The organism is Aromatoleum aromaticum EbN1, from assembly GCF_000025965.1.
GTDB classification, from domain to species: Bacteria; Pseudomonadota; Gammaproteobacteria; order Burkholderiales; family Rhodocyclaceae; genus Aromatoleum; species Aromatoleum aromaticum.
The window spans coordinates 4,254,041-4,296,230 of the sequence record NC_006513.1; the positions used below are offsets into that span (position 1 = coordinate 4,254,041).

48 protein-coding genes (1 of these 48 only partly in view) are annotated in these 42,190 nt (G+C 67.0%); 7 read left to right on the forward strand and 41 right to left on the reverse strand.

The features are described from left to right. A protein-coding gene (locus EBN1_RS20280) for a hypothetical protein (RefSeq protein ID WP_041646646.1) crosses the window boundary here: on the forward strand, window positions 1-151 show its 3' end. 1,376 nt of this gene lie to the left of the window's left edge; 151 of the gene's 1,527 nt are visible here — the last part of the coding sequence; the start codon falls outside the window, past its left edge; the stop codon is at window positions 149-151. Window positions 152-212: 61 nt separating this feature from the next. Here the strand turns inward: EBN1_RS20280 and EBN1_RS20285 are convergent, their stop codons facing one another. Beyond that, complete coding sequence (locus EBN1_RS20285) at window positions 213-1,286, reverse strand: nitroreductase family protein (protein WP_011239857.1); 1,074 nt, start codon at window positions 1,284-1,286, stop codon at window positions 213-215. Beyond that, window positions 1,279-2,166, reverse strand: a complete 888-nt coding sequence (locus EBN1_RS20290; protein ID WP_041646647.1) for a ThiF family adenylyltransferase — start codon at window positions 2,164-2,166, stop codon at window positions 1,279-1,281. Before EBN1_RS20290 ends, EBN1_RS20285 begins: the two co-directional genes overlap by 8 nt. Window positions 2,167-2,427: 261 nt before the next feature. Between EBN1_RS20290 and EBN1_RS20295 the strand changes: the two genes are divergently transcribed. Both EBN1_RS20295 and vapC read left to right on the forward strand, forming a co-directional pair. Next, complete coding sequence (locus tag EBN1_RS20295) at window positions 2,428-2,658, forward strand: antitoxin (protein ID WP_011239859.1); 231 nt, start codon at window positions 2,428-2,430, stop codon at window positions 2,656-2,658. Next, entirely contained in the window at window positions 2,659-3,069 is a 411-nt protein-coding gene (vapC, locus tag EBN1_RS20300; protein WP_011239860.1) for a type II toxin-antitoxin system tRNA(fMet)-specific endonuclease VapC, read from the forward strand. A gap of 195 nt (window positions 3,070-3,264) precedes the next feature. On the opposite strand, the gene EBN1_RS20305 is transcribed toward vapC, so the two are convergent. The 3 genes from EBN1_RS20305 to EBN1_RS20315 all read right to left on the reverse strand — a co-directional run bounded on the left by EBN1_RS20305 (window position 3,265) and on the right by EBN1_RS20315 (window position 8,678). Continuing rightward, window positions 3,265-5,157: a propionate--CoA ligase gene (locus EBN1_RS20305; protein WP_011239861.1), complete on the reverse strand. Its 1,893-nt coding sequence runs from the start codon at window positions 5,155-5,157 to the stop codon at window positions 3,265-3,267. A 324-nt stretch (window positions 5,158-5,481) separates the two neighbouring features. Then, window positions 5,482-6,480, reverse strand: coding sequence for an oxidoreductase (locus EBN1_RS20310; RefSeq protein ID WP_011239863.1), 999 nt, complete (start codon window positions 6,478-6,480; stop codon window positions 5,482-5,484). A 275-nt stretch (window positions 6,481-6,755) separates the two neighbouring features. Next, window positions 6,756-8,678 carry an ATP-binding cassette domain-containing protein gene (locus EBN1_RS20315; protein ID WP_011239865.1) on the reverse strand — a complete coding sequence of 641 codons (1,923 nt, stop codon included), beginning with the start codon at window positions 8,676-8,678 and terminating at the stop codon, window positions 6,756-6,758. A gap of 111 nt (window positions 8,679-8,789) precedes the next feature. On the opposite strand from EBN1_RS20315, the gene EBN1_RS20320 reads away from it, so the two are divergent. Beyond that, a complete protein-coding gene (locus EBN1_RS20320; protein ID WP_041646648.1) occupies window positions 8,790-10,913 on the forward strand; it encodes a site-specific recombinase in 2,124 nt (707 codons plus the stop codon). Window positions 10,914-11,167: 254 nt separating this feature from the next. Then, window positions 11,168-11,386, forward strand: coding sequence for a hypothetical protein (locus EBN1_RS20325; RefSeq protein WP_011239867.1), 219 nt, complete (start codon window positions 11,168-11,170; stop codon window positions 11,384-11,386). 23 nt (window positions 11,387-11,409) lie between these two features. On the opposite strand, the gene EBN1_RS20330 is transcribed toward EBN1_RS20325, so the two are convergent. The 26 genes from EBN1_RS20330 to EBN1_RS20455 form a co-directional block, all read right to left on the reverse strand. Beyond that, window positions 11,410-11,895 (reverse strand): hypothetical protein, encoded by a 486-nt coding sequence (locus tag EBN1_RS20330; RefSeq protein ID WP_049780327.1) that lies wholly within the window; start codon window positions 11,893-11,895, stop codon window positions 11,410-11,412. Window positions 11,896-11,898: 3 nt separating this feature from the next. Then, on the reverse strand, window positions 11,899-12,150 hold the full coding sequence (locus EBN1_RS20335) for a hypothetical protein (protein ID WP_041646650.1): 252 nt from the start codon (window positions 12,148-12,150) through the stop codon (window positions 11,899-11,901). Next, window positions 12,150-12,683, reverse strand: coding sequence for a glycoside hydrolase family protein (locus EBN1_RS20340; protein WP_011239869.1), 534 nt, complete (start codon window positions 12,681-12,683; stop codon window positions 12,150-12,152). The genes EBN1_RS20335 and EBN1_RS20340 overlap by 1 nt, the downstream gene beginning before the upstream one ends. Then, window positions 12,676-12,888, reverse strand: coding sequence for an HP1 family phage holin (locus EBN1_RS20345; RefSeq protein WP_041646651.1), 213 nt, complete (start codon window positions 12,886-12,888; stop codon window positions 12,676-12,678). Before EBN1_RS20345 ends, EBN1_RS20340 begins: the two co-directional genes overlap by 8 nt. A 20-nt stretch (window positions 12,889-12,908) precedes the next feature. Then, window positions 12,909-13,127, reverse strand: a complete 219-nt coding sequence (locus tag EBN1_RS20350) for a hypothetical protein (RefSeq protein WP_041646652.1) — start codon at window positions 13,125-13,127, stop codon at window positions 12,909-12,911. Further along, window positions 13,114-15,192, reverse strand: a complete 2,079-nt coding sequence (locus tag EBN1_RS20355) for a hypothetical protein (RefSeq protein ID WP_011239871.1) — start codon at window positions 15,190-15,192, stop codon at window positions 13,114-13,116. The genes EBN1_RS20350 and EBN1_RS20355 overlap by 14 nt, the downstream gene beginning before the upstream one ends. Window positions 15,193-15,201: 9 nt before the next feature. Then, on the reverse strand, window positions 15,202-15,606 hold the full coding sequence (locus EBN1_RS20360) for a hypothetical protein (RefSeq protein WP_041646653.1): 405 nt from the start codon (window positions 15,604-15,606) through the stop codon (window positions 15,202-15,204). Between the two features lie 3 nt (window positions 15,607-15,609). Then, window positions 15,610-15,930 (reverse strand): hypothetical protein, encoded by a 321-nt coding sequence (locus EBN1_RS20365; protein WP_041646654.1) that lies wholly within the window; start codon window positions 15,928-15,930, stop codon window positions 15,610-15,612. Continuing rightward, on the reverse strand, window positions 15,927-17,057 hold the full coding sequence (locus EBN1_RS20370) for a hypothetical protein (RefSeq protein ID WP_011239873.1): 1,131 nt from the start codon (window positions 17,055-17,057) through the stop codon (window positions 15,927-15,929). Before EBN1_RS20370 ends, EBN1_RS20365 begins: the two co-directional genes overlap by 4 nt. 15 nt (window positions 17,058-17,072) lie before the next feature. Continuing rightward, on the reverse strand, window positions 17,073-20,321 hold the full coding sequence (locus EBN1_RS20375; protein ID WP_011239874.1) for a hypothetical protein: 3,249 nt from the start codon (window positions 20,319-20,321) through the stop codon (window positions 17,073-17,075). A gap of 6 nt (window positions 20,322-20,327) precedes the next feature. Next, window positions 20,328-20,711: a hypothetical protein gene (locus tag EBN1_RS20380; protein WP_011239875.1), complete on the reverse strand. Its 384-nt coding sequence runs from the start codon at window positions 20,709-20,711 to the stop codon at window positions 20,328-20,330. Further along, window positions 20,712-24,122 carry a tape measure protein gene (locus EBN1_RS20385; RefSeq protein ID WP_011239876.1) on the reverse strand — a complete coding sequence of 1,137 codons (3,411 nt, stop codon included), beginning with the start codon at window positions 24,120-24,122 and terminating at the stop codon, window positions 20,712-20,714. Window positions 24,123-24,197: 75 nt separating this feature from the next. Continuing rightward, window positions 24,198-25,127: a phage tail tube protein gene (locus EBN1_RS20390; protein ID WP_041646655.1), complete on the reverse strand. Its 930-nt coding sequence runs from the start codon at window positions 25,125-25,127 to the stop codon at window positions 24,198-24,200. Window positions 25,128-25,275: 148 nt separating this feature from the next. Next, on the reverse strand, window positions 25,276-25,734 hold the full coding sequence (locus tag EBN1_RS20395) for a hypothetical protein (RefSeq protein ID WP_041646656.1): 459 nt from the start codon (window positions 25,732-25,734) through the stop codon (window positions 25,276-25,278). Beyond that, window positions 25,731-26,348, reverse strand: a complete 618-nt coding sequence (locus EBN1_RS20400; RefSeq protein WP_041646657.1) for a phage tail protein — start codon at window positions 26,346-26,348, stop codon at window positions 25,731-25,733. The genes EBN1_RS20395 and EBN1_RS20400 overlap by 4 nt, the downstream gene beginning before the upstream one ends. Continuing rightward, window positions 26,345-26,641: a head-tail joining protein gene (locus tag EBN1_RS20405; protein WP_041646658.1), complete on the reverse strand. Its 297-nt coding sequence runs from the start codon at window positions 26,639-26,641 to the stop codon at window positions 26,345-26,347. The genes EBN1_RS20400 and EBN1_RS20405 overlap by 4 nt, the downstream gene beginning before the upstream one ends. Further along, complete coding sequence (locus EBN1_RS20410) at window positions 26,641-27,639, reverse strand: major capsid protein (protein WP_011239879.1); 999 nt, start codon at window positions 27,637-27,639, stop codon at window positions 26,641-26,643. Before EBN1_RS20410 ends, EBN1_RS20405 begins: the two co-directional genes overlap by 1 nt. 30 nt (window positions 27,640-27,669) lie before the next feature. Continuing rightward, complete coding sequence (locus tag EBN1_RS20415) at window positions 27,670-28,014, reverse strand: head decoration protein (RefSeq protein WP_011239880.1); 345 nt, start codon at window positions 28,012-28,014, stop codon at window positions 27,670-27,672. A gap of 15 nt (window positions 28,015-28,029) precedes the next feature. Continuing rightward, window positions 28,030-29,127 carry a head maturation protease, ClpP-related gene (locus EBN1_RS20420; RefSeq protein ID WP_041646659.1) on the reverse strand — a complete coding sequence of 366 codons (1,098 nt, stop codon included), beginning with the start codon at window positions 29,125-29,127 and terminating at the stop codon, window positions 28,030-28,032. A gap of 89 nt (window positions 29,128-29,216) precedes the next feature. Continuing rightward, window positions 29,217-29,480: a hypothetical protein gene (locus EBN1_RS20425; RefSeq protein ID WP_011239882.1), complete on the reverse strand. Its 264-nt coding sequence runs from the start codon at window positions 29,478-29,480 to the stop codon at window positions 29,217-29,219. A 59-nt stretch (window positions 29,481-29,539) separates the two neighbouring features. Beyond that, window positions 29,540-29,863: a hypothetical protein gene (locus EBN1_RS20430; protein WP_041646661.1), complete on the reverse strand. Its 324-nt coding sequence runs from the start codon at window positions 29,861-29,863 to the stop codon at window positions 29,540-29,542. After that, complete coding sequence (locus EBN1_RS20435; protein ID WP_157866663.1) at window positions 29,863-30,009, reverse strand: hypothetical protein; 147 nt, start codon at window positions 30,007-30,009, stop codon at window positions 29,863-29,865. The genes EBN1_RS20430 and EBN1_RS20435 overlap by 1 nt, the downstream gene beginning before the upstream one ends. Window positions 30,010-30,020: 11 nt before the next feature. Beyond that, on the reverse strand, window positions 30,021-30,557 hold the full coding sequence (locus EBN1_RS20440) for a glycoside hydrolase family 19 protein (RefSeq protein ID WP_011239884.1): 537 nt from the start codon (window positions 30,555-30,557) through the stop codon (window positions 30,021-30,023). Beyond that, window positions 30,554-30,874: a phage holin, lambda family gene (locus EBN1_RS20445; RefSeq protein ID WP_011239885.1), complete on the reverse strand. Its 321-nt coding sequence runs from the start codon at window positions 30,872-30,874 to the stop codon at window positions 30,554-30,556. Before EBN1_RS20445 ends, EBN1_RS20440 begins: the two co-directional genes overlap by 4 nt. Further along, window positions 30,867-32,342 (reverse strand): phage portal protein, encoded by a 1,476-nt coding sequence (locus EBN1_RS20450; RefSeq protein ID WP_011239886.1) that lies wholly within the window; start codon window positions 32,340-32,342, stop codon window positions 30,867-30,869. Before EBN1_RS20450 ends, EBN1_RS20445 begins: the two co-directional genes overlap by 8 nt. Continuing rightward, window positions 32,342-32,566: a phage head-tail joining protein gene (locus tag EBN1_RS20455; protein ID WP_011239887.1), complete on the reverse strand. Its 225-nt coding sequence runs from the start codon at window positions 32,564-32,566 to the stop codon at window positions 32,342-32,344. Before EBN1_RS20455 ends, EBN1_RS20450 begins: the two co-directional genes overlap by 1 nt. A 173-nt stretch (window positions 32,567-32,739) precedes the next feature. Between EBN1_RS20455 and EBN1_RS20460 the strand changes: the two genes are divergently transcribed. After that, window positions 32,740-33,207, forward strand: coding sequence for a helix-turn-helix domain-containing protein (locus tag EBN1_RS20460; protein ID WP_041646663.1), 468 nt, complete (start codon window positions 32,740-32,742; stop codon window positions 33,205-33,207). A gap of 1 nt (window position 33,208) precedes the next feature. On the opposite strand, the gene EBN1_RS20465 is transcribed toward EBN1_RS20460, so the two are convergent. From EBN1_RS20465 to EBN1_RS20510, 10 genes are all read right to left on the reverse strand, one after another. Further along, a complete protein-coding gene (locus EBN1_RS20465) occupies window positions 33,209-33,946 on the reverse strand; it encodes a hypothetical protein (RefSeq protein WP_011239890.1) in 738 nt (245 codons plus the stop codon). A gap of 121 nt (window positions 33,947-34,067) precedes the next feature. Next, a complete protein-coding gene (locus tag EBN1_RS20470; RefSeq protein ID WP_049780328.1) occupies window positions 34,068-34,457 on the reverse strand; it encodes a hypothetical protein in 390 nt (129 codons plus the stop codon). Window positions 34,458-34,473: 16 nt separating this feature from the next. Next, the gene (locus EBN1_RS20475) at window positions 34,474-36,519 is read right to left on the reverse strand and encodes a phage terminase large subunit family protein (protein WP_011239891.1); all 2,046 of its coding nucleotides are present in this window, start codon (window positions 36,517-36,519) and stop codon (window positions 34,474-34,476) included. A gap of 2 nt (window positions 36,520-36,521) precedes the next feature. After that, window positions 36,522-37,112, reverse strand: coding sequence for a hypothetical protein (locus tag EBN1_RS20480; protein WP_011239892.1), 591 nt, complete (start codon window positions 37,110-37,112; stop codon window positions 36,522-36,524). A gap of 7 nt (window positions 37,113-37,119) precedes the next feature. Continuing rightward, entirely contained in the window at window positions 37,120-37,350 is a 231-nt protein-coding gene (locus EBN1_RS20485; RefSeq protein WP_041646667.1) for a hypothetical protein, read from the reverse strand. Further along, window positions 37,347-37,601 carry a hypothetical protein gene (locus tag EBN1_RS20490; protein WP_041646668.1) on the reverse strand — a complete coding sequence of 85 codons (255 nt, stop codon included), beginning with the start codon at window positions 37,599-37,601 and terminating at the stop codon, window positions 37,347-37,349. The genes EBN1_RS20485 and EBN1_RS20490 overlap by 4 nt, the downstream gene beginning before the upstream one ends. 301 nt (window positions 37,602-37,902) lie before the next feature. Next, window positions 37,903-40,404: a DUF5906 domain-containing protein gene (locus EBN1_RS20495; protein WP_011239894.1), complete on the reverse strand. Its 2,502-nt coding sequence runs from the start codon at window positions 40,402-40,404 to the stop codon at window positions 37,903-37,905. Between the two features lie 191 nt (window positions 40,405-40,595). Then, a complete protein-coding gene (locus EBN1_RS20500) occupies window positions 40,596-40,796 on the reverse strand; it encodes a hypothetical protein (protein ID WP_041646669.1) in 201 nt (66 codons plus the stop codon). A gap of 3 nt (window positions 40,797-40,799) precedes the next feature. Continuing rightward, window positions 40,800-41,309 (reverse strand): phage regulatory CII family protein, encoded by a 510-nt coding sequence (locus EBN1_RS20505; protein WP_011239895.1) that lies wholly within the window; start codon window positions 41,307-41,309, stop codon window positions 40,800-40,802. Window positions 41,310-41,488: 179 nt separating this feature from the next. Further along, window positions 41,489-41,857, reverse strand: coding sequence for a hypothetical protein (locus tag EBN1_RS20510; RefSeq protein ID WP_157866665.1), 369 nt, complete (start codon window positions 41,855-41,857; stop codon window positions 41,489-41,491). A 41-nt stretch (window positions 41,858-41,898) separates the two neighbouring features. Between EBN1_RS20510 and EBN1_RS20515 the strand changes: the two genes are divergently transcribed. Continuing rightward, the gene (locus tag EBN1_RS20515) at window positions 41,899-42,189 is read left to right on the forward strand and encodes a hypothetical protein (RefSeq protein WP_197531837.1); all 291 of its coding nucleotides are present in this window, start codon (window positions 41,899-41,901) and stop codon (window positions 42,187-42,189) included. Window position 42,190 lies beyond the last annotated feature (1 nt).

Consider the following 42,190-nt stretch of genomic DNA (forward strand, 5'->3'; position numbering starts at 1 on the left):
CGATCAAAACGCTGCGCTCATCTGCACGAACTGCGCGGACGTGTATACGATCGAGATTCACAAGACCAGCGATCCGGCCAGCGACGTGATCTACTCGGTTGGTGGATTTGTCGACGGTGGCAACATTCAACTGCATCCGCCGATCAACTGAAACCGATCTGAGCTAAATCATGCGGGGGCAGCTTGCTGCCCCCTTTTCTTGTCCGTCCCCGTCAGTCGACGAGCAATTCGCTCAAGTCCTTGCGCAGCGACCGCGAGCCCGGCACCACTGAGCGCCCGACCCGGCAGAAGAACACGAACGCGCTGCGCTCGCTTGCGCCCACCAGAGCCTCGAAATCACCGGCGAGCAAGAGCGTGCGCCGGCCGATTTCCGGCACGGCCGAAAACCTCCTGCCGGCCTGGACATACCATCGAAAGATTACCGGCGTCATCTCCGGCTGAAGATGCAGCCCCACGGCGCTTGCAGTCAGCCACAGACGCTGCATCGCGACGCCCGCGCGCACGTAATCGACAAGCCCAGCGGGAGCCTCGCACGGCCGCAGCAAGAGGTGGCCCGCACAACCCAGCGCCGGCAGGAAATCCAGCTGAATACGGGGCGCAATGGTGCCCAGCAGGTAGCGGTTGAAAAACTCCACCCGCCCCCAGCGCTGCATCACCCATCGCATCAGGCGGGCGGTCACCGGATCGACCCCCACCGCCCCTTCCGGAATTCGGTCCTTGCTGTAGCGCGCGCCCCACTCGATGATTTTCCGATGCACCTCATAGGCTTCCGGGCAAGTCAGGCGGATATAGGCGTTGTCCCACAGCAGCCGGGCAACCTTGAGCCGGTCGCCCAGTGATTCGAGGAACTGCACCTGGTAGGCCGAACCGGGCGCGGCCGCCAGCACCTGGCGTTGCTCGACGGTAAGCGGCGTCATCGACATCGGCCGGCGCTGCACGACGCGCTGTTCGATGTGGCGGAACAGTGAATCGGGAGCGGAGCCGGGCGACTCGCGCAGCAGCACGTCGTAGATGGGATTGTTGTCCCGAGAGCCGACGCGCAGGGTCCAGGTGGCGTCGAGCCCGAAGCCCGACGCCGCGATTCTGAGCGTCTCGAGCAGCGCACCGTGGCCCATGTGGCTGGCATGGCCGTCAAAGTCGTAGAGGACGTGATCGCGGGTGTCGAAACCTCTTACCGCGATGTGGTCGCCACTCACGATCTCGAAGCGCCACGGCTGGGTATTGTCGCCGCTCGGCGCCCAGCGCGCGAGATCAAGAATCTTCAGCAGCGTTTCGCGCTCAGCCACGGCCCACCCCCGATCCCTTCATGCGCCGCAGTTGCTTCCGTGCCAGCCACAGCCCGAGCCGCTGCAGCGGATTGCGATTGCCGCCCGGTCGCCAGGTCTTGATGAAACTGTTGCGGTAGGCGTCGAACTGATAGCCGCGTGGCGCGGCTAGCACCTTTCCCCGGCCAAGAAGCAGCTTCAAGGCTTCGGTCGCGGTCACCCCGGCGCATAGCTGGCATGCGGCGATGGTTGAAGGGCCGCGTTGCTCGGAAAGATCGACGCGCGAGGGATCGGCGAGGTAGCCGCGCTGCAGCATTCCCGGTGACAGGCCGAGGAGGAAGCGGATCGCCATTTCCTCCTCGTCACAACCTTCGAGGCAAAAATATTCCTCGAAGCTCATGCCATCCGGGATGAAGGTCAGCACCGCCGTCCCCATCCCGAGCGGCGCGGCCGTCACGGCCGGGATGCCGAGGCGATGGCAGGCGGCAAAAGTCGCACGACGCGCTGCAAACGAGAAAAAATCGAGACCGTCGACATACAGATCGACGCCGTCGAGGAATTTGTCGAGATTCGCGTCCGACACGCCCTTCGGAAAGCGGCGGATGTCCAGCTCCGGGTTGATGTCGAGCGCCAGTTCCGCGAGGACATCGACCTTCGGCCGCCCGAGCGAGGACATCGTCGCGCCGGCCTGCCGGTTGAAGTTCGCGAGATCGAAGGAGTCAAAGTCGGCGATGTTGAATGCGCCGATGCCCAGGCGCGCGAGCGTGGTGAGGTGGACGCCGCCGACGCCCCCCATGCCGGCGATGGCGATACGCTTGCGTCGGAGTTGCGCCTGCTCCAAGGCGGTCACCCACCCGAGATTCCGCACGAACGCTGCGTCGTAATCAAACGTCCTCACCATCCCTCCCCCACCGCTGCCTGGCCCGAAACCATGATAGAGATTTCATCTTGCAAGAGAAACCGCAATTCTGCGTCATCTGGACGGCAGTCCGCGCAATATGACGCCGACCGAACCGGCAGTCGGCACTTGCAGCCGGACGACGCCCGAGGGCGGAACTTTCCGACGCGCCGGCCGCGCCCGCCTCTTAACCGGGCGTGCGTGGTAGCCCAGCATGGCTGCAATGTATATACTTCTTGTATGTATTTATTCGAGGAGCGCATCATGGTTTACGCCCGCGTCTTCCGCTCCGGCAACAGCCAGGCGGTCCGCCTGCCGAAGGAGTTTCGGCTCGATACGGACCGGGTCGAAATCTTCCGCCGCGGCGATGAAATCGTGCTGCGCGAACTGCCCGGCAATGCGGCCGCGATTTTCGATGCGCTAATCGAGCTGCCCGTCAACTTCATGTCTGAAGGGCGCAACGATGTCGCGCCACAGGAGCGGGAGGCGCTCTGAATGTCGGTCCGCTATTTGCTCGACACGAACATCTGCATCTACATCGCGAAGCACAACCCGCCGGAAGTTCGCCAGCGCTTCGCCCGCCACGCTGCATCCGAACTCGCGATGTCCGTCATCACGCTCGGCGAACTGCGCTTCGGCGCGGAGAAGAGCCAGGCCCGCGACAAGGCGCTCGCTGCGATTCAAAGGCTGGAAGCGACGGTCCGGATCGCGCCACTGACGGAGTCGGTCGGCGAGCACTACGGCCAGATCCGCGCGAATCTCCAGCACAAGGGCCAACCGATCGGCAACAACGACCTGTGGCTGGCCGCCCACGCGCGCGCCGAAGGTTGGATCCTCGTGACAAACAACGAACGCGAATTCGTCCGCGTAGAAGGACTGCAAGTCGAAAACTGGGTAGACCGATAAACACGGGACGCGCAGAGCCAGCAAAGGCCCGCCTTTCACCGGGCGGCCCCTGCTTTTAGCAGTTTTCGATCCAACGAAAAATCCTCAGGCCGCAAGCCCTCGTCGGACGCGGCCTTTGGTCGAACCAGCAACGCTTGACGTTACCGGCCCGGACCAGCCGGGCGCGGTTTCTTGTCACCGTGAAGCGAGCAGCGGTCAGCCCGCAAGCGCGTTGCGGATCTGCTCCAGCGTGCCCGGATCGTCGATCGTCGTCAGGTCTCCCGGATCACGGCCTTCGGCGAGCGCCTGGATCGAGCGGCGCAGCATCTTGCCCGAGCGCGTCTTCGGCAGCCCGGAGATGAAATGCACGCGTCCGGGACGCGCGATCGCACCGAGCAGGGTGTCGACGGTCTTCATGACATCCTTCTCGAGTTCGGCGCGTTTCTCGGCGGTATCGACGCGAGAGGCGTCCTTGACCACCGCGAAAGCCATCGGCATTTGCCCCTTGAGCGGATCGGCGACGCCCACCACGGCGACTTCGGCGATCGCCGCGTTCGCCTGGATCGCCTCCTCGATCTCGCGCGTGCCGAGACGGTGGCCGGCAACGTTGATGACGTCGTCCATGCGCCCGAGAATCGTGTGGTAGCCGTCTTCGTCCTTGATGCCCCAGTCGGACGACGAGAACACGACCGGGTCCTCGAACAGCGTGAAATACGTGCTGACGAAGCGGTCGTCCTGCCCCCACACGGTCGACAGGCAGCCCGGCGGCAACGGCGGGACGACGCCGACGATGCCTTTCTCGTTCGCCCCGCATTCACTGCCGTCCTCGCGGAAGATGCGCAGATCGTAGCCATACACGGGAAAGCTCGGCGAACCGTACTTGATCGGCGTATCCTCGATACCGCGCACCGCAGAGAGCATCGGCCAGCCCGTTTCGGTCTGCCAGTAGTTGTCGATGACCGGGATGCCGAGCTCGTCCATGATCCACTTGTGCGTCGTCTCGTCGAGCGGTTCGCCGGCAAGGAAGAGATGCTTCAGCGACGACAGGTCGTATTTCTTGAGGAAAGCCGGGTCCTGCTTCTTCAGCACGCGCACCGCGGTGGGCGCAGAGAACATCACGTTGACCTTGTATTTCTCGACGATCTGCCACCAGATCCCCGCGTCCGGGCGTAGCGGCGTGCCTTCATACATGATCGTCGCCATACCGGCGAGCAGCGGACCGTAGATGATGTAGCTGTGGCCGACGACCCAGCCGATGTCCGAGGTCGCGAACATCGTCTCGCCGGCAAAGCCGGTAAAGATGTGCTTCATCGACGACGCGAGCGCGACGGCGTAGCCGCCGGTGTCGCGCTGCACGCCCTTCGGATTGCCGGTGGTGCCGGACGTGTACAGGATGTAGCTCGGCTCGGAGGATTCGAGCCAGGTCACGGGCACCTTCGCGTCGAGGTGCTTCGCGCGCAGCTCGGCGTAATCGACGTCGCGGCCTTCGACTTTTGAGAAACCCATGTCGAGCCCGCGGTCCACGATCAGGACTTTCGGCGGCGGGAATTCGGCGATCTTGCACGCTTCATCGACGAGGTGCTTGTATGGTACCGGCTTGCCGTTGCGCATGCCGGCGTCCGAACTCACCATCAGCACCGGCTTCGCGTCGTCGATCCGCGTCGCGAGCGAACCCGCGGCAAAGCCGCCGAACACGACCGAGTGAATCGCACCGATGCGTGCGCAGGCGAGCATCGCGAACGCCGCTTCGGCGATCATCGGCATGTAGATCAGTACGCGATCGCCCTTGCCGACGCCGAGCTCCTGGTAAATCGCGGCCATGCGCTCGACCTCGCGCTGCAACTGCGCAAACGAGTACACCTTCTCCTCGTCGGTCTCGGTCGAGATATATACCAGCGCCCGGTCGTCGGGGCGCACGGCGACGTGGCGATCCACGGCGTTGTAGCAGAGGTTCGTCTCGCCTCCCTTGAACCATTTCACGAACGGGGGCTGCGAAAAATCGCAGATCTGCTCGGGCTGCTTGTTCCAGTCGATGAGCCGGGCTTCTTCCGCCCAGAACTCGTCACGGCTGTCGATGGAACGGCGATGAAATTCCTTGTACGTCGTCATGAGCATTCCTCTCCCTTCAAGATTCCCGTCATTTGCGAACGACTTCCAGGCGCTCCTCCGGCTCCCACTCCCCGGACCTCGGGAGCGCCCCGTGACTGCCTTGTATTTTTCTATTGGCAATGCTGTTCAACTTTCCGTCGCGATGTCGTTTTCCGCACTACCGTCCATTTGGTATTTTTCCAGACGATCGAGCGGGATTCCGCAACGAAGCCGTGATTCTAGCAACTGCAGCAGCGGAAGCAGCGTGCCAATGACCTGCGGCAGCTGCGACGTGAGCTCGCGCTTTCTCCGGTCCGAAGGCGATCGAGAGGCAATCGGGTGCGCTCAGGCGCCTATCCGCACGACGGTACGGCCTTTCACTTCGCCCCTGATGAAGGCGTCGAATGCACTTGGCAATTCGTCGAACGCGATGGTGCGTGTAACGGCCGCGAGGTGGCGCGGCTTGAGATCGCTCGCAAGACGCTGCCAGACGCGCTCGCGCGTGGGAAAACTCATGTAGCCGGAATCGACGCCGAGCAGGCTGACACCGCGCAGGATGAACGGGAACACCGTCGTCTCCAGATGAAAGCTCGCGGCGTTGCCGATGCTCGCGACGGTGCCGGCCTGCTTCATCGTCGCGAGGATCCAGTGCAGGATCTTTCCGCCGACGTTATCGACCGCGCCGGCCCATTGCGTCGCTTCGAGCGGGCGCACGTTGTCGAAGTCGATCGTGTTGCGCAGTCGCACCTCGGCGGCGCCGAGCATCCGCAGGTAATCGTCTTCGGCCTCCTTGCCGGTCAGCGCGACGACGTGATAGCCGAGCCGCGACAGCATGTCGATCGAAAGTCCGCCGACGCCACCCGTCGCACCCGTCACGACCACCGGGCCGCGCTCGGGCGCGAGCCCGTTGTCTTCCATCCGCACGATCCCCAGCGCGGCCGTGAAGCCGGCCGTGCCGAGCGCCATCGCTTCGAAGAGATCCAGCCCGTCGGGCAGCGGCACGACCCACTCGGCCGGCACGCGCGCGTATTCGGCATAACCGCCGTGGTGCGACACGCCGATGTCGAAGCTGGTTGCGATCACCTTGTCGCCGGGGCGGAAACGCGCATCCGCACTTTCCACGACTTCGCCGGACAGGTCGATGCCACCGACGCATGGAAAACGCCGGATGATCTTGCCGGCACCCGTCGCGGCGAGCGCGTCCTTGTAGTTGATGCTGGAATAATGGACCCGGATCAGCACGTCGCCCGCGTCGAGTTGCTCGCGGGCCAGCGTTGTCATGCGGCTGAAGACTTTCCTGCTTTCGTCCTGATCGATCAGGAACGCTTTGAACGGCGCAGTCACTTGGGGCAACTCCTCTCGGTTGGGATGCGCAATGAATATGGACGTCACGCTTTCGGACGCCCCGGTTTTTTGGGCCGATTATAGCCAAATCCCCGGCTCGACTTTTTCACGGTCCGTCCGGCCTATGCACTTGCCACACCCGTTCAGGGGGCCCGCAAGCCGACGAATCGAAGACTCACCGCCAACCCATGCCCTCGTTGACACAGCCCTCGATTCGATCGACGTCGATGTCGCATTTCTGTCCGCGCAGAACGTGCCGGTCCTCTCGCACCCCTTCACCCGCCCGCTCGCGTCTCCAGAGCCTCCCAGCGCGCCAGCGCCTCTTCGATTTCCCGCTCGACGGCATCGAGCCGCTCCTTGATCGGCACGGCTTCCTGCGGCGCTTCCTGGTACAGCGACGGGTCCGCCAGGCGCGATTGCAGCGCCCCCTGCTCCACCTCCAGCGCCGCAATGCGGTCGGGCAACGCGTCGAGCTCCCTTTTCTCGTTGAACGACAGTTTGCCGCCCCGCGACGCTGTCGCCGCGGGCGTTTTGGGCGCGGGCGCAGCGCTTTTGGCCTGCGTCGCGGCAAGCCGCGCCTGCTCCGCGCCGCGCTCCGCTTCGGCCTGCTTGACTCGCTGCCAGTCGGCGTAGCCTCCAGCGTATTCGCCCCAGCGCCCGTCACCTTCGGCCGCGATCACTTGGGTCACGACGTTGTCGAGAAACGCACGGTCGTGGCTGACGAGGAACAGCGTGCCTTCGTAGGCGGACAGCAATTCCTCGAGCAGATCGAGGGTCTCGATGTCGAGGTCGTTGGTCGGTTCGTCGAGCACCAGAACGTTGGCCGGTCGCGCGAACAGCCGGGCGAGCAGCAGCCGGTTGCGCTCGCCGCCGGACAGCGATTTCACCGGCGAACGCGCACGCTGCGGCGCGAACAGAAAATCGCCGAGGTAACCGATGACGTGCTTGCGCTCGCCGCCGATCTCGACGAAGTCCGAACCCGGGCTGATGACCTCGGTGAGCGGCAGCTCGGGGTCGAGTTGCTCGCGCAGCTGGTCGAAGTAGGCGACCATCTGGCGCGTGCCGCGGCGCACTGTCCCGGCATCCGGGGCGATTTCGCCGAGGATCAGCTTCAGCAGCGTCGTCTTGCCGGCGCCGTTCGGGCCGATCAGGCCGATGCGGTCGCCGCGCAGGATGCGCGTCGAGAAGTCGCGCACGACGACGCGATCGCCGAAGCGCTTGGTCACGTCGATCAGTTCGGCGACCATCTGGCCGCTCTGCTCGCCTTTGTCGACGGCGAGCTTCACGTTGCCGAGCCGCTCGCGCCGCGCCGCCCGGTCACGACGCAGCGCCTCGAGCCGCCGCACCCGGCCCTCGTTGCGCGTACGCCGCGCCTCGACCCCCTTGCGTATCCACACTTCTTCCTGCGCGAGCACCTTGTCGAATCGCGCGCTCGCTTTCACCTCGGCGTCGAGTTCCTCCGCCTTGCGCCGCTGGTAGTCGCTGAAACGCCCGGGATAGCTCGCGAGTTTGCCGCGATCGAGCTCGATGATGCGAGTGGCAACGTTGTCGAGAAACACGCGGTCGTGGGTGATCACGACGACCGTGCCGCGGAAATCCCGGATCAGCGCTTCGAGCCACAGGATGCCGTCCAGGTCGAGGTGGTTCGTCGGCTCGTCGAGCAACAGCAGATCGGGCTCGGCGACCAGCGCTCGCGCCAGCGACACGCGCTTGACACCGCCGCCGGACAGGCTCGAAACCAGTGCGTCACCGGGCAGGCCGAGGCGCAGCAGGATCTCATCGACCCGCTGGTTGAGCCGCCACGCGTCGGCGGCTTCGACCGCGTGCTGCAGCGCCTCGAGCCGCGCCAACGTCTCTTCACTGGCCGATTCGGCGACGGCGTGCATCGCCGCGTGATACTCGACCAGAAGGCGCGCAGCATCGCCCAGGCCATCGGCGACCGTCGCGAACACGTCGCGTTCGAGCGGGAAATCGGCCTCCTGCGGGACGTACGCCACCTTCAGCCCGGACTGCCGCCACACCGACCCGTCATCGAGAGACGACTGCCCGGCCAACACCCGCAGCAGGCTGGATTTGCCCGAGCCATTTCGGCCGATCAGGGCCACACGCTCGCCCGCGTCGAGCTGGAAGTCCGCATGTGAGAGCAGATCCACGTGCCCATACGCGAGACAGGCGTTGTCGACAGAAAGCAGCGGCATGGTGAAGGACTCATTGGAATGAAAAGCCATTTTACCGGCCTGCTACCATAGCGGCGCATTCGAGCATAATGCGGTGCAACATTTTGCAGACAACACCATCGACGAGGCAGCATGGAAGCATTGTTGGGGCGATTCCGCGAAGAACACGACGACGATCTCGCACTGTGGGTCGCGCTGGTCGATGAGTTGCGCCCGGCCAAAGCTTCCGACACGCAAGCGGCGATCGCGGCGTTGCGCGGCCTGACGCACACGCTCGCCTCCCGGCACGACCTTGCAGAAGGCCTGTGCGACGCGCTGATCCGCCTCTTTCGCGAGCGCAAGCAGGTGTCGCTGTACGTCTCGTCCGGCCTGCTCCCGTCGACCGGTTTCTTTTCCGAGACGGCACACCGCATTTCCGGGCGCCTGCTGCCCGAAGTCGTCGACACCGACTACATGAAGGACGTGCTGAGCGTCGTCTTCCACCGCAAGGACGACGAGGCCTGGGTCACCGCGATTCCCGATGCGGACTGGGTCGAGTTCCTGCGCAGCGTTTTCGGATCGACTCCGATCCAGCCCGATAGCACTGAAGAAGGTTACGGACTCCCGCACGCCGCCGCCGAAATCCTCGAGGCGCTGCGGGTGTTGGCGTACCACGTGTCGGCGATTGGGCTGGAGCCCGAGCTGATCCGCGTCGATCCCACGCTCGAGGAACACGAATCGCCCTTTCTGGCGCAGAACGAAGAACTGCTGGTCTATCTCGACCACTATCGGCGCGCATGGAGGGACGGCACCGAGCTGGTCGAGGACGAAAAGCACCTGCAGGTCATGCTCGACCAGTGCGACGACGTTGTGCTGCGTATCCGCAAGCGCGCGGCGAAGATCGGCACGAGTCTGGCGCTCACGTTCAAGCTCGAACGCCTCCGCCAGCACCTCGGCCGGATCGCCGACCTGTTGTTCCTGCTCCAGCGGCTGCATGCCGAGCGACGCATCGACGCGGTCGCAACGCAGATCGTCGGTATCTTCAAGCAGCTGGTGCATGCCGAATGCCGCAAGAACAAGCTCTCCGACTACTGGGGGCAGAACGTCGAGCTGCTGTCGACGCGCATGACCGAAAGCGCAAGCAAGACCGGCGAGCACTACATCACTTCGACCCGCCGCGAATATTTCGGCATTCTCGGCTCGGCCGCGCTCGGCGGGCTGATCATCGCAGTGATGACAGGCCTGAAGATCGTGCTGGGTCGCCAAGGTTTCGCTCCCCTGACCGAGGCCCTGGCGTTTTGCCTCAACTACGGCATCGGCTTTGTCCTGATCCACATTCTCGGCGGCACGGTCGCGACCAAACAGCCTGCGATGACGGCCAACGCGATCGCCGCTTCGATCGGCGAATCGCAGGGCAAGAACAGCAACCTCGAGAACCTCGTGGAGCTCATCGCGCGCACCGTGCGCAGCCAGCTTGCCGCAATCCTCGGCAACATCGGCATTGCGATTCCGATGGCGATGCTGATCGCGATCGGGATCCACTGGCTTACCGGTGATCCGTTCACCGAGCCGGGCAAGGCGCGCGAACTGCTCAGGCAGGTCGATCCGGTCAGCGGCGCGGTCCTGTTCGCGGCAATCGCCGGTTTCTGCCTGTTCCTGTCCGGGCTGATCGCAGGCTACTACGACAACCTGTCGGCCTACGAACGCATTCCGCAGCGGCTGTTGCAGCTGCGCTGGCCTCGTCGGCTGTTCAGTGCCGCGCGCATGCAGCGCGTCGCGGCTTATGTCGAGAACAACCTCGGCGCGCTGGCGGCGAATTTCTTCTTCGGCTTCCTGCTCGGCGGCGTGACGGCACTCGGGGTCCTGTTCGGCCTGCCGCTCGACATCCGCCACATCGCCTTCTCGTCCGCGTACGTCGGCTACGCTGCCGTCGGCATAGACTTCACGTTGAGCTGGCAACTCGCGGCGCTGTCGGCAGCCGGCATCGCGCTCATCGGACTCACGAACCTCGGAGTGAGCTTCGCGCTGACCCTCTACGTCGCGCTGCGCGCGCGCCGCATCACCTTCGCGCAGGGGCGCGAACTGGGGAAAATGATCGTCCGGCGCTTCGTCTCGCGCCCCCGCGACTTCCTGCTACCGCCTCCCTCGACGGGGCAGGCCGAAGAGCAGAATGGAGAAGCTTCGCTTCCCCAGCGCGAACCGCACAATGGCCACGTCAACCACAAAATCCACGGAAACGGCAAAGGCGTGCTTGGTCACCGGCGCTCGAACGGCTAGAATTGCGCGCTCTCCTCGTAGTTCAATGGGAGGAATGCAGGCGCAATGCCTGTATCTACGCGGTTTCTGTTCTTGCTATAGCAAATACGTAGCAACCTGAAAAATCCAGCCGCCGATCACGGCGCTGCAGACGTTTGCACGCCAGGGCGACGCGAGACCAGCCGCAACCACCCATGAGTACGGGGTCCTCACATCCTGACCTCCCGACAGCGCTCTGCCAGAATACTGTTCAAATGTTCAGTACCGGAGCCCCAGTGAAGAAAGTCCGCCTCTACGCCTGCCGGCAGTTCGACGTGACGACGCTGAAGTGGTCGACGGGCCGGTACAAATACACGCTCGATGAGATCGCATCATTCCCGTATGCCGAGCCGATCATGGATGACTGGGAAGACGTCGATCGGCCGGACGACGACGATCTGCGCCAGAACTCTACAGGCGGCTTGATGCGCGGGCTTGGGGATCGGGGGCGGTAGCCGCTACCGCAGGAGGCTGGCCGTCAATCTGCCGTCTGCGACACCAGTCTCCACCACGCCTGCCACCCGCTCACCTGGTCGATGTACTCGCGGCACTGCTCGTAGTTGCCGGCGACGGTGTCGAGGGCAGCAGCGTCTGCAACGGGCGGGGCGCTGCCAGCAACCACGCGGGCGGTGTCGGCAGGTTGGCCGGTTGCGGCGGCGTCGTGGAGCAGGCGCCAAGCGCCGTCGAGCTCGCAACGGCGATCAGCAGGGAGTTGCGCATAGCGGATTACCTCGCGGGTGATGATGCGGTCTTTCGGGCGCTGCGCGGTGCGGGCGGCCTCGAGGGCGGCGGAGAGGCGGTCGACGGCGCCTTGTCGCGCGACGATTTCGCCGGCGTAGGCGAGCGCCTGGTCGAGCTTTTGCTGCGCTTGGTCGCCCTGCTCGACGTGCCGGCCGTAGGCGAACGCGCCCGCGTGCGTGCCGATCAGCAGGATCACGCCGCCGAGGACGGCGTACGGGTGCATCGATCAGCCGCCGATGAAGAGCCGCAGCCACATGCGCTGTATGACGGCCGCCGCGCGCAGGTTGGCGACGGTCACCTCTTCGATGGCCTCGCTCCAGCGGCAGGCGTCGGTGATGGGGCGCTGCCGGGTCATGCGGTAGCGGGCGAGGTCGGTGATGGGGCGCTGCCGGGTCATGCGGTAGCGGGCGAGGTCGGTGATGGGGCGCTGCCGGGTCATGCGGTAGCGGGCGAGGTCGGTCACGATGGCGGTCTTCATCAGTCTTCTCCCATGCACATTTTGTATTCGGCCTGGCGGCGCACGGTGAGGCCGCGCAGGGGGATGAGCGGGCACTCGAGCTTTCCGGTGCGCGCGTTGCGGATCTTCGGTTTGGTGCAGTCGCGGAACTTGTCGAAGTCGAGGATCGTGCGACAGGCCGCGTCGTACCGTCCGGCTGCGAGCTTGTCCGGGATTGACGACGCGCAGACGGCACCGGCTCCGACGTTGTAGGCAAGGGAGACGAACGCCGAGAACTCGTGCGGGTACATCGGTACAGGGGCGCAGCGCTTGATGGCTTTTTCGGACGCGGTGGCATCGCGCAGCAGATCGACCAAGGCGCGCGGCGGCGTCGTGGCGTCGGCGAGCTTGACCGGCGAGCCATCGGCGTTGCGGGTGGTGCCGAACCCTTTGGTCGGGACGTCGCCGGGGACCGGGGGGCGGGCCCGCTCGATGTAGCCTTCGTGCAACGCGAGGCCGACCAGCGCCGCGGCGGTGAGCGTGAGCGCGCCGGAGACGAGGCGCGGACTATTCATCGCTGTCGTCCTCGAGCTGCGCGCGGGCGCGGGCGATCTTGAGGTGCTCGCGCTTGTACCACCACGTGATCACGGCGTTTGTCACGAACGCGAGGCCCGCGATCGCGAGGCCGCCGAGCGCGGCGAATTCGTTCGCCGTCATACCGAGAATGACCGTGCTGCCGGCTGCGGTGTAGGTGATTGCGGCGGATGCTTTGTCGGGCATCGGTGGCTCCTTCTTCTTGTTCAAATCTCTTGATCGACTCCGGTCAGCGCCGGCGCCGGCCCTTCGATCACCCCGCCCCGCACATACACATGCTCCCCGACCGTCGCCTCGCCCCGCGCGCGGATCGTCGCGCCGTCGATGAGCTGAACGGTGACGCCGTCGGCGGTGACGGCGGTGACCTGGCCGGCGTCGAGGGGCTGGCCGGGGATGAGGCGCAGGAGGCGCTTATACGGATTCATGTTCGTGGGTCTCGAGGCGGATGGACTGCCACAGTTCGGGGAAGCGCTGTTCGATCTGGACGGCGCGCGTCAGGCCGATATGCGGGGTGCCGCCCTCGGTGTAGCGGACGAGTTTGCCCGGCTGGATGATGCCGGTCTCGGGGAGCACGGGCAGGCGCAGGGTGATGTGCGCCTGGCGGCCGGTGTCGCCGAGCGCTGCGGTGCCGCGCTGCAGGGTCATGGCGGGGTCGGTGGCGAGCGGGTCGACGATGGTCTGGGCGTTGCGGTCGGCGGCGGTGCCGGCGCGGCGGATGCGGTCGCGGCGGCCGGCTTCGCCGCCGGCGATCCAGACGGCGTTGTACGCGGGCTTGTCCTGCCATTCGATGCCTTCGACTTCGCACACGTCCTCAGGCAGGTCGATGTCGGGCGTCTGGGTCGGCCAGTGCCACGGGGCGACCGGGTAACGCGGCAGGATGATGAGGGTCTGGTCGGTGTCGTGCGCCTGGACGTAGGCGCCGGCGGCCTCGGCAATGCGCGTCGCGGCGTCCATGTAGGTGCCGGTGTGGCTCCAGCTGCCCGCGGGGACGAGCCAGTCGGTGACGCGCCAGTCGAGATCCCAGCCGATCGAGACGCCGTTGACCATCAGCGCGTCGTCGAGGAGCTGGCGCGCGGTGCGGGCAGTGGCGTTGTAGCGGGTGGCGACCGGAGCGTGCGGGTCGGCGAGCCACGCGGCGCGCCCTCGCCCGCTCACTTTCAGCCAGGCTTCGCCGAAGCGCCGGTCGCGCGCGAGGCGCTCGACGACGAGGTGCAGCGGCGTGCCGTTGAGGGTGGCGACGAGCTCGACGTGATCACCTATGGCGGGCGAGCGCACGAGCGGCATCGAGGCCGCGGGCAGGCTCGCGGACCAGCCCCAGCACCACGAGTCGGCGTCGAGCGACGCGGAAAAATCCTGCACGTCGACCGGCTCGCCGGTGTCGGCGCGCACGAGCGAGAAACTGTTGATCACGACATAGCACTCCTGGATGGGGATGACGACGGTCCCGCCGGTGGCGGGCGGGCAGCCGAAGACGAGGCGGGTGGTGCCGTCGGCCGCGCGGCAGAACACCAGATGCACCGGGCTGCTGTACTGCGCGCCGGGGGGCGGTTCGGGCCACGGCCAGGTGGCCTGCCACCAGCCGACGGGCAGCGGGAGCATGTGCGCGTGGCGGGCGGCGAGCGGTGCCGCGGTGGGCTGCGCCTGGTGGTGGCCGGCGCGGGCGCGGGCGGTCGCCGGGGTGGCGTGGGCGTGGGGGACGGCGAGCGCGCGGCGGGTGCGGATGCGCTCCTGTTGCGCGAGGCGTGCGCCCTGCGCGGCGGGCGTCGCGTGGCGGGCGCGCAGGCGGACGGGGCGGCGGGCTTTGAGCGTGTCGGCGTGCGGCAGTGCTGCGGCGTGGCCGAGCGGGCGGGCGTGCTGCGCTTTGATGCGCGAGCGGCGGCCGGCGCGCGTCATCTGCTGTTGCGCAGTGACGCAGGCGGTCGCGAGCGGCGCGGCGGATTGCTGGCGGGCGCGCATAGGCGTGCGGGCGGGCTGCATCGGCTGCTGGCGCGCGACGAGGCCGCGGGCGGCGGGCGGGGTGTGCGGCCACGCGGGGGCGCGCAGGCCGGGGCCGACGTCGGTGATGAGGTCGAGATCCTGCACGCCTTCTGCGACGGCGGCGAGCGCGGGCAGCGTCGGAGCCGGCAGCGAGGCGGCGACGGTCGCGGTGCGGGTGGCGTCGAGCGCCGCGAGGGTGATGCCCGGCAGCGTCGGCGCGGGGAGCGCGGCGGCGAGCGTAGCGTCGATGACAGCGGCCGGGGCGACCTGGTCGCCGACGGCGGCGAGGGTGAGGCCGGGCAGCGTCGCGGGCGGCAGGGTTGCGGCGACGGTCGCGGTGATCGTCGGGTACAGCGGCGGCGTGTAGGGGCCGAAGACGAGCGCGACCGCGCCGGGGGTGGGATCGACCGGGCGCGCGAAGACGAGCTCGACCGACGGCCGGTAATGCGCGAAGACCAGATCCACCGGGCCGGGCGTGGGCGTGACTTTGCGCCAGTGGATCAGTTTTGTCATGGCCGGTGATCAGCCCTGGAAATGGGCGGACGTGATGCGCACGAACGCGCCGGCGACGAGACTTGTGTCGGCGAGCTTGATTTCGCCGGCTCCGGCGGTGTCGGAGACGGTGCAGTCGCCCCACACCGCGCCGGCCGCATCGAGCACGCGCGCGCACCCGGCGACGCCGTCGTCGAACGCCTGGCCTTCGATGGGTGCTGCGAGGTCGATGCGGTACGTTGCGGCATCGATGCTGCCGACTGCGGCGTCGAGATCGACAGCGGCCAGCAGCGTGCCGGTGGCGGGGTCGGTGCCGGTGTAGAAAAGGATCGCGGCGGGCGCGGGGTTGGCGACGAGGAGGTCGAACGAGGCCTGCAGCGCCGGCAGGCGGGCGGCTGCGTCGCGGGCAGTGGCGTGGGCGGTGGAGAGGATCATGGGTTATTCCTCCACACTCGGGACGAGGTTCAGCTTGATGACGGGGTCGTGCACGCCGGTGTGGTCATAGGCGATGACGTGGTATTTTTTGGTGGGGTCGAGGTTGTCGAAGTGCCAGTCGCCCGCGGCATCGGACCAGCACCAGTCGACCAGGGTGTTACTCGGGAAAACCTGCCCGTGCGCGTTTTGGCTGACGAATAGCTGCACGCGGCGCGGGACGGCGGCCTCAGGCGTCCCCGCAATGGTCGTGGAACCGAACAGTGCCCCGGGCCGTACCAGGGGTTTCAGGGTGACCGTTTTGGCGAGGATGGTGAGCAAGCTCATCGCCACGGCCCCGTAACGTCAAGCGCGACAAAACTTCCATCCGGGGTGGAAACGTTTTCCCCGACCGCTACTTTTAGATACCACCGTCCATCCACTCCCTCACTGACGGTGCGGGTTATATAGTCCGTTTTACGCTCCAGGCCGACCAGGAGCCCGGGGATACTCGCGCGAATGGCGTTTGCGTGAAACGCAATCTGAGGCGCGAAGGTCAGCTCGCCGGCCACGGGCGGCGCACTCGAGTAGCCCCCTGCGGAATTCACGTTCATGGCAATGTTCCTCGTCACGGCCGCGCCCGCGGCCTGATCCGCCCCTCTGGCGAAGTAGCACCCGGTCTGGTATTGCATGTTCATTACGGTGGCATTGGCATGACTCGGCCATGCCGGTGATGCGGCTGCCGCCGCGGATATGGCGCAGTGGTAGGCATCAGCAGCGAACAGAGGTACTGCGTCGCCAAATCGAAAAACGTCAGCGTGGGGATAACTCGCAGTCCAAACCGGCAGGAAATGGATCATGCTGCCGTCGGCGACGAGCGCCCAGGATCGCGACGCAATGCCCGCCGCGTTGGATTTGGGCCAGGAATACGCCGTGGCAGCGCACTGCGCGAGCGTCGGGAACAGCCCGTCGCCGGTGTCAGCGTCGGTCATGTTCTCGTAGCCGCGCACCCGCGTGTACTGCGCGTGGGCGTCGTCCAGCCGCAGATACAATTGCGTGGTATTCGTGTCGATCGACTGATACACCCCTTTGTTCGTCGCCGAAAACGGCTTCGCCCACCCCGCCGGGGCGCGCTTGCAGGTGATCGTGCCAGTGGCGGTGCCGTCGGCGATGCCGGGACAGAGGAACGTGAAGGAGGATGCGCCACTCGTGGCAATCCTCCATTCCGCGTTCAGCGCGGCCGGCGTGGCGCCGGCGAGCTGGATGACGACGTGCTGCTCGAACGGATTGCCCGCGCTCAGCGACACGGTCGCGACACCCCCGGCGACGGCGATGCTGTCGACCGCGCGGCTGTCAAAGCCGTTGATCAGGCACGCGTCGAGCAGTTCGATCAAGGCGCCGGCTTCGCCGCGCAGGACCGGCCCGTTCGCCATGCCGCTGTGAAACCATTTGACGCTGGTATCGGCTTTCGCCATTCGTTGTTCCTCCGGTTACGGTCTGTCGATGTTGCCCAGCGCATACAGCTCGCAGCCGTCCGCCCCGTCGCCCGCGGGCTCGTCGGACTGCTGGATGCTGCGGGCGATCCAGATGTCGGCGAGTGCGCCGACGGTATTGATGCGCACGACGTTGCCGGCCGACCAGCCGCCGCCGTTCGCGGCGACCGGGATCGACAGGTACGGCACGCCGCCGCTGCCATCGGTGTTGCGGGTGCGCGGGTTGATCGGCGCGATGTCGGCGGTGAACGGGCCGGAATAGACCAGGCCGCGGCGCTCGCCGATGAGTTCGACGTTCGTCGTGCTCGTCCAGCGCAGCAGCCAGCGTTCAGTCTCGGCGCCTTCGTTCGTGACGCTAATCGGGTGGGCGATGGTGTCGAGGGTTGCTGTCGCTTCACTGCCCACGAGCGCATCCGACCACGTGCCGGACCAGGTGGCCTGGTCCCACGTCGCGGAGACGCGCGCGCGGCGGTCGCCGTGGATCAGGCACGAGGCGACGATCGACTCCCCCGCCGGATAGGCATGCGTGAGCGGGCGGGCGAGCGTGAGCTGGCCGCTGATCTGCGCGTCGGTGATCTGGCGCAGGTCGGCGACGGTGTGGCGCACGGTGACCGGCATCGCGATGCCGGTGACGTCGGTGAAGGTGACGATGCCCGTGGCACGGTCGAGCGTGTAGCCGGTGGCGACGCTCGCGCCGGTCGCATCCGTGACGCGCACCCAGGCGATGCGGGTGCGGCCGCAGTCGATCGTGCCGCCGTTGATGACGGTCTGCGGCGCGGCGTCGGCGGCGTGCATGACCATGACGACGTCGCCGGGCCGGTAGATCGGCACTCGGCCATCGGAAGGCAGGCGCACCGGGTCGATGCCGAGGATGTCGGCGTCGAGCGGGAGGTAGGAGTAGGCGACGGCGTTGTAGCGGATCGAGGCGGGGTCGACGGGGGCGGTGAAGACGACCGACGAGACGCCGAACTCGTAATTGACGCTGCCGGAAGCGAAACCTGCACCCGCAACGACGCCGTCGGCATCAGCGACGCCGTTGATCTGGCCGAGCCCTTCGGCAACGGCAGTGATCGACACGGACTCTGGCTTCAGCGGCGCGAGCTGGGTGCGAAACACGGCGGTGGTGGTGGTCCAGTCGCCGTAGCGGCCGAGAGCCGACGTGATGACCGGCGTGCCGCTGGCGTTCGGCGCAGCGTAGGTCACGGTCGCGCGGCGGGTGGCGTAATCGACCGACCCTGCCGGCATGCCCGAGCCGGTGACCGGGTCGATGTCGGCGTACAGCGTGCCGTTGCGGTCCTGATACGTTTTGCCGCCGTAGGTGAATTCGAGCGAGTTCGGCACCAGCGTGATCGGCAGCGTGTCGATGCGGATCGTCGGCATGCCTTCGGGCGTTTCGCCGGCCGGGACGGTGATGTTCGCGGCGCCGGGGGAGGCGCCCGCGGCGAGGACATAGGACAGGTCGTCGAGCGTCGCAGGCACGCTCGGGCCTGCGTCATATGTCCATGCGTTGCCGCTCCACTCGCTCAGCGATACGACAACGCTGCCATTGACGACGATCTCGCCCGTGGCGTAATCGACACTGCCGAGCACGACCGTGCCGCCGACGTAGTACGAGCCGCCACCGACGAATTGCGGTTCAGCGCTGAACGGGTTGAGCTTGAGATTGCCCGCGCCGTCGTCGTACAGCATGCCGCCGCCCATCGAGCCGTCGGGCAGATCGAGCCGGATGTGCGCCCGCACGCCATAGATCGCGAGCGCCGCGCCGACATTGACGGTGTTGGAAGCCGGCGTCCCGGTGGTTGCAGGCGCCTTGGTGTAGGCGACGCCGATGTTCGTCCCGGCGTCGGGCATCGCGACCGGTGCGAACGTGATGCGCGGCGCGGCGTAATCGACGGTGCCCGAGGCGTCGCCGGTGAGCGCGCCGCTGCCGTTGTCGCTGGCGGTTTTCGCGACGGCGCCGGCCTGCCAGGTGAGCACCAGCGTGCCCGGCTTGATCGGGTCGGTGAGGGTCGGCGCGGCGATGATCATTTCGGCCGCAGGCGCGGCCTCGGGGACCAGCGACACGTAATGCACCGGGCTGCCCCACGTCATGATCACCGTGCTGTACGCATCGGGGAGCGCGCCGAGCGTCACCGACATCGCGCCGGTGGTGTAGTTGATCGTTCCGGCGCCGATCGACGGATCGGAGCCGACGAGCTGCCCGCTGCCGTTGTCGAGGAGCTCGTACCAGTTGTCTTGCGCGCGATACGCGACCGACAGCGTACCCGGCGCGGGGATCGGGGCGAGCGTCTCGATCCAGTTCAGGCGGCGGTTCTCGACGGTGACTTCGCGCCCGAGCGTGTGCGCCTGCTGCGCGATGTCGACGTCGCGCGTGCCGGCGCTCATCGTCACGACGACGGAGGGGTTCAGCACCTGGTTGACGAGGGGTGTTTCGGTCTGCGCGGACGGCACGAGCTTGGTGAACTGGCTCGCGGCTTTGACTTGCAGGTCGCCGATGTTGGCCGCAACCGCGAGCAGCTGCGCGCCGAAATAGCGCGTCGCATCGGCGACGGTGGTGTTGCGGATGCGCGTTTCGCCGGCGGTGTATTTGTAGTCGCCATCCGCGCGCTTGATCGAGTGGCCTTTGAAATCAAAGCGCAGCGCGTCGGACAGCGTCAGCGTGACGATCCAGCGCGAGAAGCCGATGTCGCTGCCGTCGGAAGCGGTGCCGTCGACGAAGAACTGCTCGGCGTACTGCACTTTGATGACGCGCACGTACTGCTCGACTTCGCCCTGTACGCCTTCGTCGGCGACGAGGGCCAGCGTCTTGCCGACCGGCGGCAGTACGGAGCCCACTTTCTGAATCACATTGATCGCGCGCATGCCCTGGATGTGGTTCTCATACAGGTAGCCGGCCCACATCGGGCCCTTGTAGAGGTAGGCCTCGACGCGGTCGGCCGCCTGCACGCGGGTGTCGAACGGGTCGCCGCTGGAAAAGAGCGTGTAGCCGAGCGCGTCATCCGTCGGCAGCGCCGTGACAACGGTTTTCGCGCCGCCGTAGAGGTCGGTCGAGAGCGTGCGCACGGCGAGGAAAATCTTGCGCAGGTTGAAGCGGCCGTAGGCGCGGTCGAGGTCGGAGATGTCTTCGAAGACGTTGTTCATGACGCCGTCGGTGATGACGTTTCCCGTGGCGGCGCCGCCGCCTTCGGGGACGTCGTCCATGACCTGGCTTTCAACGAAGACGATGTTTTGTTCCTGGATGGGCATGCGGGGTTAAACCTCGATCAGGGGAAGCGTGACGCGATACTTGCTCGCGTCGGTCATGTCGGCGGCGGGGCGGACGGGGGCGGCGATGAAGTCGCGGTCGGCGTCGAATGCGACGGTGAAAGTGCGGCCGTCGGCGAGCGTGAGCGTGTAGGTCGCGCCCGGGACGTCGGCGAGGGCGCGCAGCGAGAGCACGGTGCCGCGCGTCACCCAGCCGCCGCGCTCGCTGCTGGCGAGGGTGATCGGGCGGCCCTTGAGCTTGACGCCGAGCTGCACGAGGCGCGCGCCGGTGAGGCTGCGGGTGGTGGCCTGGGCGACGGGGTTCCAGGCGAATTCATCGCTCCACCAGACGTCTTCGGGGATCGCGACGGTGCCGAGGATGTGATGGCGCATTTATGAGGCCCTCATGGACGAGGATTCGAGCGCGGCGATGAGGCGGTCGGCGTCGGTCGGGGTGGTGAAAACGGGGATGTTGCCGCGGCCGCCGATGTTGAGATTGACCTGGACGGTGCGTTCGACGGCGCGCGGGCCGGGGGCTTGGGCGCCGGCGCTGGGGGCGCGGGATTGGGTTTCGCCGGAGACGGAGCCGCCGCGGGGCGTGGTGCGGGGTTTGCCAGCCCAGAGTTCAGCAAGTAGCGCAGCATCTTCTTCTGCGCGCTGCTTGCTCTTTTCTCGCCGGCGCCTGATTTCGTCGTCGGCCCCTTCGCGCACCCCAGGGTTATCGTGGTAAGCGGCGGCGGCGCTCAATTCTTCGTCCCTCCACTCCGACCAATTGGATCGGGTGAGGATGCTGTCCACGTCGGATTCCTGCTCAGATGCAGCCGCGGCCGCTTTCTCCGCCGCGGCCTCTGCCGCCTTACCCATCGCGGCCAGCTCGGCAGCAGACTTCTGCGCTTCGGCGCCGATCTGGCCGGTGGCAGCGGCGGCTGCGCTCATGCTCTGCACGATGACCTTGCCGGCTTCGTCGGCGGAGACGCGCAGACCGTTGTTCGAGGCCTCCACCTGCAGCGCAGAGGACACGACACCGTTGTTCGCGGCGACGGCGCGATCGGCATAGGCCTGGAAGGCCTGCTGCAGTTCTCGGGCACTCCCGGTGCCGCTGTCGCGGATCCGGTCGAACGCGGCGCGGGCGCGGTCGGCCGAGTCCTTGAGCGTTCTATCGGTGACAACACCGAGCTCCTTGAAAGCTTCGGTGACGCTGTTGATGCCGGGGGTGAGTTCGTCGGCCTTGGTGTTGATCTGGGCGAGGGCCGCGGCGACCTGGTCGCCGGCGAGTTTGCCTTCCGTGCCGAGTTGCTCGACCAAGGTCTTGAGCGCGGCCAGTTCGGTCGGGTTCGCGGCAGCGGCCAGCATCTTTTCGACGCCCTGCTGCACGACCGATGCGGCGTTGACGCCGCGTTCTTTGAGTTCGTCAAACTGCCGGGTGATGACGCCGACGTTGTTGGCGCTTTCGATGAACTTGGCCGACATGCCCGTGAGGGCTTCGCTGGCGTCGATGCCCAAACCGGTGAGGGCTGCACGCAATTGTGCGTCGAGGGCGGTAGCGAGCATGCCGGCTTCGGCGGCCGTGCCCTGGAACACCATGCGCGCGGTGTTGCCGAACGCGACCAGTTCTTCGCCACTGAGCTTCGCGAGCGCCTGCTGCCACGCTTGCTCGACCTGCTCCGCGGAAATCTTTCCGTCAGCCTGCAGTTGGATCAGCGCTTGCCCGAGCCCTTGTACGCCGATGAAGCTGTCCGGGGAGAACGTCGCCAGGAGTGCGGTGAAGGATTCCTGAACGGTTTTGCCTTCGGTGGCAAGGGCGTGGAATTGCGCGACGAGTTCTTGCGAGCGCGTCTGCAGCACGGCCTGCGCGGCCGCGCCCGCCATCCAGCTCGCGGAGGCGGCGTCGAAATGGATCTGGCCGGCAGCGATGGCAGCATCGAGCGCCTGCATGCTGGTGACGGTGACGCCGGTCTGGGCGGAGATGGCTGCCAGGCGTTGGCGGATCAGATCCTGTTTTTCCGCTGTGGCGGCGGCTATTTCGCTGTGCTTGGCATATTCGGCGCGCAGGTCGATCAGGGCGGAGGCGATGCTGCCGACTTCGAGCGCGACCTGCATCCAGCCCATCGTGCGCAGGATCGGGGCAAGCCGGCTGGCGGCGGCCCCCATCGCGGTGGTCGCTGCGCCCAGCGTGGTGGTGGCGCCGGTCGCCACGACGAGCTGCGCGGTGTAGGCGCGGGCGGCGCCGGCCGCCTTGACGGCGAGCGCGGCGAGCGCGACTTCGCCCGCGACGCCCGCAACGCTGGCGAGGGTATCGAGGTTGTTGGCGACCCCGCCAATGGCTTGGGCAACGGTGGCCGAAGCGCCGGTGGTCTTGTCGAGTTCGCCGAGGAACTGCGTCCAGTTCGTCGACAGGTCCGTGATGGCACGGCCGACGGTCAGCGGCAGCTTCGCGAACTCGGTGTCGATCGCCTGCGCTTGCGATTGCAGCGCCTTGATGACGACGTCGCTGGTGAGCTTGCCCTGCTCCGCCATTTTGCGCAGCGCGCCGAGCGGCACGCCGAGGCCGTCGGCGAGCGCCTTGGCGAGCCGCGGCGACTGCTCCATGATGCTGTTGAATTCTTCGCCGCGCAGCACACCGGACTGCAGCCCCTGGATGAGCTGCACGATTGCGGCGTCGGCGGCCTCGGCTGACTGCCCGGCCACCTGGTTGGCCTTGTTGATGGTTTCCGTGAGGTCGAGGACTTCGCTTTGCGAGACGCCGATTTCGCCGCCGGCCCGGGCAAGCGCAGCCAGCAGATTGGTGGTGTCGGCAAGCCCGGAGTGCGTCGCGCGGGCAATGTCTGCGGTCTGCTCGAGCGTGACGTTAAAGCCGGCCTGGCTGCTGTTGATGATGTTGATCCGCGCGCCAAGGTTGGCGTACAGATCGGCGGTGCGGCTGAGGTCGGCCGCGAGGCCGGGAAGCTGCGTGACGGCGAAAATGCCGCCGACCGCGGCGGCGACACCTTTGAGCTTGGTGCCGAGTTGGTCGCTGGCGGCGCCCACCTGGTGCATGCCGCCGATCGTGCCGTTCATCTCGGCTTTCAGCGCGGCGATGCGCTTTTGCCCGACGGCCCAGGCGCGATCGAAGTCGCTACCGGTGACTTTGGCGCTGGTCGACAACTGGACGAGGTCGCGGTTGATCGCGTTGATCTCGGCCTGGATCTGGTCGGCCGAGCGGATGCCGAGGCGCCCGAGCGCGGCGCCGGCCTGGTCGGCTGCGGTGCCGAGCGTCTTGAGCGCCGGGTTCGCTGCAGCCGCTGCGGTGCGCTCGGCTTCGAGGCGGGCGGTGGTGGCGACGAGGGCGGCGTCGAGGCGCTTTTGCTCTTCGGCGAGCTTGCCGGTGTTGACGCCGGCGGCTTGGGTTTCGGTGCGCGCGGCGGCGAGCGCGGCTTTCTGCTTGCCCCAGGCTTTTTCGGCGCTGTTGAGTTGGCGATTCGCGGCGGCAAGTTCTTTTTCCAGCAGGCGGATCGCTTCGCGGCCGGCGCCCGCGCCTTTGGCGTCGCCGAGCGCTTTGTCGAGCACCTGGACTTCGTGGCGGGCGTCGCGCACGGCGGCGTGGGCGGACTTGGCGGAGCCGATCGCGGCCTGCAGGCCGTCGATGCGCACTTGCTGCTGGCCGAGGGTGCGCAGTTCCTGCGCGAGCGCCTGGAACTTGGGCGCGGCGTCGCCGCCTTCGCGGGCGAGGGCTTCGACCTGATTCGCGAGCGCGGCCACGTCGGCCTGGCCGGTGGTCTGCGCGCTGATCGCGAGCGTTACTTCCTGGGTGTCGACGAGAGCCATGAGGGCGCCGGGAGAAGGTCAAGGCTCAAGCCCCCTGCCCTGCTGCGGCACGGAGGCTTTGGCCTTGGCCCTCGCTCAGACCATGAGGAATTCCATGTACTGGCTGAGCCCCGCGCCGAGGCGGGTGTCGTCTTTCAGTACGGTCATGTTCAGCTGCATTTCGGCGAACTCGTTGCCGATGCGGCTGAAACCGGAGGTCGGCGAAAACTTGATGCGGAAGTAGCGGCCGACGAACGGGTTGCCGGAGTCGACTTCGTTGAGGCCGTCGAACGTCATCTCGTATTCGGTGCCGGCATTGACCAGCGCCTGGATGATGTACTGCGGGTTGCGCGTGTAGCTGACGAGCAGCGGCAGGACGCTGTCGCCGACGAAAAGGCCGTCGCCGCCGGCGAGGAAGCGCACACCTTGCGGGGTGAGCGTGTAGTGCGTGTCGGCGGTGAGCGTGACGGGGCCGAGGTCGCGCCACGTGACAGTGCCGTCGACGACAGTGGCGCCAGCGGTCGTGGGCCACGTCGGGGCGACGCCGGCCGATTCGCCCGCGACGGTGCAGAGGTAGGCGCGCGCGGTGTCGAGGACGAGGTCGCCGACGGCGTAGGCGGTGGTGCCGGCCCACGCGGCGGTGGCGGCGATTTCGACGACGGGGGCGACGTCCGGGTCGGGCAGGTAGCGGAAGGTGACGCGCTCGCCGGACCAGGCGTCCTGCGCTTCGTCGACGATCGCTTGCGCCGCGAGGAGCTCGTGCGAGCCGCGCAGGCCGAGCGCCATCGTTTCAGGCTTGATGTCGTTGACGGTGAGTTCGGCGGTGATCGACGTGACCGGTTCGGAGACGTCGAGCTCGCCACCGCCGGCTTCCTGGAAGTCTTCACGCGACTGGCGGTCAGTTTCGATGGTTTCGGCGAGGCTGATGACGTTGCCGAGGCGGAATTTGCGGCCGGTGCCGTTGAGCGGGCGCAGGCTGACGTGGCCTTTGCCTTTGTAGCCGCGCGTGAGGGAAGTGCGTGCCATGTGAATGAGGCTCCTGCAGGGGTGGAGTGGATGCAGGAGGCAGTGTCAGGACTGCGGGGGTTTCGCGGCAGGGGACGGATGTCCGGGGGTGCTCGGGGCGGCGAGCTGTCAAGCGATCCTTGACAGCTCAGCGCAGGCGTTGCGGGAATCAGGGCGCAGCGAGGTTTTCCGTGTAGCCGACGCGGATCTTGACGGCGACGGTGACGATGCGGGCGCCGGGTTCGCGGGGAGCGATGGTGCGGCCGAGGTAGCGCAGCGTGACGGCGAGGCCGCCGAGGGTGATGTCGGCGCTGAAAATCGCGCGCTTGATGTCGGCGACGAGTTGGTGGCCGGCGACGTTGGGGGCGTCGGGGTTGCAGGCGGCGAACGCTTCGATGGTGAACGGCAGGCGGGCGATGAGGTCGGCGCCATCGCCGTCCGGGTGATCGCGCTGTTCTTCGATTTCGTCTTCGGGCTCGGCGATCGTGATGCACGGCACGTCGGCGGCGTCGAAGCTGGTGCGGCCGCGATAGACGGCGGCGCCGGCGTCCGTGGCGTAGCCGTTGGCGATGCGGATGGTCTGCAGGCGCGTGGCGATCGCGGCGGCGATGGTGTCGGCTTTGCTCATTTGCGGCTGCCTTTGAGTTCGTAGCGCAGCTGCGAAGCGTAGGCGTCAGCGAGCATGCGTTTGATGTCGGGGGCGGCCTCGACGCGCCAGCGGCGGAACAGCTGGTCCGGACTCGGGCCATATTTGTGTTCGATGTCGTCGCGGCCTTTGCCGGTGCGCACGAACACGCCGAAGCCGTTGCCGCCATCGACTTTGCCGGCGCGCAGCGGCAGCAGGAAACCGGCTTTTCGGCTGGTGCGCCCGCCCTGGCGGCTGATGCGGGTGCTGACGCCGGCCGCTTTACGGCCTTTGCCGATGCCGCGGCGCAGGTCGCCTTTGGCGCGCGGCGCGGGGGCGGTGATCTGTTTGGCATCGAAACGCGCCATGCGGATCGCGCGCATGCGCATGCGGATTGTGGCGACGGGCTTGTTCGGCCCGGCTTTGTCGGTGCGCATCTGGTCGCCGATGTAGGCCTGGGTGAGGTTGATCTGGCTCGAGATGTCGCGGCGCGCTTGCGTGGCGACTTGGGCGGCGACGGCATTGACGGCGCGGTAGCCGGCGCGCTCGGCGGCCTCAGGCGCGGCGCGCAGGCGGGCGGCGGCGGTTTTGAGCTGCGCGGCGCCGGTGATCTTCATGCTGCGGATTTACGCAGGATGCACTCGACGGTGTGGGCGTCGCCGCGCAGGATGCGGTCGATCTGCCAGGCCTGGCCGGCGACGGTGAGCGCGTCGCCCGGGCGCGGCGTCTGGCTGACGAGGAAGGTGCCGGTGGTGACGGTCTGCGCGACCTGGCCGTAGTCGCCGAGCAGTTCGACGTTTTCAGTGACGACGACGATCGCCGGCTCGCCGTCGCGCAAAACCGCCTCGTCGCCGAGGTGGGCGAAGAGGCGGTCGTGCATCCGCGCGAACGCGGCGGAGGTGCGGGACATCAGACCTTGGTGAGCTTGATGATGGCTTTCGGGCGGGTGCAGAGGCTGATCGGGTTGCTCTGCGCCTCGAGCAGCACGCCTTTGCCCATTTCCTTCGCTTCCTGCTTGGAGTAATACGGCAGGCCGATGGTGTTGGCGGCTTCGACGTAGTCGGCCGGGGCGTAGTGCGTGGCGAAGAGGTCGGGCACGCCTTCCGGAACCAGGTAGGCGTCGTCGTCGCCGACGAACTTCGTGGAGCCGACCTTGCCGCGGTAATTCACCCAGAACACGCCGCCGAACAGGAAGCCCGCGCGCGGGTCGTTGCGCAGGAATTCGCCTTCCAGCCAGCGCTCATAGGCGGCCTTGACTTTCGGGTGGTCGATGAAGGCGTCGAAGAACGCATCGCCGCAGTAGGCGCGGTAGCCCGTCGCGGTGGTGTTGCCGAGCGCGTCTTCGGACGTGCGCACGGCGGTGATGACCTTGCCGCGCACGTTGGTGCCGTCGGTGCCGAGCGCCATGCCGACCGAGTCCTGCGTGAGGCCGAACGTGTCGTAGATATCGACCAGTTCGGTGACGCCGTCGGAATCGAGCAGCGCGCCCTTGATCGCGCCGATGCGCTGGAATTCGACGGTGGCGTCGAGGTTGCGGCGCATCTTGGCGAGGCGCTTGTTGACGACGTTCTGGATCGTCTCGAGGTCGGTTTCGGAGCCGAACGCGCGCACGTTCTGGATCTCGTCGGCGAGGATCGTCGCGCGCTGCGGCAGGTGGATGGTGTTGAACGTGACGAGCTTGCGCTTGCTGCCCGCGACGTTCGCAGCGACCGAGCCACGTTCGCCGGCGGCGACCAGCGCGAGTGTGTCGCCGTCCTTTTCGACGGTGACGGCGGTCGTGGTGACGCCCTCTTCGGTGAAGAGGCCGTGCGCGCCGATCATGCCGGGAACGTGCGGCTGTTCGTTGATTGCGCGGGTGAGCGACGCCATGCTGAAAGCGTCGTCGTTGAAGATGTCCAAGCTGGGCATTTACGGATCTCCTGGGGGTTCTGCCCGCGCTCAGCGGACGATGATTTGCAGGGCTGCGAGGTCGGCGGTGCCGGTCGCGTCGAGCCCGGTGAGCAGGTCGCCATCGACTTCGGCGTGGCGCGCGATCAGCACGGCCGCGGTAGCGGCGCTGGTCGCATCCACCGGGGCGTAGAGGATGCCGGCGGCGGCGCCGAGGCCGGTCGTGGTGTCGTCGTTGTCGTACGGGCCGTATTCGCCGCTCGCGGTGACTTTGCCGAGCACTGTGCCGGCGACGAGGGCGCCGGAGCCGGAGGCGATGACGATGTTTTCACGCGAGAGGGAGCCGTTGCCTTCGGCGATGAGGAATTCCCCGGCCCGTTTCTGTTCTTGCAGCATGGTTGAATCTCCTGATTACGGTTTGCGGCGCAGCGCCCAGATGTCAGCGGTTTTCACAGCCGCCGGCGCTGCGGTCACGGGCGGCTTGCGGGTGCTCGGGTGCCCGTCGATATGCAGCGCATCGGCAGCATCGGCGCGGGCGTTGAGGAGGTCGGCGCGCACGTCGGCGAGCGATTTGCGGGCGCGGATGAAGCCGGGTGCGCGGTCGGCGGCGTCGGCGTAGGCGCACAGGTCGCGCACTTCGCGGGCCTCAGCAATCGCGGCTTGCGCCTGGGCGAGGTTGGTGATGCTGCCGTCGAGGAGCCACGCGGCGACGTAGTCGCCGAGGCCGTGGGCGACGGCGTGGGCGTTGATCTGCGCGGCGAACGTGGCCGAGGCGTCGGCCCCTGCCGGCTGCACTGCGGGCGGCGTCGGCGCAGGAGCGGCCGGCGCGGCGGGTGGATCACCTCCTTCGGAGGTTGCGGGTGCGGTGGCTTCGGCCTGGGCGCGCGCGAGGACGTCGGCGGGGATGTCGAGCGCGGCGGCGATGGCGGTCAGGGGACTGGCGGCAGTGGCGGTGGCGAGCTCGCCGGCGGCGATTTCGATGACGCGATCGGCGAAGCCGGCGGCGAGCGCTTCGCGGGCGGTCATCCAGGTGTCGGTGGCGATGAGCGCGGCGACTTCGTCGGCGGTCTTGCCGGTGCGCGCGCTGTAGGTCTCGACGATCGATGCGTTCAGCGCGCGAGTGGCGTCGTCGTCTTCGACTTCGTTGCCTTCGTCGTCGCGCAGCGTGACGCCGTGCACCATCATCGTCGAGTTGGCGTACATGTGGATTTCGTCGCCGGCCATCGCGACGATGCTGCCGGCGCTGGCGGCGACGCCTTCGACGACGGTGATGATGCGCGCCGGGTGGCGACGCAGTGCGTTGTGCATTGCCAGACCGTGGTCGAGCTTGCCGCCGAACGACGTGATGCGCACGGTGATCTGGTCGACGGCGCCGATGTTGGCGAGGTCGTAGTCGATCTGCTCGATGCTCTTGCCTTCCCACCAGTCGCCGATCTTGCCGCGCACCGCGATGGTGGCGGAGCGGCCGTCTTCGGCGAGGGCGATGGCGTACCAGGGTTTGCTGTTCATGGGGCAGTGGTCCTCAAGGTGTGGCGGCAGTGTCGGCGGTGGGGGCAGAGGGCGGCAGGGGACGGATGTCCGGGGGCGCCCGGCCGCAGTCAGGGGGCGGTCTTGAACGCGCCGGTGCTGTTGTAGAGGGTGACGACGGCGGCGACGGTGCGCTCGATCGCGGGCCACAGTTGTTCGAACGCGCCGATGCCGCCGGTGACGGTGCTGGCGGCGGCTTCGATGGTCTGGCGCAGGAGGGCGAGCTTGGCGGCGCCCTGCCCGCCTTCGGGGAGCGCGGCTTCGATGGCGCGGACGGCTTCGAGGATGAGGGGGAGCAGCGAGAGGATCAGCTTGAGGGTGTGCAGGACTTGCATGGAGGTCTCCGGGACGGGGGTGGAATCAGTCGTGGCAGGTGACGGTGAGCATGGCGCCGTCAAGGTTCGGGACGATCGCTGTCGGGCGGGTCGATGAGGTCGGGGAATGGCGGTCGATCAGCGGGAGGATGCCGGGGCGGCAGTCCCAGCTTGGTGGTCGTGGCGGTGGTGAGGTAGCCGTTGAGCAGGCCGAGCACAGCAGCGAGGCCGCCAGCAATCGCAGCGATGTCGTCATGGCTGATGCCCATCGGGTAGAGAACGAGCACGGCGCCGATCAGGGCGACGAGGACGTTGAGGGTGTTCTGGCGGGATTTCCAGCCGGCGGGGTCGGCGAGGCTGGCGCCGTGGCGGAGGGCTGCGAGCGCGGCGAGGAGCTTGTGCATCACAGGCCCCACCATAGGCGTGCCATTGCCCGTGCCCATGCGGCCCACAACGCGCCCTGCGCGGCGGCCAGATCCTCGACGATGCCGAGATGGTCGCGGGCGGCGACGGATCCTTTTTGACGGATCGGGATTACAGGTGCGAGCATGTCTAGGTCTCCTAAGCAATGACGGCGGCGGCCGCCTGGTGCAGTGCGATGCGCTCGGCGCGGCCGGTCTGCCCGCCGTTCACACGCTGCGTGATGGCGTCGAAATCGCCGGCGTCGGCGAGCGCGTTGAGGTCGCGCGAGGACCAGAACCCCGCGGCGGACAGGCAGGCCCATTTCGGCGTTTCGAGCAGGCCCGGATACGTGATGAAGTCTTCGCCGAGCGCAGCGGTCGCGGCCTGGTAGTTGGCGCGGCCGGTGATCTGGATGAGGCCGCGCCCGAGGTAGCGCTTGCCGTCGCCGGGTTCGGTGTTGCCGAGGTCGCGGCGGCCTTCGTAGCGGCGCTGCGCGGGCGTCGGGCCCCATATCTCGCGCACGTAGGCGAGCCGGGCGGATTCGTGGCCGATCTGTGCGAGGAAGGCGCGGATGCGCGCTGGGGTGACGATGCCTTCACTCCACATCGCGTCATCGAGGAACGGCGCGTAGGCGGTCGCGCGGACGATCGGGCAGCGGTACAGCGCGATGAGCTGCTGCGGCGTGACGAGCATCATGATTCGAGGTCTCGCACGCGCTGTTCGCCAATGCGTTTTGCCCAGGCGCGCACGGTGTCGACGCCAAGCAAGCCGACGGCGCTGCCAACCGCGACGCCGATCTCGCCAGCGACGCCGAATGCCTTACAGAGCGACGTTATGCCGAGCGCGATCGAACCGGACAGTGCGCATTCGAGCAGACGCTTGCCGATTGAGGGTTCGTCGTTGTCATACATCACGCGCAAGAACGCGACGACTGCACCGACGACGCCCGCCCGCATCGGTTCGGGTAGCGAATCCCACAGCACGCCCCACAGGCCGAGGTATTTTTCAGGCATCGGCCGGGCCTTTCGGGATTGGGGGCGCGATGCCGAGGCGGGTTTCGCGGGCGAGGTCTTCGGCGCGGTCGGCGTCGACTTGCTCGGCGTCGTCGCCGCGCTCGGCGATGATTTGGGAGCGGGACTTGAAACCGGCCTCCTTCTCCATTTTTTTTGCCTGAACGTCCTGCGTCGGGTGGATGTAGGGCCAGGCGTGGGGGGACCAGGTGCAGCGGGCGAAGTCCCTGCCCTGCTCGGGCGTGAGGAGGCCGGCGAGGACTGCGGCGCGGGCGACGGCGTCGCGGACGGGTTGGCAGAACATCGGGATGATGAGCTGCCACTGGTATTGCTCGCAGGTGCGGCGGAATTCGTTGATGACGATGCGCAGCGTGCGGTCGGAGACGTCGCGCACGTCGCCGGTCAGCAGCTCGTACGGCGTGCCGCTGCCGGAGGCGACGCCGAGGTGCTGCTGGCGCATGAAATCCGGGTAGTTCGCGCCGGCGTCGGGCGGGTCGGAAAACTTGACGTCTTCGCCGGGGGCGAGCTCCTGGCTGATGCCGGGTTCGAGCCCGATCATCGGTCCGCCGCTGCCCGGGTCCGTTTCGTAGGGCTGGCCGGTGGTGGGGTCGATCGCGGGCGCGCCGGTTTCCGGCGGGCGGGTGACGAAGACCGTATACAGGTTGGCGAGCTCCTGGCGGACGAGCACGGCGTCGTCAAAATTGCCGACGCTGCGCAGCTTGGGCAGCACCGCGGCGGACGCGGGAACGCCGCGCAGCGCGCCGGGGCGGTTGGGCTTGAAGAGGTGCCGCATCTCGGTGGCGGGCACGCGGTACAGGTCAGAATGGCTGACGGCGCTGGTCGGGCTGTCGCCGGGGTGCTCGCGGTAGCACCAGTAGGCGGCTCGGCGACCGATGCGGTCGAGCTCGATGCCGCTGCGGATGCGGCTGCCCGCGGGCAGGCCCGGCCAGGCGTCGGCGTCGAGTTGCGGGACGATGTCGGATTCGAGCAGCTGGATCTGCAGCGGCACGCGCAGGCCGTCGTCGGCGCGGCGCGGGCGAAAGCGGATGAACACTTCGCCGCTGGTGCGCCAGGCCTCGACGGCGAGCGTCTGCAGGCCGTAGAAGTCGAGCACGCCGTCGGCGTCGGCGGTCGCGCAGAAGTCGTTCCAGATCTCGGTGAAAAGCGCCTTGAGGGCCGGATCCTTGCTGTTCGGCCGGGCGATGATGCCGGTGCCGACGAGGTTGGTGCCCCACACGCGCTCGCTCGCGGCGCCCGCCCATTCGTTGCGGACGGCGTCGCGGCTGCGATTGCGGATGGTTTCCAGCCCGGCCGCAGCGCGGTTGGGGCCGCTGCTCGGGGCGCGCCAGCCGCGCATGCGCCGACCGTGGCCGGCGACGTCGTATTGCGCACGGGCGACGAGGCCATTGGCCGCCGGGACGACGGCCGCGGCCGCCTGGGCGACCGTGTTGCGGCTGCGCTTGCGGGCCATCAGTAGCCCCTCCCGCCGTGATAGAGCTTGACGGCGCGCACGCGCGAGGTGCCCGCTGCGGCGGCGTCCTCACGGGTCTTGATGCCGATCAGGTAGTCGCGCGCCTTGATGAGGTCGCCGGGGCTGTGGTATTCAACCCAGCGGCCGTCGCTCATGCGAACGGACTTTTCGCCGTTGGCGATGGCGCTGGTGAGGGCGTCGAGATCGGACTGTGAGACTGCCATTGCGCTATGCCGGGGTGGGGACCGGCACAGGATGGCGGGGGGATCAGCGGCGCGGCAGGGGACGGATGTCCGTGGTTAAATACGTATTCCTACGTATGCAGTGTACTTACTGCCCCTGATATATGGATTGGATTCCGACTCTCCTGAAACACCTTTCGATCGCGCGATCTGCGATGGGCGCGATCTTTGTGACGTCCGCGGTGCTCTATGTCGGCCCACGCATGGCGCGAGAATATGTCGACCCCGTCCCTAAGGAGTGGGCGTTTATTGTTGTTGGCGCCCTTGTTTTCTCCGCATTTCTGCTCCTTTCTTGGGCGTGCGCGGGCGCTTGGATGGCAGTCGCCAACAAATGGAAAGCGGCGTCGACATTGATTACATCTCGGTCGCTTTCTGACCTGGAGAGGTCCATACTTTTTGGGATGGGCGGCAACCCTACCAAACCACTGAACTTAGAGGATATTAACTATTTTGCGATGGGAATTTCTCGTCTCGAAGTCTTGCAAGCTGTGAGCGATTTAGCTCGTAAGGATTTGGTCCACCTAGGTTTATTCACGTCTGACCTAGTCTTTTTTACAGAAAAGGGCCGTGAGCGCGCTCTTGAACTTCAACGTGAATCCTCAGCATATAAAGGCTCGAAGTAGTTCACCAAACAAGAGCGACTTGGCGCTCTTGCCTCAGCCACGCCGGAGCGCTGTTTTGCGATTCGATGCGCTCAGCAATCACGGCCGCACGCTGCGCTGCCGTCGGCGGCAGGTAGGAGCCAAACCGGGATAGCGAGCCGCAATTTACCGCAGCGTTCGTGCTGTCCGCGCTCGCCAGCGGCAGGCGCGTGAAGATCTCGGGGTCGAGCATCCGAAGGCCATGAAGTCGCGCGGCGGGCCGGCCTCGCTCGTCGCAGATTGCGTCCATCGCCTCGCTCATCCGCGCCCACCATCTGGCGGTGCCAGGGGTAGCCCACTGGCCGGAACTGCCGAGGGCAACGGTGGACCACTTGTCGCAGAGGCGCGTGAGCCGGTCAATCGATTCGTGGAGGTGCCAGACTGGGACGCCGTATCGGCCAAGGTCGGCATCTTCAAACTTAGAAATGAGTGCATCGTTGGCTTGTTCATCGCCTTCAATCTCATCAGGGATAAGGGCCCATTCGAAGCCGGGGTGCTTACACCAGTCGCGCACCCACGCGAGATAGCCCGGCACGTCAAGCACTGCACCACGCTTCCAGACTGAGAAGGCGCCATTGTCGAAGATGAACGAGCGGCATACGTCAGCGACGATGCCCATGTCGTCCGGGCGAGTGAACGGCACGAGGGCGTCACGTCCTATCAGGAATCGAGCAGAGTCCTGACGTGTGCCACCCATCGGGGTGCCGTGGTATTTCTTCACTTGTTCACCGTTTTCACATCAACCCCGTCGTGCTGCGCCCTTGTCCGTCCGTTTATCGGGCACGCGGCGAAGAATCTGTGCGTGTAGGTGATCTTCATCTGCAACCCTTTGAATTCAGTTGTCAGGCGTCCGCCGGAACCGCTTGATCGAACACCATCGGCAGCAACCCGATCTCCTCGGCCTCGGCGCGGTAACGCCCGACCTGTTTGGTGCTGACGCCGACCAGGTCGGCGACGTCGCGCGCCCCCGCGCCGGCGCGCAGCAGGCCGGCGACGCGGCGGACGCGGCGCAGGCGGAGGTAGTCTTCGGCGTCGGCGAGGTCGAGCTGCTCGCGGGCGAACACGGCGGACAGGCGCTGCGCGGGTTCGAGGCCGAGGGCGCGGGCGATGACGTGGTCGGCGTCGAGAGTCTCGGGGACGTAGAGCCGGGTGCCGCCGAAGAGCGCGAGCAGGCGCAGGGTGGCGGTGGTGCCGATGGCGGCGCCGATGTCGTCGATGAGGTTCGTTTGCATTGTTGTGGCTCCCTGGTTATCGGCTGATGTAGGTGCTGCGGGCGGTGCGGCGCTGTGGGCGCGGTGCGGGCTTCGGGGTGGCGATCTGCGGCGGCAGGGGCGCGCGCGGCTGCGGTGCGGCGGCGATCGCGGCGGGCGACGGAGAAGGCTGGGCGCCCTGCTCTTGCGGCGACTGGTAGAGGTGCTGGCCCTCGGGCGTGGTGTGGATGTGGCCGGCGTCGAGGATGCGGCGCTCGTCCGTGTCCCAGTCGGCGCGGGCGTAGCGGTGCAGGCGCAGCTCGGGGTGGTGGGTGGCGGCGTAGGCATACACCCAGGTGTCGAGCGGCTCGTTGCGTGCGCCGGATTTCTTGCGGTAGCGGCCTTTCACCGGGTCGAAGGTTTCGGAGACGAGGCCGGCGAAGTAGCTGCGCTCGAGCACGTCCGGGAAGCGCACCCAGCGCTTGGCCTTGTCGGGCTGCTCGGCGTCGCTTGCCAAGCGGCGGAAGAACGTGTGCTTGATGGCGATGGTGCCGACCTGCCAGGTGCGCAGGCTGTCGTCGGCGGCGTCCGTCTTGCCCTTGTGATCGACGTCCTCGGTTTTCGGCCGGCCGAGCGGCAGGGCGTTGGTGGCCTTGGCGCCGTAGATCGCCATCGGACGGCGGATGAGGGCTTTGCGGACGAAATCTTTCACCGCCTGAGTGCGGTGGCCGCGGCCGTCGATCGCGGTGGCGCTGACGGGGAGCATCGCGCCGCAGGCGTGCTCGATCGGGCGGTTGAGCAGATCCGTGAGCTGCACCCAGACGTCTTCCTGCTGCGGGTCGCCCCACAGGACGACGTAGTCGATGACCCAGCACGTGAGTCCCCTGCCCCAGCCGATGATCTGGCATTCGAGGCGGTCGTCCTGGGTGTCGGTGCCGGCGGTGATCCAGATGACGCCGTGCGGGGCGACGCGCAGCGGATAGGGTTCGGCGCGCTCCTGCAGGATGTTGGACTTGACGGCCTTCAGGGACTTGTCTTCCCAGGGCTCGGCGAGGCGGTCGTTGACGAAGGTCTTGAGCTTGGCGGGGTCGCCCTGGGCGTCGAGCCAGTCCGCGGCGAGGTCGGCCCAGCGCGGACCCATGCCGATCTGGTAGTACAGGCAGTTGACGTGGTAGCCGCGGGGGGTGCGCTCGGGGTGCGCGGGCACCCAGCGGCCGGCGGCGATCATCACCGTCTTGTGGTGTTCGTCGATCATCGTGCCGCAGTCGCGGCAGACGTACCACGCCTGGGTGACGTTGCCGGCGGCGTCGCGCTGCCACTTGAGGCCGTCCCATTCGAGCGGCTGTTCGTGGCCGCAGTGCGGACACGGGACGTGGTAGCGGCGCTGGTCGGATTTTTCCCACAGCTCGCTGATGCGGCACAGGCCGCGCACGCCGGGGGTGGAGACGTACATCCGCTTGCCGCGATCGGGGAACGCGGAGGTGCGCCCTTCGAGCATCTTGAGCGGGTCGTCGCCGGTTTTGAGCGCGGTAGCGAACTCGGTGAGCTCGTCGACGAGGAGGTAGCGGACGGTGGTCTGCTTGAGGCGCGGCGCGCTGCCGGCGTGCTCGACGTACAGCTGTCCGCCGGCGAAATCCTTGAATTCCTTCTGGTTGGCGGCGTTGCGGCTGTTGGTGCTGGTGAGCGCCTCGCGCACGGCGGGCGTTTCTTCGATGAGTGGGTTGAGCTTTTGATTGACCCACTTGTTCATCGAGACTTCGCCCGGCAGGCACACCATGACCGGGCCCGGGGCCTGGTCCATGATGTAGCCGAGCGTGTTAGTCTCGACTTCGGACTTGCCGAACTGGATCGGGAACATCAGCGCCATGTCCTGCACGGCGCTGCGCACGCTCATGCAGTCCATCGGCTCGCGCAGCGGCGGGTTGGTGCTGGTGCGCCAGCGGCCCGGCTTGGGGCTGGACTTGCTGCTGAGCCAGCGCTTGGTGTCGGCCCATTCGGAGACGGTCATGGGCTTGCGCGGGGCGATCGCGCGCGAGACGGTGCCGAAGAGGCAGCCCGCCGAGGGGATCAGCGATTCGAGCGTGAAAGTCTCGGGCGCGGCCATGCTCAGGCCTCCTTGGCGCCGAGCTTGCCGATCTGCTCGGCGAGGTTGCCGAGGGCGTGCTCGATTTCCTCGGCCAGCAGCACGCGCACGCGCTGTTCGTCGGATTCGCCGGCGAGCACCGGGGCGATGCTGTCGGGCAGCGCCTCGAGTTCGGCGCGCAGCGTGACGAAGGCGTTGCTGACGACAGCGATCGCGTCGTCGCGGCGCAGGTATTCCTTCGCGTCTTCGGCGAGCTTGATCTCCTCGCGCAGCGCCGCGGCACGTTCCCGGCGGGACTTCCAGAGGTGGAAGTCGGGGCCTGCTGCGGCGTCGTCGTCCTCGGCGGCGTCTTCGGCGCCCTCCCCGGCCTCGATGCGAGCCGGGGCGGCGATCGCCAGCTCGGCGCCCCGCGTGGCGGCGTGGCGGTCGGCGACGGCTTTCATCGCCGGGTCGCGGGTCGCTTCGATGCGGGCAATGGATTCGGCGACGCGCACGGCCTTGCCGTCGTCGCTGAGGACGAGCCGACCGGACTTGCGCAGCTCGGTGACGTAGCTGGGGCGGCAGCCGATGATCGCGGCGAAGGCTTTGAAGGGGGCGGTGGCAGGGAGGGTCATGGGCACCTCAGAACGGCACGTCAAAGTAAAGGCCGAACTTCTCTTCGCCCAGCTTTTCCACCACGTCTGCAATCCATTCCAGCCGCTCGGCGGTGACGCGCGAAACGCCTGCGTACCTGCGCGCCATGCCGCGCACCTCGTAGAGCGCATCCCTCGCCTCGTTTTCCGTTGCGGACTGCATGAAGTCCCGCACGCCCTCTTCGCTTTCCTGCCAGGTCTTGCAGTGGCTACGCTTCATCTCGGCCCACTCCCTTTGTTCCGTGCCCACTCTACGTCCGCCATGCGGGTTTCAGCCGCCGCAGACAGTACCGGCGCCACGCCGCGCTGTTCGAGGCTGCCCACGGGCCCGATACGCGCCCCGCCGAGGCCGTCGATGAGACCGCGCTGGTGCAGGGCCTTGGCAAAGGCGTGGAACTCTGGCAGCTCGGTGCGAAGCCGGGCGTTGAATTCGCCGACATTGTCGGCAGCGCAGACGAGGTGTTCTTCCACCTTTCTCCTCCTCTTTTCTTTCTGTGCGGTATGTGCGGAATAGGTGTACGGATGCCGCACAGACGAAACCCGCGTGGATGCTGGGGTGTGCGGCATGTGCGGCATGTGCGGCATGGTTCGCGCACACATGAGAGATGCGTGCGCGTCCTGCAGGGCGGTTGCGGCGCGGCTCGCGTGTACACGTGCGCGGGAGATGCCGCACATGCCGCACAACCCAATAACGGCACGGGTTTGATGCCGCACAGACGATGCCGCACATATCCGCACATGCCGCACAGCGAGGGGCGACTCGGGGCGACGATCAGGCATTGGCCGCACCTTTGTAGTCCTTGACCGCGTTGCGGAAGGCGATGGCGTGCTTGCCGATCCAGGTTCGCTCGTCTTCGGCGGGCGGCTTCTCGGGGGCGACGAGGATTCGGGTCCTGTCCGGCTGCTCGCGGTATTCCGGGATGAAGCAGACGCCGTGCGGGCCCATCACCTTGCCGTCGGCGCCGAGGTAGCGCTTGCGGGCGCATTCGATGCGGTGCTTCTTCTCGAGGGCGTTGATGAGCCGCGGCATGGGCGCCGGCTTGACGTTGATGCGGTTGCACCAGGTGCGGTAGGCGTCGAACACGTCAGTGGCAATGGCGACGACGCCGGGCTTGATGCCTTCGATCGCGCCGGCGACGAACTCGCGGTAGAACCGCGTGGTGCTGTCGAGGGCGAGGTCTTGCAGGGCCGCCTTTGAGGCCGTCATCGGCGGTTTGGTGTGGGGGGTGAAGTCGCCGAGCGGTAGATCAAGCAGGTGGGCGTGCAGGGCGGCGATGCCGCCTTCTTCGATCTCCCTTTTCACCGCGCGATAGAAGTCTTCCGGCTGAGGGGCGTAGGGCGTTCTGACTACCAGATGCCGGCGGTCGTCGTCCTCAAGGACGATCGGCATTTCCTCGTTGGAGTTGAAGACGATGTTGACATGGTTCTTCTCCTCGTATGCGTTGACGAACTTGGGGTCGACGTACACGGTTTCGCCGGTGACGAGTTCCTTGAGCGCGTTCTTGACCTGGTAGAGCTCCTGCCGGGCGACGACTTCTTCGGCAAGGATGAAGAGCCGGCTGGCGAGCCAGGTGTTGCGGTGGTTCTCGATCGCGGCCTGGTTGATGGTGAGGCCGTAGGGGCCGTAGATGCTCGAGATGGCCTTGAAGAACTGCGACTTGCCCGTGCCCTGCGGTCCGTGCATGACGACCGCGCTTTGCATTTTGGCGCCCGGGCGCTGGATCGGATACGCCAGCCACTTCATCAACCACTGGTAGACGGCGTCGGCGTTCTCCTCTGCACTGCAGAGGTAGGCGAGGAGATCGATGAGCATCTCGCAGCAGCCCGCCTTTGGCTTTGTCGGCCAGCCGGCATAGGTGTTGCAGGTGATCTTGCGATCCTTCTCGGTCGGGTCGAAGCCGACGTTGTCCAGGCGAACAATGGCCTTGGTCGGGTGCTCCATCCATCGCCGGTGCAATTCGCGGCTGATGCAGATGTTCCGCATGCCCGCGAGCGGGACGATCATCCGCTCTTGGCGATCGAAGACGGCTTCCTTCTCGCCGTAGATCAGGGCGAAGCGCTCGAGCAGCTCGTCGAGGGTCTCGATCGGCCGCAGGGCGGGTTTCCCCTCTCCCCCAGGTTGAGGAGCAGCGGCGGCCGAGGTGGGGGCTTGCCACCCGACGGTGCGCAGGGCTTCTTCGACCTGCGCGCGGACGATGGGGAGGCCTTCGGCCAGGTGCAGGTCGTTGTAGTCGGTGATCTTGTGGCCCTGGGCCTGGAACTTGGCCCAGCGACCCTCTTCGTCGACGAACTTCGCCGCGACGTGGCGACCGCCGACCGCAACGGCGGCGGACGATGCGCGGGTCACGCCGGCGTTTTCGCAGCGGTGCGGCTTGCTGCAGGCGGGGCAGTCGGCGCCGTCGGCGATCCGAACCGGGGCGCGGCATTCGCGGCAGTGGCCGAACGAGTCGTCGTCGGCGCAAACGAGGATCTTCGCGCGCGGGTAGCGCTTGTGCAGCGCCTCGGCGACGGGCAGGAGGTTGCCGGCGTCGAAGGCGACCGCGACCGGCAGGCCGGTGGCTTCGTGGAGGCTCGCGGCGGTGGCGTAGCCTTCGGCGAGCAGCACGATCCACGTCGGCATGCCGATGAGGTGGAAGTGGCCGCGCTTCTCGATACCGGCCGGCCAGAATTCCTTGTCGCGCTCGATGCGCTTGATGCGGTCCGCGTGCAGCGCGCGCGAGAGGATGAACTGCAGGCCATGCACGCGGCCGGCCGCATCCATCATCGGGATGCACATCGCGCTACCAATGGGCGTGGTGTAGGGCTTGCCCTGGTTGCCGTCCCACTCGAGCACGGCGCCGGCCGGGGCGAACCGCACGCCGTGGGCGCGGACGCCCTTGCGCGTGAGGTAGTCGATCTCGCCTTCGACCTGGCATTCGCGCCACTTCGCTTCGGCCTGCTCGGCGGCCCGGGCGGCGTCGGCGCGGCGCGCAGCATCGGCACGGCGGCGGTCTTCGGCGAGGCGAGCGCGGATCGCGGCCTTCTGGTCGTCGGTCAGCGAGCGTTTGGCGAGGGTGAGCTTCTGCGTGCCGTTGTCGTCGCCGCGCCAGATTCCGTAGGAGCCGACGAGGACCGTGTCGCCCCCGTCGAGCACGAGCTCGTGCACCGAGTACCAGCCGCGCTTTTCGCGGTCGCCCTCGACTTTGCAGCGCTGCATCTTGCCGACCACCAGGTGATCGAACTGCAGCCCCGCGCCGACGAGCTGGGTCATCACGTCATCGTAGTTCGTCGCCATCAGGCAGCCACCCGCATTTCAGTAGTTGCCCGCACCGCTACCTACCCCGAAAACTTGCCTCTCCGTACCCTTGTGTGCCGCTGATCCCCAGGGGCCCCCGTCCGGCAAATCGCCGTTCGACCGCGACCCATGCGGGAAACTGAAATCGAACCGAGATCGCGTCGCACCTCTCACCACAGGGGAGATGGGGCTCATCGGGCGGCCCTCCTGCGCAACTCCCAGTCGTCACGGCAGTCGGCATCGCAGAACGCCGCGCCCTCGATCACCTCTTCGCAGTTGTGGCACAGACCGCACGCGACCGGCTCGTGTGACGTGCGCGAGCGCGCGGCTTCGATGGCGCGCGCCGTCTCCTGTTGCTCCCGCTCCGCGGCGAGGTCGGCGAAATCGGCCATGGGTTATCTCACTCGGCTAATCAGATGCGCGGCGAACGCCACGACGTTGAACAGCGCCTCGCGCGCCTCAGTGCGCTCGGTTGCCGACAGCCGGCGCCCGGCCTGCATCCGCGCCAGTGTCGGGCGTAGCTCGCGTTGCACCAGGCCGCCAAGCGCCGCGAACGCCTCGGCGTCATCGGCCGGCGCCCCGACCGCCTTGGCCTTCGGCGAACGCGGGATCGTCACGCAATCCGCCAGCGCTGCAACCTCGGCCACCGCCTCGCGGCTCTGCAGCGTCTCGATCACCTGCAGGAACGCATGCACCGTTGGCGCATGGTCGTAACTCGTCGGCCCGAACTGATGCCGCAGCGACTGCGCGTTGCGATCGAGCAGCACCGCCAGCTCGTTGATGCCGCTGTGGATACCCGGCGTGCAAAACCGCTTCATCGCGCGGTGCAGCGCCTCCATCACCGGCGCGAAATCCACCTTGAGCAGCTCGCTGTGCGACTGCGGCCCACCATCATCGATCAGCATCAAAGGGTCCTACGGGGTGCAGGCAGACCTGCATACGATGCAGGCCTGCACAGCGACAAAAGGGAGGCGCGCCCCATGCGATTAGAATCGAGTTTCCACACCATCATCATCACCACAGGAGCACACCATGAACAAACCGGAAAGCGAGAGGCTACTGGCCTTATTCGCCATCGCCCTCGTCAATCACTTGCCGCCGGATCTTTCCGCGCGGGTTGCCGCGCAACTCGACGAACTCGGGATGCTTGCAGCGCAGGACGGCGACACCAGCGTCGGAACATCCGCCAGAGAGCTTGCGAGCTTGCTGGCTGGAACGCTGGAGATGACGCGGCAAAATCGCCGCCGACACGCTCAACTTCAACGGCGGGCGGCGCAACGTGCTGCCGCTCGTCGGACAGAAACACCAGCTTCGAATACTTTTCGCTCATCTCAATTTCCTCCATCACGCCGATCAATGGCCCGGCGGTCGGCCTTGTGCTGCTCGCCACGTATCGGGCGGCGCGCCCCATGCGGATAGAATCGAAGCTCTCACACAACATATTCATCACCACAGGAGCGCGCCATGAACTCAAAGGTTGTCCGACTCACGGGAATGGTCTGGTACAAGCCGGAACATTACGACGCTGTCCTTCGGGTCATGTCCGACAGCAAGCAGCTCCCCAGAACGTTCCACGAATGGCGGATGAAAGCCGAGACCGGCGAGAAGGTTCGCCGACGCGACGGGGAGATCGTGGTGCGCGCCTTCATCGACCCCGAAACGTTTCCCGACTGGTGTCGGGCGCGCGGCCTGAATATCGATGCCAAGGCACGCAATCTCTTCGCCGCGCTCGTTGCGAAAGAAACAGCAGAGCGCAGCCATGGAGAAGTCGGCGGTATCCACTGAC

Excerpts from the sequence above, each read along its gene's own strand:
- EBN1_RS20290 (WP_041646647.1), bottom strand. The coding sequence starts at position 2,166 with ATGGTGAGGACGTTTGATTACGACGCAGCGTTCGTGCGGAATCTCGGG.
- EBN1_RS20295 (WP_011239859.1), top strand. The coding sequence starts at position 2,428 with ATGGTTTACGCCCGCGTCTTCCGCTCCGGCAACAGCCAGGCGGTCCGC.
- vapC (WP_011239860.1), top strand. The coding sequence starts at position 2,659 with ATGTCGGTCCGCTATTTGCTCGACACGAACATCTGCATCTACATCGCG.
- EBN1_RS20305 (WP_011239861.1), bottom strand. The coding sequence starts at position 5,157 with ATGACGACGTACAAGGAATTTCATCGCCGTTCCATCGACAGCCGTGAC.
- EBN1_RS20315 (WP_011239865.1), bottom strand. The coding sequence starts at position 8,678 with ATGCCGCTGCTTTCTGTCGACAACGCCTGTCTCGCGTATGGGCACGTG.
- EBN1_RS20320 (WP_041646648.1), top strand. The coding sequence starts at position 8,790 with ATGGAAGCATTGTTGGGGCGATTCCGCGAAGAACACGACGACGATCTC.
- EBN1_RS20330 (WP_049780327.1), bottom strand. The coding sequence starts at position 11,895 with ATGCACCCGTACGCCGTCCTCGGCGGCGTGATCCTGCTGATCGGCACG.
- EBN1_RS20335 (WP_041646650.1), bottom strand. The coding sequence starts at position 12,150 with ATGAAGACCGCCATCGTGACCGACCTCGCCCGCTACCGCATGACCCGG.
- EBN1_RS20340 (WP_011239869.1), bottom strand. The coding sequence starts at position 12,683 with ATGAATAGTCCGCGCCTCGTCTCCGGCGCGCTCACGCTCACCGCCGCG.
- EBN1_RS20345 (WP_041646651.1), bottom strand. The coding sequence starts at position 12,888 with ATGCCCGACAAAGCATCCGCCGCAATCACCTACACCGCAGCCGGCAGC.
- EBN1_RS20350 (WP_041646652.1), bottom strand. The coding sequence starts at position 13,127 with ATGAATCCGTATAAGCGCCTCCTGCGCCTCATCCCCGGCCAGCCCCTC.
- EBN1_RS20355 (WP_011239871.1), bottom strand. The coding sequence starts at position 15,192 with ATGACAAAACTGATCCACTGGCGCAAAGTCACGCCCACGCCCGGCCCG.
- EBN1_RS20360 (WP_041646653.1), bottom strand. The coding sequence starts at position 15,606 with ATGATCCTCTCCACCGCCCACGCCACTGCCCGCGACGCAGCCGCCCGC.
- EBN1_RS20365 (WP_041646654.1), bottom strand. The coding sequence starts at position 15,930 with ATGAGCTTGCTCACCATCCTCGCCAAAACGGTCACCCTGAAACCCCTG.
- EBN1_RS20370 (WP_011239873.1), bottom strand. The coding sequence starts at position 17,057 with ATGGCGAAAGCCGATACCAGCGTCAAATGGTTTCACAGCGGCATGGCG.
- EBN1_RS20375 (WP_011239874.1), bottom strand. The coding sequence starts at position 20,321 with ATGCCCATCCAGGAACAAAACATCGTCTTCGTTGAAAGCCAGGTCATG.
- EBN1_RS20380 (WP_011239875.1), bottom strand. The coding sequence starts at position 20,711 with ATGCGCCATCACATCCTCGGCACCGTCGCGATCCCCGAAGACGTCTGG.
- EBN1_RS20385 (WP_011239876.1), bottom strand. The coding sequence starts at position 24,122 with ATGGCTCTCGTCGACACCCAGGAAGTAACGCTCGCGATCAGCGCGCAG.
- EBN1_RS20390 (WP_041646655.1), bottom strand. The coding sequence starts at position 25,127 with ATGGCACGCACTTCCCTCACGCGCGGCTACAAAGGCAAAGGCCACGTC.
- EBN1_RS20395 (WP_041646656.1), bottom strand. The coding sequence starts at position 25,734 with ATGAGCAAAGCCGACACCATCGCCGCCGCGATCGCCACGCGCCTGCAG.
- EBN1_RS20400 (WP_041646657.1), bottom strand. The coding sequence starts at position 26,348 with ATGAAGATCACCGGCGCCGCGCAGCTCAAAACCGCCGCCGCCCGCCTG.
- EBN1_RS20405 (WP_041646658.1), bottom strand. The coding sequence starts at position 26,641 with ATGTCCCGCACCTCCGCCGCGTTCGCGCGGATGCACGACCGCCTCTTC.
- EBN1_RS20410 (WP_011239879.1), bottom strand. The coding sequence starts at position 27,639 with ATGCCCAGCTTGGACATCTTCAACGACGACGCTTTCAGCATGGCGTCG.
- EBN1_RS20415 (WP_011239880.1), bottom strand. The coding sequence starts at position 28,014 with ATGCTGCAAGAACAGAAACGGGCCGGGGAATTCCTCATCGCCGAAGGC.
- EBN1_RS20420 (WP_041646659.1), bottom strand. The coding sequence starts at position 29,127 with ATGAACAGCAAACCCTGGTACGCCATCGCCCTCGCCGAAGACGGCCGC.
- EBN1_RS20425 (WP_011239882.1), bottom strand. The coding sequence starts at position 29,480 with ATGCAAGTCCTGCACACCCTCAAGCTGATCCTCTCGCTGCTCCCCCTC.
- EBN1_RS20430 (WP_041646661.1), bottom strand. The coding sequence starts at position 29,863 with ATGCACAAGCTCCTCGCCGCGCTCGCAGCCCTCCGCCACGGCGCCAGC.
- EBN1_RS20435 (WP_157866663.1), bottom strand. The coding sequence starts at position 30,009 with ATGCTCGCACCTGTAATCCCGATCCGTCAAAAAGGATCCGTCGCCGCC.
- EBN1_RS20440 (WP_011239884.1), bottom strand. The coding sequence starts at position 30,557 with ATGATGCTCGTCACGCCGCAGCAGCTCATCGCGCTGTACCGCTGCCCG.
- EBN1_RS20445 (WP_011239885.1), bottom strand. The coding sequence starts at position 30,874 with ATGCCTGAAAAATACCTCGGCCTGTGGGGCGTGCTGTGGGATTCGCTA.
- EBN1_RS20450 (WP_011239886.1), bottom strand. The coding sequence starts at position 32,342 with ATGGCCCGCAAGCGCAGCCGCAACACGGTCGCCCAGGCGGCCGCGGCC.
- EBN1_RS20455 (WP_011239887.1), bottom strand. The coding sequence starts at position 32,566 with ATGGCAGTCTCACAGTCCGATCTCGACGCCCTCACCAGCGCCATCGCC.
- EBN1_RS20460 (WP_041646663.1), top strand. The coding sequence starts at position 32,740 with ATGGGCGCGATCTTTGTGACGTCCGCGGTGCTCTATGTCGGCCCACGC.
- EBN1_RS20470 (WP_049780328.1), bottom strand. The coding sequence starts at position 34,457 with ATGCAAACGAACCTCATCGACGACATCGGCGCCGCCATCGGCACCACC.
- EBN1_RS20475 (WP_011239891.1), bottom strand. The coding sequence starts at position 36,519 with ATGGCCGCGCCCGAGACTTTCACGCTCGAATCGCTGATCCCCTCGGCG.
- EBN1_RS20480 (WP_011239892.1), bottom strand. The coding sequence starts at position 37,112 with ATGACCCTCCCTGCCACCGCCCCCTTCAAAGCCTTCGCCGCGATCATC.
- EBN1_RS20485 (WP_041646667.1), bottom strand. The coding sequence starts at position 37,350 with ATGAAGCGTAGCCACTGCAAGACCTGGCAGGAAAGCGAAGAGGGCGTG.
- EBN1_RS20495 (WP_011239894.1), bottom strand. The coding sequence starts at position 40,404 with ATGGCGACGAACTACGATGACGTGATGACCCAGCTCGTCGGCGCGGGG.
- EBN1_RS20500 (WP_041646669.1), bottom strand. The coding sequence starts at position 40,796 with ATGGCCGATTTCGCCGACCTCGCCGCGGAGCGGGAGCAACAGGAGACG.
- EBN1_RS20505 (WP_011239895.1), bottom strand. The coding sequence starts at position 41,309 with ATGCTGATCGATGATGGTGGGCCGCAGTCGCACAGCGAGCTGCTCAAG.
- EBN1_RS20515 (WP_197531837.1), top strand. The coding sequence starts at position 41,899 with ATGGTCTGGTACAAGCCGGAACATTACGACGCTGTCCTTCGGGTCATG.